Raw genomic sequence first — 57,435 nt, forward strand, 5'->3', positions numbered from 1 at the left:
CCGAAAAAGATCAGGTAAACCGCGGAAACCGGATACGACAGTACTTTTTGCATGGAGTACAAAAATAAAAAAACCGCTACGGGATAGCGGCTTTTTTCTTCAGGGATCCCCGGGGGGATCAACAAAATTCGTCAAAGGCCTGGATGAGGTTGTCGGCAATGATTTCCGCCGGCCGTCCCTCGATATGGTGCCTTTCGATCATGTGTACGAGTTCCCCATCCTTGAACAGCGCCATACTCGGCGATGAGGGCGGGAAGGGAACCATAAGGTTGCGCGCGGCATCCACGGCCTCCCGGTCCACCCCGGCAAAAACAGTGACCAACCGTTCAGGCGTTTTGGCGTTTTGCAGGCTCATCTTGGCGGCAGGCCGTGCATTGGCTGCAGCGCATCCGCAAACGGAATTGACCACTACCAATACAGTGCCCTCGGCTTTGATGGCGTTTTCAACGGCTTCTGCACTATATAATTCTTCGAACCCGGCCATGGCCAGATCCTCTCGCATGGGTTTAACTAACTCAGCTGGGTACATATGTTTTTCTTTTTAGTAAGTGGGGCAAAGTTACAAAAAGAAGCCAAGATAACTAACCCCTCCGGGCCAGGCTCCTGCGGGCAATATTCATGGGGAAACCCCTATCTTTGCCCAAATTTTCTAAAATGGCCAGATGGGTTGGCGCCCTGGTGGGTTACTTATTGTTCAGATTGCCCGGGGCCCTGTTGGGGTTCTTCCTGGGATCCCTCATCGATAGCATGGGCAGGAAGGAAGGTTCTGTTTTTCAGGATTTCGGCCGCGCCCGGGTATCGCCCCAGGACTTTGAACTCCACCTGATTTCCCTTTGTTCCATCGTGATCAAGGCCGATGGGAAGGTAACCCAGCAGGAGCTGGATTACGTCAGGCGGTATTTTTTGTCTACCTATGGCCGGGAGAAGGCCAATGCCATCTTCAGGACGTTCAACGAAGTAGTGAAGAAGAGGGAGGTTTCGGCCGAGAAGATCTGTTCTCACCTCGCCCAGCGCACCCGGTATGAGGTCCGCCTGCAGCTGGTGCATTTCCTGTTTGGGATTGCCGGGGCAGACGGGCGGGTCAGCCCTGCGGAAGTCGAAAAACTGCTGGAAATAGCCCGGTACCTCAGGATTGGGCCGCGCGATTTCGAAAGCATCAAAGCCATGTTTTTCGAGTCTGCGGATACGGCTTATACCATCCTCGAAATCGAGCGCACGGCCACGGATGAAGAGGTTAAAAAGGCCTACAGGAACATGGCCAAAAAATACCATCCCGACCGGGTAAATACCCAGGACGAAGCCATCCGCAAGGGGGCTGAGGAAAAGTTCAAACAGGTGCAAAAGGCCTATGAGCAGATACAGCGCGATCGGGGCCTTTAGTGTGCCGTTAAAAAGGTGATTCCATGAATGATTTTTTGTTTTACACAGACCTCGGTTTTTTCCATGTGCTGGACCCTGCCGGATACGACCACGTCCTGTTCCTTACGGCCCTGGCCCTTCCCTTTTCGTTCGGGGAGTGGAAGAAAGTCTTCTGGCTGGCCACCCTCTTTACCCTTACCCATTGCATCTCCCTGGCCCTGTCGGCTTACGGGGTAGTGGAGGTCGATTCCGGCCTGGTGGAACTGCTGATCCCGATCACGATTTTAATCACGGCCCTTTTCAACCTTTATGTGGAGGGGAGGGGCGAAACCCTTTCCCGGGCCTTCCACCTCGATTTATGGGCCACGGGTTTTTTCGGGTTGATCCACGGGCTGGGGTTTTCCAATTATTTCAGGATGCTGATGGCGGGGGAAGATGAAAAAACAGGCCCCCTGCTGGGGTTCGCGGCGGGGATAGAGCTGGCCCAACTCCTGGTCCTGGTCGTGGTTATGGGGCTTACCTACGCCGTAACCGAATGGCTTAAAGTGAAGCGAAGTTATTACGTGTGGGGGGTGAGCCTGCTGATTGCCGCCATTTCCCTGACGCTCATTTTTTCCTGAGCCTCCCTTTTTCACTAAAAATTAACCCGGTAAAGGTTGCCGGACTTCCTGAAAGCCGGTATCTTAGTCCATTAGCGCAAGAAACGGCCGGCCGGCGGCGTTTAAGCATAGAGGTGAAAAAGAAAAAGCAGGAGAAATACGACCGCGCATACCTGAGGATGGCCCATGAATGGGGAAAACTATCCTATTGCACGCGCAAGAAAGTCGGGGCGATCATCGTCAGGGACCGCATGATTATTTCAGACGGGTATAACGGCACCCCCACGGGGTTCGAGAATATCTGCGAGGATGACAGCGGATATACCAAGTGGTATGTCCTTCATGCGGAGGCCAATGCCATTTCGAAAGTGGCGGCCTCCACCCAATCCTGTGAGGGAGCCACCCTCTATATTACGCTCTCGCCCTGCCGGGAATGCAGTAAACTGATCCATCAGTCCGGCATCCGTCGGGTAGTCTACCAACACGCCTACAAGGATGGTTCCGGGCTGGATTTCCTGGAGCGCGCCGGGGTGGAACTGCTCCACCTCCCGCACATCGAAGACCTGGTTTAAATGAATGGGGAATAACATGAAAAGGAATTATTACCTGGCACCTGTAGTTGTGGCGGCCGCCCTTGCCCTGGGGATTTTTATGGGGGGCAAGCTTCATTTTGGGGACACCCCCGAAAAGCTGTTCAGCACCAACTCCAAAAAAGACAAACTCAACCGGCTGATCGATTACATCGATTATGAATATGTCGACCAGGTCGACACCGATAGCATTGTGGATGTTACCGTCAACAACATCCTCGACAAGTTGGACCCACATTCGGTGTATATCCCCAAAGAGGAAATGCAGCGGGTATCGGAAAACATGAAAGGCGATTTTGTGGGTATTGGCATCAATTTTTCGATGTATCGCGATACCATAACCGTCACCCGGCTGATCCGGGGAGGGCCCAGTGAGCGGAGGGGGTTGCGCCCCGGGGACCGGATCCTTCTGGCCGATGGCGACACCCTTTACGGCAGGGACCTGATGAACGAGGATATCGTAAACCGGCTCAAGGGCCAGCAGGGCAGCGAAGTGGTCCTGACCGTATACCGCAAATCGGAAGGCCGCACTTTCCGCGTCCGATTGCAGCGGGACCGGGTGCCCATCAGGAGCATTGACGCCTTTTACATGCTCCGCCCTGGCCTGGGGTACATCCGGATGAACCGCTTTGCGGAATCCACCTTCGATGAATTCAATGAAGCCCTTGTCTCCCTTTCGGCCGACGGGGCCCAAAAACTGGTCCTGGACCTCAGGGACAACCCGGGCGGATACCTGAATGTGGCCGAGCAAATTGCCGATGCCTTCCTGCCCGGGGGCAGGCTGATCCTGTTCACCAAAAACAAAAAGGGGCAGGTCGAAAAAACCTATGCCACTTCCCGGGGGGGGTTTGAAGGCAAGCCCGTTTTTGTCCTGATCAACGAGCGCTCCGCTTCGGCATCGGAAATTATCGCCGGGGCCTTGCAGGACAATGATGCGGGGACCATCATAGGCAGGCGTTCTTTCGGGAAGGGCCTGGTGCAAAGGGAGATGGCGCTGGGGGACGGATCTGCGGTACGGCTGACGGTCTCCCGGTATTATACCCCAACCGGCCGCTCCATACAACGCGACTATCAGAATGGAACCGAAGACTACTACCACGATTTTGTGGAGCGTTTCCATAACGGGGAGCTCGAGTCCGTGGACAGCATCAGGGTGTCGGATTCCCTGAAGTACGTTACCCCGGGAGGCAAGGTGGTGTATGGGGGAGGCGGCATAATCCCGGATGTCTTTGTCCCTATCGGCAGCAATGAAGAGGAAGCCCTGGCTGCCCTGGATGCCCGCGGGTACTTCTCTTCCTTTGCCTTTGAACACCTCGAGGAAGACCGCACCCGGTATGACGCCTATGGGGCCGAAGACTTCGTGCGCGATTTCAACACCGATGACATCTTATTCGAACGGGCGATCGATTTTCTGACCCGCTATAATTTCAGGCTCGATTTCTATGCCTATAAAGACCTGCTGAAACGCTATGTGAAGGCCGCTATTGCCGAACAGCTGTTTTCCCCCGACCTGAAAGCCGAAATCCTGGCACCTGCAGACCCCATGCTGCAGAAAGTCCTGGAACTGGACAGCCCCACCCTCAGGGGCGGGCAGGAAGAATCCTGAACCAGGGCCTATTCCTCGTCGAGCCTTTTCTGGATTTTTCTGGAAGTGTGGTAGATGAGGGTCAGGACCAGGGCGCACAGGGCGGCGAGTACCCCGATCAGTGCAATCAGGCTGTCCCCCTCCAGTGGGTTTTCAAAATCCACAAGGGTCACATTATAGGCCACCAGGGCCAGGGCCAGGATAATGATGGTGAGGAGTACAGGCTTTTTCATAGGGGAGTGTTCAGCGCCTTAAAAAAGGCCGTTGATGTTGGTGGCAAAGAGTTTTACCGCAATGGCCAGCAGGATTACCCCAAAGACCTTGCGAATGACACTAAGCCCGCTTTGTCCCATCACGCGGGCTATACGGGACGACGATTTCAGGACCAGGTAAACAAAGATGATGTTCAGGATGATGGCGATGATAATATTGACCACATGGTATTCCGCCCTGATCGAAAGCAGGGTGGTCAGGGTGCCGGCCCCTGCGATAAGGGGAAACGCCAGGGGCACTATGGAGGCGGTTTGGGGCGCATCGTCCTTGTAAAGGGTCACTCCCAGAATCATCTCAATAGCGAGGAAAAAGAGCACGAAGGACCCTGCCACGGCAAAGGAATTCACGTCGATCCCAATGAGGTTCAGGATCTCTTCCCCGATAAACAGGAAGGCCACCATAATGATCGCAGCCACCACGGAGGCCTTTTCGGACTGGATATGCCCGGCCTTTTTCCTCAAGTCGATTACGATGGGGATGCTCCCCACAATGTCGATCACGGCAAAGAGAATCATGGTTGCCGAAATGATTTCCCTTAAATCAAGGTTCATGGACGTTGCATAAAGTTCGGGGCAAAGGTACGGTGATCGCGCAAACCGGAAAACACCTTTCCGTGGATTTGCGCAGGCAAAGGGCAGATTCAATATCTTTACCCCGACAACCCCATTTATTTAGCAACCATGTTCCAGCTTGGGGAAACCCTGGTTTCTGAAGAAATCCTGGAAGAATCCTTCGTATGCGACCTGCAGGCCTGCAAAGGGGCCTGTTGCATTGCCGGCAGCTCGGGTGCCCCGCTGGAGCAGGAGGAAACCCAAATCCTGAAGGAACTCTACCCAAAGGTCAGGCCCTTTTTACGGCCCGAAGGCATCAGGGCGATTGAGGCCCAGGGGACCTATGTCAAAGGGGAAGACGGGGAATGGGAAACCCCCCTGGTAGATGGAGAAGAGTGTGCCTATGTCGTTTTTGTGGGCGGGGTGGCCCAATGCGGTATCGAAAAGGCCTTCAATGAGGGGGCGGTACCGTGGCGAAAACCGGTATCCTGCCACCTGTACCCGGTCCGGGTAAGGGAATATACCCGCATAACCGCGGTAAACTACCACCAGTGGCATATTTGCGACCCGGCCTGTTCCCTGGGCACCGCCCTTAAGGTTCCCATCTACAAATTCGTCAGGGAAGCCCTGATCAGAAAATTCGGCCAGGCCTGGTATGCCGAGCTGGAGGCGGTTGCCGGCGAACACCTCAAATCGTAGGGATGGTAAGCACTACTTCCGTACCCTCCACGGCGCCATCGTCCCCATAAAGGTCCCTGATGCTGAGGTCAAAGGAGTTCTGAAAGATCCTGGAAAAATTGGCAAGGCGTTCCCTGGTAATGGAAATGCCCACCGATTTGCGCTTGAGTACTTTGGATTCCTTTAATATTTCCGCGGCCTCCCGCCCAATGCCATTATCGCGGATGGCAATGCGGATCAACCCTGGATGGTCCTGGGAGACGACGATCCGGATCCTCTTTTCCCCCTCTTTGGAAGAAAGCCCGTGCCAAAGCGCATTCTCGAGGAATGGCTGGAGGATCAGCGACGGGATTTTCACCAAGGCCGGGTTCACCTCCGGGTCGATTTCCACCCCAAAGTCGATTTCATCATTGAAGCGGATGTTTTCAATGTTCATGTAGAGGGTAATGGTTTCCAGTTCTTCCTCCAGTGAAATTTCCTTCATGGAAGAGGTTTCCAGGATTTTCCGCACCAGCTTCGAGAACTTGTTCAGGTAATGGACCGCGTTTTTCTGCTCGTTGTTGATGATGTAATGCTTAATGGAATTCAGGGAGTTGAAGAGGAAATGGGGGTTCATCTGGCTGCGCAGCATGGTTTGCTCCAGCGTCATCATTTTCTTCTCGCTGGTAAGCTGGTACTGCCGGTAGATGATATAAAGGATCAGGGTAAAGAGCACCAGCAGCAGGGCCCCGATCAATAAGGTGGTCCGGTTGCGCCTCAATTTCAGGTTGATGATCTCGTTTTCCTGGGCGAGAATAGCGAGTTGGTTTTTTTGCTTTTCGGACCCATACCTGAGGATGATGTCATTGACGTATTTGTTGTTGACGTCATTGGCGATCTGGTGCTGGAACTCCTCAGACTGCCTGAAGTATTGCAGGGCCTTTTGGTAGTCGCCCTGATCGGCAGCCAGGTCGGAAAGCAGGGAGTAGCTCTGCGAAATGTCGCGAAGCAGCCCAAGTTCCTTTCCTTTCTCGATGGCGGTTTGCAGGAACTCTCCAGCCCTTTTATGGTTGCCGGATTTCAGGTGTGCCCATGCCAGGTTGTTGTATATGGGGACGATGATGTGCTGGTCTTTGGTCTTTTCAGATACTTCCAGGGCCTGTGCCAGGAGTTCAAGGGCTTCCCCGAAACGGTTTTGCTTGATGTAGATCCTTCCAATGCTGTTCTGGCAAATGGCAACCCCCCGCTCCGACCCGATTTCACGGTCATAGGTTGCGGCCCTTCGAAAACTTTCCAGGGCCTCATCCATCTTCCCCTGGGCCTCGAGGCATTCCCCGATGTTCTGGAGGTTAACGGCCATGCCATACTTGTTGTCCAGTGCCGCTTCCAGCTCGAACGACCTCTGAAAGTGTTCAATGGCCTGGCCATACTGTTCCAGGGCCTGGTAGATATTACCGATGCTGTTAAGGGAAACATTGCGGCTCCGGCGTATCCCCAGCGAAGGCTCTTCCACATTGTCGGCCAGGCTAAGGGCTTCCTGGCTGTAATCCAGGGCGGTTTTGATGGCATCCAGCCTGCGGTACACCACCCCCAGCATGTTCAGGCTAAAGATCCTGAATTCAAGGTTATTGGCTTGTTTGGCGGCATCAAGGGCCCGCTCGTGGAATTCGATGGACCTGGAGTAGTCGGAGGTATTCCGGTAAAGGATGCCGGTTTGGTTGTAGCTGTATGCAAGGCCGTCCAGGAAGCCTTCCTCCTGGCAGCGGCGGGAAAAGTATCCCATCAGCACGGTATCCCTCCGGAAAGGCCTAAGGGCGGCATCCAGTTCCTCATAGGTCTTCGGACCCAGGTCGATCACGCTGTCGGCCAGGCGTGCGAAGTCTGCCGGAACGTCCTGGGCCGGGCCCTCCAGCCACAGGCCAAGGGCCATAAGCAACAGGAAAATTCGGGAAACGCGTGGCGGCATGTTCAGCAAGGCTTAAATAAGGTCCAGGAAATCGGACTTCTTCTGACGGGAAACCGGGATTTTGTGATTCGATTCAAGGACGACATACCCGTCGGTTTTGAGGAACTCCTTCACTTTGTTCAAGTTGATCACATAGGAATTATGCACCCTGAAAAAAGTGTCTTTGGGAAGGATTTGGTCTATTTCTTTTAGTTTTTTGGTCAGCACGATCTTGCGGCCATCGGTCAGGAAAAGGGTGCTGTAGTTCCCGTCGGATTCCGCGAACAGGATGTCTTTGTTTTCCAGGAATACGAGCTTTCCATCGGTATTCAGGGTGATTTTCCTGTGCTGCGATCCAGAATGCTGCGACATCAGGAATTTTTCGAGGCGTTCCGCGGTCAGGTGGCGGGCGTTGTGCTTCTGGATTTTGGCAATCGTTTCCTGGAGGTCGTCGGCATCGATGGGCTTGAGCAGGTAATCGATCGCTTCATTTTTCAGGGCCTTGATGGCATATTGGTTGTAGGCCGTGGTAATGACCACGGCCACATCCTTGTTCTGCAACTTCTGGATGAACTGAAAACCATCCATGGTCGGCATTTCGATATCCAGGAACAGGCAGTCGGGGGTATTTTCATGCAGGTAATCCAGGGCCCTGAAGGGGTCAGTAAAGGAGGCGACCACTGCAATTTCATTCGAAAAATGGGTGAGTTCCCATTGAAGACTTTGCAGTGCTTTTTCCTCATCATCAACAAGTACGGCCTCAATCATGTCAAAAGGGGTGACAGTGCTAATAGTCAAAGTTACATCAAACTTCCGATTCTCCCCGGGGAAGATGTGCCCCCAGCTTTAAATACCTTACCATGGGGCGTTATTCATGTGAAATTGGCCAGGGGGGTCCCTATAAGGAAAGGTTTCCCGGGGAGGGGCTCCCCGGGGAAGTATTTGCCGTGCAGGCAGTCCGGCCCGTTGGTTGGGGGCTGCGTTTTATACATTATTTAACACGGTCTGTACATTTACCCCAATCCCTGAGGGGTAAAGCCCGTAGTTTCGAACCGTTAATTCAAAACAAGCCCTTTCTATTTGAAGGGGTTAGAGTAAACCAAACGATGAAACGCTGTTGCTTCTTTTTTATCGCTTTTCTGGCAAGCCTCGTCCTGGCGGTGGTCAGCGATTCCGAGCGGCGCCAGGGGGTCTCGGGAACGCCCATGGCGACTGCGCATCAGGCCAGGCCCACACAGCAACCCGCCGACATGCCCGGGAAGGGACTTCAATCCCCAGGGGGACCCCAACAGAAAAACCGTAAGCCATGAACCAGCCTTCAAGTCGTGTATGGCGCTGGATACTGCCTGTCCTTGCCGGGGTGGTGTTGATAGGAATCCTGTCTTATATGGCCCCCGGCCGCGCTTTAGATGGGGATGACCTGGCCCCCGGGAAGTATGCGCTCAATGCACTTCAGGAAGGGCAAAAGGAAATTTTCCGCGGGCCAGCCTATTTTGAATATGCAGGGCGCAAGGGCCTGATGGATTCCCGGGTCTTTAAGCTTCGTTTAGTAAACCCGTCAGCCGATGACGGCACGGGGTTTGGTTTTCTGATCCCCCTGGCGGGTTCCGGGGAGGCGATACGCCCGGAAGAATATCGCACCAGCCGCAAGGACAAGGGGTCGATGAACGGATTCAGCACAGTTTTCGGTTATGCAGATCTTCGGGGCGATGCCCCGACCCTGTATTTTACGGAATCCGGAAAAATAATGATTACAGAAGCCGGCCCGGATGCGGTATCGGGTAACCTCGACATCATTTTGAAGGATGAAGAGGGGCGACAGATCCATCTTACCGGAGGGTTCAGGGCCCTGGCTCTGTCTTTGGAGAGGAGGGTCGATGAAATGTGATATGCGGTCAAACAATCGGGTACGGCTCCCTGTGTTTTGAAGCAAAGGGTGTAGTCGGGCCAGTGAAACGCCTGGGCTGGAAAAAGCCTCCTGGCGGGTTCGAATTCAGGTTTCGGGGGAACTACCTGGATCGGCATGCTGGCCCGCTTCCAAATGGATGCACCCTGGAGCCGTACCGTTTGACGCATAAATAAACCGAAGAGTACGTTTAGATAAACTACTGTTCGGTTTATTTTTTTGTTGAGGCTTGTTTTCTTTGACAGATTTTTTTTCACCTGCGCCAAACATCGGCCCAACGGCTCTTGAGCCTAGATTTCAACAGGTTGTGTTAAAAACTTTGAAGCGGATTTGGGCAAACAACCTTTACTTTCCCACTTCGTTTTTAAATATTTGTTAGTCCCTACGGGACACCGTTTTCACACCTAATTTTTTGGCACCAAAACCCTAAAGAAATCCGTATGTCAGCAGCCGTTGAACCCATCTTGCAAGAGAACGCCGATCGTTTTGTGATTTTTCCCATCCAGCACCACGACCTGTGGGAATGGTATAAGAAATGCGAGGCCTGTTTCTGGACGGCTGAGGAAATCGACCTCCACCAGGACCTGAGCGACTGGAACAACAAGCTCAACGACGACGAGCGTTACTTCATCAAGCATATCCTTGCCTTTTTTGCTGCCTCAGACGGGATTGTAAACGAAAACCTGGCGGAGAATTTCGTAAACGAGGTACAGTATTCCGAAGCAAAGTTTTTTTACGGGTTCCAGATCATGATGGAGAACATCCACTCCGAAACCTATTCCCTGCTCATCGACACCTATGTGAAGGATGAGAAGGAGAAGAATGTCCTGTTCAAGGCCATCGAAAATTTTCCCGCCATAAAGAAAAAAGCAGACTGGGCCCTGAAGTGGATTGAATCCCCCAGTTTTGCGGAGCGGTTGATCGCCTTTGCCGCCGTGGAGGGGATATTCTTTTCCGGGGCATTCTGTTCCATCTTCTGGCTGAAAAAACGCGGCCTGATGCCCGGCCTGACCTTCTCAAACGAACTCATTTCGAGGGATGAGGGGATGCACTGCGATTACGCCGTACACCTTCATAACCACCACCTGGTGAACAAGGTGCCGAAAGAGCGGATTACGGAAATTATAGTGGATGCCCTGAACATAGAACGGGAATTCATTACCGAATCCCTGCCGGTCAGCCTTATCGGCATGAACGCCAAGCTCATGACCCAGTACCTGGAATTCGTCACCGACCGGTTGCTGGTGGAGTTGGAGTGCGAAAAGGTCTATAATGCCACTAACCCGTTCGATTTCATGGACATGATATCCCTGCAGGGCAAGACCAATTTCTTCGAGAAACGGGTTTCCGAGTACCAGAAGGCCGGGGTGCTGAACAAGGAAAAGGACCAGGATGCCCAGAAGATCAGTTTTGACGCGGATTTCTGAACCACTGCCACCCGGCGCACTCCAATGCGTCACCGGAAGGCTTATCGATAACAACAGGAACTAGGAGCAACTCAGCAACCACTAAACCAATAGCAGCAACATGTATGTAGTAAAGAGAGATGGACGGAAAGAGCCGGTGATGTTCGATAAAATCACTGCGCGCATTCGCAAATTGTGTTACGGCCTTAACGACCTGGTCGATCCGGTTAAGGTGGCCATGAGGGTCATCGAGGGCCTCTACGACGGGGTAACGACTTCCGAACTGGACAACCTGGCAGCGGAAATCGCGGCGACCATGACCACCACACATCCCGACTACGCCAAGCTCGCGGCGCGCATCTCGGTGTCCAACCTGCATAAGAACACCAAGAAGTCCTTCTCAGAGGCCATGAAGGACCTTTACGAGTACGTGAACCCGCGCACGGGCAAAAAGGCCCCGTTGCTTTCCGACGAGGTGTTCGCCGTGGTGAGCCGGCATGCCGAGGAGCTCGATTCCACCATCATCTACAACCGCGACTTTGGCTATGATTACTTCGGGTTCAAGACCCTGGAGCGCTCCTACCTGCTCAAGATCAACGGAAAAATCGCAGAGCGCCCCCAGCATATGCTGATGCGGGTGGCTGTGGGCATCCACCTCGATGACATGGAGGCCGTAAAGGAGACCTACGAGTTGATGAGCAAAAAGTATTTTACCCACGCCACCCCGACCCTGTTCAATTCGGGTACGCCCAAGCCCCAAATGTCGTCCTGTTTCCTGCTGGCCATGAAAGAAGACAGCATTGACGGGATTTACGACACCCTGAAGCAAACAGCCAAGATTTCCCAGTCTGCAGGGGGCATTGGGTTGTCCGTGCATAATATCCGGGCCACGGGATCTTACATCGGGGGGACCAATGGCACCTCGAACGGCCTCGTACCGATGCTCCGGGTTTTCAACGATACCGCCCGGTATGTTGACCAGGGCGGAGGAAAGCGCAAGGGGAGTTTTGCCATCTACCTGGAACCCTGGCATGCCGATATTTACGACTTCCTGGAATTGAAGAAAAACCACGGGAAAGAGGAGATGCGGGCCAGGGACCTGTTCTACGCCCTCTGGATCCCAGACCTTTTCATGAAGCGGGTGGAAGCAGACGGGCAGTGGACCCTGATGTGCCCGAACGAATGCCCCGGGCTATTTACCACCCATAGCGAAGAATTTGAGGCCCTATACACCCGGTACGAAGAGGAGGGAAAAGGGCGCAAGACCATCCGCGCCAGGGACCTTTGGGAAAAAATCCTCGAATCGCAGATAGAGACGGGTACCCCGTACATGCTCTACAAAGATGCCGCCAACCGCAAAAGCAACCAGAAAAACCTGGGGACCATCCGCTCCTCAAACCTCTGTACGGAGATCATCGAATACACCGCCCCTGATGAGGTAGCCGTCTGTAACCTGGCTTCCATTGCCCTGCCGATGTTTGTCAAAAACGGCAGTTTTGACCACAAGGAGCTCTTTAAAGTGACCAAGCGGGTGACCCGCAACCTCAACCGGGTTATCGACCGGAATTATTATCCGATCAAGGAAGCGGAGAACTCCAATATGAGGCATCGCCCGGTGGGCCTTGGGGTGCAGGGCCTGGCGGACACGTTTATAATGATGCGCCTGCCCTTTACTTCCGATGAGGCCAAGAAACTGAACCAGGAAATCTTCGAGACCCTGTATTTTGCCGCGGCAACCGCCTCTATGGAACTGGCCAAAGAGGAGGGCCCGTACTCGAGCTATTCAGGTTCCCCGATTTCCCAGGGCCTCTTCCAGCACAATATGTGGGGGATTAAGGACGAGGAACTTTCCGGGCGCTGGGACTGGGACAAATTGCGCAAGAGCATCAAAAAGCACGGCGTCCGCAATTCCCTCCTGGTGGCCCCAATGCCCACGGCTTCCACCTCCCAGATCCTCGGGAATAATGAATGTTTTGAGCCCTATACCTCCAACATCTATACCCGCAGGGTGCTTTCCGGCGAATTCATCGTCGTAAACAAACACCTTTTGGAGGACCTGGTGAACCTTGGCTTATGGAATGAGGAACTAAAGCAGGAGTTGATGCGGGCAAACGGTTCCGTACAGGACATCGATGGGATCCCTGCGGAGATCAAGGAGCTGTACAAAACCGTATGGGAGCTCAGCATGAAGGATATCATCGATATGAGCCGGCAACGGGGCTATTTCATAGACCAGAGCCAATCCCTTAACCTGTTTATGGAAAATGCCAATTACGCCAAGCTCACTTCCATGCATTTCTACGCCTGGAAGAGCGGCCTGAAAACCGGGATGTACTACCTGAGGACCAAAGCGGCCGTGGATGCCATTAAATTCACCCTCGACAATTCGAAGAAAAGTGAACCCGTTGCCGTGGTGCAGGCCCAGGAAGCGGGAGCAGACCTGACGCTGGCCGGGAACCTCAAGGTAGAGGCGACCCCCGTTCAGGCACAGGAAGGAGATACGGCGCCGATGAGCGAAGACGAAATGAAAGCCCTTATCGCACAGGCCCGGGCTGCACAGGGAGACGATGACTGCCTGATGTGCGGCTCTTAAGCGAAGTCCCTCCCATCAGGGGCTGAAAAGGGAGAAAGTTTAGTGTTTATTTCAAGTGAGGATGCCTCAGCAAGGCCGGATCGGCTTTCTGGGGCATTCTTTTTGGCCCGGTTGGGGGGCAGCACCTTATTTTTCCAACAGGGGTTTTATCAAGTTTCGCCCGGCCAGGAAGATAAGGAGATAGACCATCAAAAGGATGAGGTAGTGGTCCATGTCAGCAATACCTAAAAGGGTTTAATTAAATACGGTAAAAAACCCCGATTTGGATTACCGCCTTTCCATTTTGCCTACTCCGGGCCCACTCGCTGGTCTGAGGCGGACTCCCTCACAGGGCCGGAAGGGGAAGGCTCCTGGAAAAAGGAACGATAGACAAAACTGACTAACAGGTAGAGGATGGCATAGCTGGCCAGTACCAGCAGGTAGGTGTTCATTGGGTCCATAAGCAGGATAGATTTGGGTTCTATCGGTTCCCCCAAACCCCATATCGGGCCGGGTTACCAGGGGCAAAGTAGCACAAAAATCGTTGCGATACCGAACTTTTCGATAAACTGCTCAGGGGTCCACGTCCCTGTAGGCCCTGATTACTGCTGTTTCCCCTTCCCTGCCTTCGATGGAATTTCCGTGCTCCATACCCAGGATACCGGCATACCCTTTCTCATGGAGGAATCGGAACACATTGGCGTAATGGATTTCCCCGGTTCCCGGTTCCTTACGCCCCGGATTGTCCCCAATTTGGAAGTAGGCGATTTCATCCCAGCAGGCGCTGATGTTTGGAAGGAGATTCCCTTCCTGTACCTGCTGGTGGTAAATGTCGAAGAGGATTTTGCAGGAGGGTGAAGCCACCGCCCTGCAAATTTCATAGGCCTGGGGGGAGCCTGTAAGGAAAAGGCCGGGGTGGTCCCTGAAGTTGAGGGGCTCCAGGACCATGACCAGGCCATGGGGCTCCAGGATTTCCGATGCCCTTTTCAGGCTTTCGATAACGTGGGCAGTTTGGTAGCCCATGGACTGACTTAGGTCCACATGCCCCGGAACCACAGTCATCCAGGTCGCACCCACCCGTTTTGCCACATCCACCGAGGATTCGATTTCCTTCAGGAAGGTTTCGCGGCCTGAGGGGTCGCCAGAAGCCAGGTTGGCCTCGCTCCAGGCGATGGTATGGGCCACAAAGACCCCCATCCTGATCCCCCGTTCCGCCATAACCTTCCCCATTTGCTCCTGTTCGGCCACGGGCCGCAACCGCATGTCGTTGTCCTCGAAAGCCGTGAAGCCCTGGTCTGCCATGAAATGCAGCTGGTCGAGGAGGTTATCCCCGGCATGGGCACGGAACATCCCGGGATGGGGGGCGAATTGCAACCGGAAGGGGTCAGCGGGGGGTATTCCGGGACTCCCAAAAACAAAAGGGCCCCCCGCCGAAACAAAGCCGGCGGCAAGCCCTGAATTCTTCATGAAGTTCCTGCGTTTCAAATGCGGTTTCCCTACAGTGACCAGGCTTTGCCGCCGGTTAGTTCATCGAGGTCACCACACCCGATATACTGCCCCGGGATGGAAAGGTAGGCCAATACCTGTTCCCCTACCTGTTCAGTGTTTTTGTAGGCCCAAATCACGGCATCGCGGTACTGGGTGGCGAAGGCCGTGCGGGACACTTCCTCGTCCAGTTCGGCCGTCCTCCCTTCCGCTACGGCCTTGTTGTAGGTCATGAGCGTATCGAAGAGTTGTTTTTCCTCCTCTTTTTCCCGCTTTTTCAGGCCGGCGGCCAATACGGGCTCGAGGTCTTCCGGTGTCAGGTCGGCGGCGGCTGCCTTACCGGAATCGGCCAGCGCTTTTTCTATGAACCGGCTTAACCCCATTTTCATAAACTCCTGTTCCTGAATCTCGGAAACCTCGTTCATATACTGGTCGATAAATTGGGGTACCCCTACTTCCGAGGCTGATGGGGTATCGGTTTTGGGCAGGATCAGGTCGGCCAGGCCACTGAGGACCATCCCTTCCTCAGGACTGAAAAAAACAGGGATCCAGTCCGGGGTGGTTTCCTGCCTGCAACTTTGCATCAGGCTGATGAGCGTCGGGGTCGCCACAGTATACCCCAGGGCAAGCCCCATATTTTTAAGTGCTACTCTTCTGTCCATTATATCGTTCCTTTTTTGAGTTCTTGAATGGCGTGGCTGGCAGCCCGGGCCGTGAAGGCCATATAGGTCAGGGAAGGGTTCACGCAGGAGGCAGAGGTCATAAAGGCCCCGTCGGTCACATACACGTTCTTCACGGCATGGATTTGGTTCCATCCGTTAAGCACGGAGGTTTTGGGGTCGCGCCCCATCCGGGCCGTCCCCATTTCGTGGATCCCAAGGCCCAGGGCCCCGGGGTTGTCGAAGGGCTCCACATCGCGGAGGCCGGCTTTTTCGAGCATGGCCACCGCCTGTTCTTTCATGTCTTCCCGCATTTTCCATTCGTTCTCCCTGAATTCGGCATCGAAGGTTACCGTGGGCATCCCCCACTGGTCAAGGTTGTCGTAATCGAGGTACATGCGGTTGTCTTCATAGGGCAGGACTTCGCCGAACCCGCCGATGCCGAAGGTCCACCCCCCGGGTTTCAGGATAGCTTCCTTCAGGTCTTTCCCGTGGGAAAGTTCTTTGATGGTGTCTTGCCAGTCGCCCCGGCTGGCGCCGCCCTGGTAGCCATACCCGCGGATGAATTTGTCGGTATCAGAGTTCCCGCCCAGGTTGCGGAACCGTGGGATGTAGACCCCGTTGGGCTTGCGGCCCTTGTAATATTTGTCATCAAAACCGTCGAATTTGCCGCCGGCGCCCACCCCGAGGTGGTGGTCCATGATGTTGCGGCCCAGCTGGTCGGAATCGTTCCCCATCCCGTTCGGGAAACGGTCCGATTTGGACTGCATCAGGATGGCGGTGGAGGCCATTGAGGAGGCACAAAGGAAGATCACTTTCGCCCGGAATTCGTATTTCTCCTTCGTCACGCGGTCGATCACCTTTACCCCGGTGGCCTTTTGGGTGTCCGGGTCGTACATCACTTCATAGACGATAGAGTCCGGGCGCAGGGTCATGTTCCCGGTGGCTTCTGCTGCCGGCAGCGTGGAGGAGTTGCTGCTGAAGTACGCCCCGAACGGACACCCGCGGATACAGCGGTTGCGAAACTGGCAACGCTGCCGGTTCTTCCCGCCGAATTCCTTGTCGCTATTGATATGGGCTACCCGCCCTGCGGTGATTACCCGCCCGTCAAAATGCTCAGCAACCTTTTCGCGCACGTGCTGTTCCACACAGTTGAGCTCCATCATGGGCTCAAAGATGCCGTCTGGCAGTTGAGAAAGCCCCAGGTTTTCACCGGAGACCCCGATGTAGGCCTCCACCTTGTCGTACCAGGGTGCAATATCTTTATAGCGGACGGGCCAGTCCACGGCGATCCCGTCCCTCAGGTTGGCCTCGAAGTCCATGGCACTCCAGCGGTAACTATGGCGCCCCCACATGATGGAGCGTCCCCCAACGTGGTATCCCCGCATCCAGTCGAAGCGTTTGACCTCGTTGTATGGGTGTTCAATATCATCCACAAACCAGAAATTATGGGGGGCCTTCACGGTGTACCCGGTGCGGGCCTGCTTTTCCTGTCGCGCCTTTTCTTCTCGGGGCAGTTCCCCCCCGTTTGGGAAATCCCAGTTATCCATATGGGCGGTGGGGTAATCCTTGATGTGCTCCACCATCCTGCCCCGTTCCAGGACCAGGGTTTTCAGGCCGCCTTCGCACAATTCCTTGGCCGCCCAGCCCCCGCTGACTCCGGTACCCACCACAATCGCATCGTAGGATTCCTGTTCTTCGTTGTAATAGAACTTGCTCATGAAAAAGGTTTGTTTAGCTTCTAAAAGTATTAAATATTAAATTAATTTTCTACATTTAAAATCTGTTAAATCAAAGGGCAAACCATTCAAAAGGCCCAAAAAACAAGGGCCTGTGATGGTTGGGGAACAGTTTTCCCCTTTTGTATCCCCCATTGGGAAAGCCCGCGCCAACGCGTAAAAAAAACCAGATACCTCCATGAAGCGAAGAGATTTTGTATCCCGTAGCGCCCAGGCCGGCGTCGCGATTTCCCTTGTGGGCCTGGCGGCCTGCAAAGATCAGAGCAAGGCGTCCGGGGCCGGGGAGGAAACGGATGCCAACCCAGAGGCGGAGACCGGGCCATTTTTTACCTTGTCCCTGGCCCAGTGGTCCCTCCATCGTATGATACGGGAAGGAGGGGTAGACCCTTACCAGTTTGCGGAAAAGGCAAAAGCCTGGGGATTCAGCGGGCTTGAATATGTCAGCCAGCTGTACAGCAAGGAACTAGAGGCTGCCACCTATTCCCCGGAAGCGATGCAGCGATTTGTGGACCGCTGCAATGAAGAGGCCGCGAAACATGGCCTGAAAAACGTACTGATCATGATCGACGGGCAGGGGGACCTGGCCACCTCGGAGGAACCCGCAAGGATAGCGGCCGTGGAAAACCATTACAAATGGGTCGACGCCGCTGCAGCCATGGGGTGCCATTCTATTCGCGTGAACCTTGCCGGCAGCAGCGATCCCGAAGCCTGGGTCCCTAATTCGGTGGATGGCCTTACCCGCCTGGCGACCTATGCAGCGGGAAAGAACATCAACGTACTGGTTGAGAACCACGGGGGGCTTTCGTCCAATGCGGCCCTGCTGGCAAGGGTCATGGAGCAGGTAGGGATGCCGAATTGCGGTACCCTGCCCGATTTCGGCAATTTCTGTATCCGGCGGAATGACCCGAAAGACTGGGGCTCCGGTTGTGCTGAGGAGTACGACCGCTACCAGGGGGTCAGGGAGCTGATGCCCCATGCCAAAGCCGTCAGCGCCAAGTCGCACGATTTTGATGCTTCGGGGAATGAAACCCACACCGATTATGTGAAGATGTTGCAGATTGTAAAAGATGCCGGGTATACCGGGTTCATCGGGGTGGAATATGAGGGTTCTGTTTTGGGGGAGGAAGCGGGCATCCTCGCCACCCGGGACCTGCTTCTGAAAGCGGCAAAATCGGTATCCTAAGCCAGCAGGAGGTCTATGAAAGCATTTCTGAACGAGCTTTACGATTACAATTATTATTGCAATAAAAAGCTCATTGAGGCCTGTACCGGGCTCGAGGTGGTGCCAGACGGCATTCAACGCCTTTTCTGCCATGTCCTGAACGCCCACCATAACTGGAACGCCAGGATCATGGACGTAGCGCCCCAGTTCGGGCCCTGGCAGTTGCACGAGGTGCCCGCCTGGGCAGACCTGCATTACGACAACCAGCGCAATTCTTTCGAGATCATCACCAATGCCGATCCCCTGGGAAGGCGGGTGAATTATGAGAATTCGGAAGGACGGGTTTTTTCAAATACGCTCCAGGACATCCTGTTCCACATCATCAACCACTCGACCCACCACCGCGCTCAAATCACGGCAGCTTTGCGGGCGGAGGGCCTGGAACCGCCATCCCTGGATTATATTGTCTACAAACGCTAAACCAGCCAAACACATGAAAACCGCTGTTAAGTTCCAACTCTCCCTGATGATGTTCCTGGAGTTTTTTATCTGGGGGGGGTGGTTCGTCACCCTGGGCACCTTTTTGGGCGACAACCTTAAAGCCAATGGGGGCGAAATATCCATGGCTTTTTCCACCCAGTCCTGGGGGGCCATCATCGCCCCGTTTATCATAGGCCTCATTGCAGACCGCTATTTCAATGCCGAACGCATCCTGGCGGTACTCCACCTGACCGGGGCAGTACTGATGTACCAGATGTACAGCGCCCCTGATTTCGCCGGGTTTTACCCTTATGTCCTCGGCTATATGATCATTTATATGCCCACCCTGGCCCTGGTGAATTCCATTTCCTTCAACCAGATGAAGGACCCTGCCAAGGAATTTTCCTTCGTCCGGGTTTTTGGTACCGTCGGCTGGATCGTTGCCGGGTTGCTGATCAGTTATGTGTTCCTGTGGGATTCCCCCGAAGCCAGGGGGGAAGGCATGCTTAAAAACACCTTCCTGCTGGTCGCTGTAGCTTCGGCCTTCCTGGGGCTCTTCAGTTTTTTCCTGCCCAAAACCCCCCCAAAGGCCAACCGGGAAGGGAAAGCGAGCATTTCTGAACTGCTCGGCCTCGAGGCCCTGGGCCTGCTGAAGGACCGGAATTTCCTGATCTTCTTTATCTCATCCATCCTGATCTGTATCCCCCTGGCTTTTTACTACCAGAATGCAAACCCGTTCCTGGCCGAAATCGGGGTGGAGAACCCCACCGGGAAGATGACCATTGGGCAGGCCTCCGAGGTGCTGTTTATGCTGCTGCTGCCCTTTTTCTTTAAAAAATTCGGGTTCAAGAAAACCATTATGGCCGGGATGCTCGCCTGGACCCTCCGCTATGCCCTTTTTGCTTATGGCAATGCCGGGGACCTGGCCTTTATGCTGATCCTGGGGATTGCCCTGCACGGGATCTGTTATGATTTCTTTTTTGTCTCAGGTCAGATTTATACCGATTCCAAGGCCGGCCCTAAATACAAAAGTGCAGCCCAGGGCCTGATCACCCTGGCGACCTACGGATTCGGGATGCTGATAGGGTTTTGGGTGGCCGGCAAGATCTACGACATGAACCTCCTTTCGGAAAACATGCACGACTGGAACACCATCTGGACCTTCCCGGCTATTTTTGCCCTGGGGGTCTCCATCGTTTTTGCGATTTTCTTCAGGAATGAAACCATAGAATACAAAGCGTAACTATTAAAGAGAAAACTTATGCCAAGGAAAATACGTTTGGGTATCCTGGGCGGCGGGGGTGACTCCCTTATCGGGGTCCTCCACCGGGTAGCCGCCCACATGTTTGACAGTTATGAAATTGTGGGGGCGGTATTCAGCCCGGTACATGAAGAAAGCCTTGCCTTCGCCCGGCAAATAGACCTTCCCACCGACCGGATTTACCCAGATTTCGACACCCTGGTTGCAGAGGAGATGAAGCTCCCGGAATCGGAGCGCATGGAGGTTTGCGCCGTGCTTACCCCGAACTTCCTGCACTTCCCTATGGCTAAAAAGCTCCTGGAACACGGGTTCCACGTCATTTGCGAAAAACCGATGACCACCACCTACGAGGAGGCGAAAATCCTCGAGGACGCACAGCGCAGTGCGGGCACCGTATTTGCCGTTACCCATACCTATACGGGCTATCCCATGGTTCGCCAGATGCGGGAAATGATACGGGCGGGGGAACTCGGAAGGATCCATAAGGTCGATGCACAGTACTACCAGGGGTGGATCAACCCCATTATCCACGACAAGGAAAAGCGCTCCTCCGTATGGAGGCTCGACCCCAAAAAAGCAGGGATCAGCTCGTGCATGGGCGATATCGGGGTGCATGCCTTTAACATGGTTGAATATACCACCGGTCTGAAGATCAGGTCATTGCTTTGCGATTTCAATTACCTCTACGATGATAACCAGATGGACGTGGACGGCACTGTTTTGGTCCGGCTCGACAAACACGTGAAAGGGGTCATCAGGGCAAGCCAGGTGGCCACCGGGGAAGAAAATGGCCTGGCCATTAGTATTTACGGGGAAAAGGGCGGGCTGCGCTGGGAACAGGAACGCCCCAATTTCCTGTACCGGCTCTCCGATTCAGGCCCCCTGCAGGTGTACAAGCCCGGGCATGCCTACAATTCCCCCCTCTCCCTCGACGGCACCAAGCTGCCCCCCGGCCACCCCGAGGGCATTTTTGACGCCATGGGGAATATCTACCGGGGCGTGGCCAGGGCTATTCGGGGGGAAGCATACAACGACGGGGAATTCCCAACGATTACGGATGGGGTAAGGGGGCTCGATTTTATTGAAGCGACCGTGGCTTCCCACAAAGGGGGCAATATTTGGGTCGACCTGGATTGACAGGGCATCGTCAACCCCTCCCGTATACCTTTTCGAATACCTCGCATACCACGATCATACTCTCGGTCGGGGTTTTCCCGAAGGGTTCGAGCTCGCGGGTGAAATATTCCCAGTGGGATTTTTTCCAGGACTCCAGGGAACCGTCGCCCTGCCCTTCCAGTTTTGCATGGGACGCAGGGACAGAAAAGAGGGGCCTGAGGGTGACCCCCACGGTGCGGACGACACACTGAGCGTTCCCTTCCCAATCCGTGAAGATGGTGAAGTCGCCGATGCGGGGTAGCGGTTCGTTTCGGAACTGAAGCCCCAGCAGGGAATGCGACCTGGCCCGTTTCTTTCCTTCCAGGACGAGCTGCAGGGCAGAATTCGCCTCCTGTTGGATGTCCCGTAGCTGGGTTACCCGGGGTTCCGGGGCGAAGGCGTATTCGAGGTGCTGGTCAAGGAAGTCGCCCCACAGGGTTCTGGCAGATTTGTTTTTCATCAGTTTCAACGGTGTTGTCCCGGCCCTCCTGCACCTTTTGGTCCTGCACCCGGTTTTCCGGCACGGGATCCCGGCATAAAATGCAGGAAGGTTTGTTCCACGGGGGGATATATGTCAGGGTTTTTCTATATTTATAACGCCACTTCACGGCGTATCCATCTATGAAATCCCTGCTAAATATAGGGTATATTTCACAATCCCGGCAGGGGGAATGAACCGATAAAACCCAGCACAGAATCCATGAAAACAATCAAAGGACCCGCTGTCTTCCTGGCGCAGTTCGTAGACGACAAACCACCGTTCAATTCCCTTGACGGGATGTGCCGCTGGGCGGCCGACCTGGGATACAAGGGCATCCAGATCCCCACCTGGGAGCATTTCCTGATCGATCTGGACAAGGCAGCGGAAAGCCAGGAGTACTGCGACGAGCTTAAGGGCAAAATCAACAGTTATGGCCTGGAAATCACTGAACTTTCCACCCATCTGCAAGGGCAACTGGTTGCCGTCCACCCGGCCTATGACCTGATGTTCGACAACTTTGCGCCCAATGCCGTAAAGAACAATCCGAAGGCCCGCACCGAATGGGCGGTGGAGGTGGTGAAAAAGGCCGCCACGGCAAGCCGGCGCCTGGGGATAAAGGCACATGCCACCTTTTCGGGGGCACTGCTCTGGCATACGTGGCATCCATGGCCACAACGCCCGGCCGGCCTGGTGGAAATGGGGTTTGAGGAACTGGCCAGGCGGTGGAAGCCCATCCTGGACCACTTCGACCGGGAAGGGGTGGATGTGTGTTATGAAATCCACCCGGGGGAAGACCTGCACGACGGGGATACCTTTGAGCGATTCCTGGAGGCCACGGGGAACCACCCCAGGGTGAACATCCTCTATGACCCCAGCCATTTCGTGCTCCAGCAACTGGATTATATCACCTACATCGACCACTACCACGAGTTTATAAAGGCCTTCCACGTGAAGGATTCCGAATTCAACCCTACGGGTAAAAAGGGCGCCTTCGGGGGCTACAACGACTGGGCGGACCGGGCGGGCCGGTACCGGTCGCTGGGCGATGGCCAGATTGATTTCAAGACCATATTCTCCAAACTGACCCAGTACGGTTGCGATGTGTGGGCCGTCATGGAGTGGGAATGCTGTATCAAGTCACCCGAGCAGGGGGCCCGGGAAGGGGCCAAATTCATTCAGGACCATATCATAGAAGCCACCCAAAAAACCTTTGATGATTTTGCGGGGGGTGCAATCGACCGGGAGGTCCTTCGTAAAATCCTCGGCCAGGACACCTAAGACATGAAAAGAAAACAACTCATTGGGGTCATTGCCCTGCTGGCCATGACGGCCTGCAAGGAACGCCCCTCAGGAAATACCTTGCAAACTGCAGAACTAAGCATGGAAGAAGCAGGGTCCCAACAGGAATGGATCGTATTGTTTGACGGGACCTCCCTGGATGCCTGGAGGGGATATGGGAGGGAAGACCTGCCCCCTTCCTGGAAAATAGAGGACGGGGCCCTGGTCTTTTATCCCCCGGAGAAACCTTTGGTGGACAATCATAACCTGGTCACAAAACAGGATTTCAGGAATTTTGTCCTGTCATTGGAATGGAAGATCTCCGAGGGAGGGAATTCCGGGATTTTCTGGGGGGTACAGGAAGACCCGTGGTACAGGGAACCCTACCAGACCGGGCCTGAAATACAGGTGCTGGACAATGAAAGGCACCCCGACGCCAAAAACGGGACCACCCACCAGGCGGGCGCCCTGTACGACATGGTCGCCCCTGCAAGGGATGTAACCCGCCCTGCCGGGGAGTGGAACCATTGCGAGATTACGGTGGACTACGGCAATAACCGGGGAAGCGTGCGCCTGAACGGCAGCGAAATCGTCACCTTCCCCCTGGCCAACGAAGCCTGGGAGGCCATGGTGGCCAATTCTAAGTTCAACGGATGGAAGGGCTTTGGGGAATTCCATACCGGTAAGATCGGGCTGCAGGACCACGGCGACCCGGTGGCCTTCCGCAATATTAAAATCAAACCGTTATAGCATGAAGTATACGATATATGCCCTCGTCGGGGGAATGTTGCTGGCCGGATGCACCGGGGAAACAAAGGCACCTACCGCTGAGGCTCCCCAGGGCCCCCAGCCCATTGTGTATCCGGAATACCAGGGTGAGGAACCTACCCGGCCGCAGCAAACCGAAGCCTATGAACCGGTGCCCCCCAAAGTGGCCCCTTTCGGCCAGTCAGGGGCCCCGAGCGATGCCATCGTGCTCTTTGATGGCAGCGGATTCGGGGAGTGGGTCATGACCCGCGACAGCAGTGAAGTAGTCTGGCATCTGAATGAAGACGGTAGCATGACGGTAAAGGACAAAACAGGCGACATCCAGACCAAAAGGAATTTCGGGGACCTCCAGCTCCATATCGAGTGGCGCTCGCCGGCTGAGGTGCAGGGGGAAGGCCAGAGCCGCGGGAACAGTGGGGTTTTCCTGAACAACCTTTACGAAGTGCAGGTGCTGGACAACAACGACAATACCACCTATGTAAACGGGCAGGTGGCCTCCATCTATAAACAGCACGTCCCCCTGGCCATGGCTTCGGTGCCCAGCGGGGAGTGGAATTCCTACGATATTATTTACCGCGCCCCCGCCTTTAACGACCAGGGCGAAAAAATCCGGTCGGGGACCCTGACGGTCCTCCACAACGGGGTACTGGTGCAGGACCACGCCGAAATCAAAGGGACCACCCCCTACATCGGCTGGCCCAAAAACGAGCCCCATGGAAAGGGCCCCATCCGGCTGCAGGACCACGGCGACAACAGCCGGGTCAGCTATCGCAACATCTGGGTGCGGGAGTTGTAATCCCCCTTGGATATACGGCCCGACCCCGGGCCTTAAGCCCCCGCCCGCCGGGACGGGATATTCACCTTTTTTTGCCATAGATACATCTAAGGATACACCCTGTACAGGGAAGCTGCCAGATACCACAATTTTGCCCCGGGCCATGGAGTCGTTAACGTATTTTTAAGAAAACCTAAACTCAGTAGCACATGAAAAGAATTTTTACCCTGATGGCAGTAGCCCTTTTTGGAAATGCCATCTATGCCCAGGGGACCATAACGGGTACCATTCCCAATTGGTCCAATGGTTCCGGCGAAGTCGCCCTTGTTATGATGGGCCCTCCAAAGGTCCTGGGGACTTTCGACGACCAGGGCCGCCTGGAGATCCCCCTGCCCCCTGATTTCCTGGCCCAGGCCAGAAAAGAGGTCGAAGAAGCCAATGCCTCGGCTTCTGGCGGGTGGAAAGCCTCCCTGCCCATCTTGGGGGATCGATATTCCTGTACTGGAGGTGACCTTGAGATCACCGGCGGCGCCCAGCCCATTTCCGGCTTTCCCGCCATGGGGAGCTTTGACCTGGTCAGCATGGAAAGGGAAGAGCGATTTGGCTACCTGATGGCCGCCAGTTCCCTGGAATTTGCCGAGGGCATGGAACCCTATAATTTTAAGCCGGGGTACTTCCTGGAATGGCATTTCGTGGAGGAGCCTGCCAGCGTAAAAGGCAGCTGCAGTTCCGATGCCTATGCGATGAACGTTGAGGAACTCTATACAACAACAATGGAGTACGACCTGGATTTCAAAAAAGGCTGGAACATCGTCAAATACGAAATCCTGGAAGTATTTACCGATCGTGAAGGGAACAGCTACCCCATGAAGGAAAAGTACACTGTGCTGGGCGAAATGCCGGCCGATGTCCAATTCATTTTCATGCCGGAATAAGAGTTTGGGGTCCTTTTGGGAGGCACTGACCCACCCTCCACTTGAATAGCCAACCAAAGCAGAAGCAGCCCATAAGGCTGCTTCTGTCCTTTTTAAATTTTACTACCTTTGGCCAACTAGCCCTTTCAGGTATGATCCAATCGATGACCGGCTTCGGAAAGCACGTGGTACAGCTGCCCGGGAAGAAAATTACGGTGGAGCTCAAATCCCTCAACAGCAAAAGCCTGGACATCAATACCCGCATCCCCCAGGCCTACAGGGAAAAGGAACTCGCCTTCCGAAATACCATTGCCCAGGCCCTGGAACGGGGGAAGATCGACTTTGGCCTGTATGTGGAGGCCAACGGGGAAGCGGCTTCGAGCCGGATCAACGAGGCGGTGGTGCGCGACTACATGGGGCAGTTGGGGAACATTGCCGGGGGCGATGACCTTCGTTTACTTGAAATGGCCCTGAGGCTCCCCGATACCCTTCGCACCGAGCGGGAGGAAATGGACCCGGAAGAACTGATGGTTATCCTGGAGGCACTCCGCCTGGGGCTCGAGGAGGTAAACCGTTTCCGCTCCGAGGAGGGCCGTACCCTGGAAGTGGATTTCACCGCGCGCATCCAAACCATCCAGGCCTATCTGAAGCAGGTGGAGGAACTTGACCTCGACCGCCTGGGGGCTGTTCGCCAGCGGCTGGAGAAGGCCGTGTCGGAATTGCGCGAGGCCGTGGATCCCAACCGTTTCGAACAGGAGCTGATCTATTATTTGGAAAAGTACGATATTACAGAGGAAAAGGTACGCCTGGCCAAGCATTTGGAATATTTCCTGCAGTCCCTGGCTTCGGAAGACTCCAATGGCAAGAAACTGGGGTTTATCTGCCAGGAGATCGGCCGGGAAATCAATACTATTGGCTCCAAGGCCAATGATGCCCCCATGCAGCGGGTGGTGGTGCAGATGAAGGACGAACTCGAGAAAATAAAGGAACAACTATTGAACGTACTCTGATGGACGGCGGAAAACTTATCGTCTTCTCGGCTCCCTCCGGCAGCGGGAAAACCACCATAGTCAGGTACCTGCTCGACCAGCCCGAACTGAACCTGGCGTTTTCGGTATCAGCGACTTCCAGGCCCCGGCGCCCCAGGGAAAAGCACGGGGAGCACTATTACTTCATGACCATTTCCGAATTTAAGAAACACATCAGGAACGGGGATTTCCTGGAATGGGAAGAAGTCTATCGCGACAATTTTTACGGGACCCTGAAATCGGAGGTGGAGCGGCTTTGGGCCGAGGGAAAGAACGTAATTTTCGACATCGATGTGGTGGGCGGCCTTCGGATCAAAAAGAAGTACCCCGACCAGACCCTGGCGGTTTTTGTCAAACCCCCGAGCGTGGATGAATTGAAGATCCGGCTGAAAAAGCGGAGTACCGAAAGCGACGAGAAAATCAACATGCGCATTGCCAAAGCTTCGGTGGAACTCGCCACCGCCCCACAGTTTGACCGCATAATCAAGAACTACGACCTGGAGACCGCCCTGAAGGAAGCCCGCCAGCTTGTGGCTGATTTCATCAGCAAGGGCCACACCGACGAACCCCCGGGCGAATAGCCCCCGGCAAGCCAGGACCCATGAAAAAGACAGGCCTGTTTTTCGGCACTTTCAACCCCATCCATATCGGGCACCTGATTTTGGCCAACCATATGGCCGAATTCACCGACCTGGACCAGGTTTGGTTTGTGGTCACCCCCAAAAGCCCTTTCAAGGCCAAACAGACCCTACTTGCCAATACCCACCGCTACCAGATGGTCTATGAGGCGATCAGGGAATACCCGAAAATGAGCCTTACCGATATCGAGTTCCACCTTCCCCAGCCGAACTATACGATCGACACCCTAACCCGACTGCAGGAGCAGTACGGAAAGGAGCACCGCTTTGCCCTGATCATGGGGGAAGACAACCTAAAGGGGTTTCATAAGTGGAAGAACTACGAAGCCATTTTGGAATACTACCCGCTGTATGTATATCCGCGCCTCTCTAAAGGGACCATACCTCCTGCCTTGCGGGAACACCCCGGGATCCACAGGGTGGATGCCCCCGTGATGGAAATTTCCGCCACCTTTATCCGCGAGCAGCACGGGGCCGGCAAAAATATCCGTCCCCTCCTGCCCGAAGGGGTGTGGCGGTATATGGATGAAATGAACTTTTATCGCTAACCCCGCCCGTGTTTTCCGGGAAACACCATTAACCCTATCTTTAACTGAACCCAATTTACCCGATCCGATGAAATTCCTTATTCCTGCGTTTTTTCTGCTTGCAAGCGTCCAGTTGTGGGGACAGAAAAAAATCCTTGACCATACCGACTTCGACCTTTGGAACACCATTGAACAGGAAACCCTGTCTCCTGATGGCACCCATGTGATGTACAGCCTCGAGCGGGGCGAAGCGGACCGCTTTTTGTTCATCAAAAAGGCCGATGCCACCCCGGTATTGCAGTACGACCGGGCTCGGGACGGACGGTTTACCCACGATTCGAGGTATGCCGTATTTTCCATTAGCGCCTGGAAAGACAGTGTGCTGGCCATGAAGCGCAGGAAGGTTAAGAAAAAGGACCTCCCCCTGGACAGTTTGGGCATTTTTGATTTAGCTGACGGGCGGTTGGAACGGATCGGGCGCATAAAGTCCTTCAAAGTACCCGATAAATGGTCGGGGTTCATCGCCTGGCAATACGAACCCGAAAACGAAAAACCGGAGAAGGAGAAGGACACCACCCCCGGGAATACCCCCAAAAAGACCCGCAAGCCCGGCAAGGAAACCGGATATCCCCTGGTCGTGCGCGAACTGGCCACCGGCAGGCAGGATACCTTCCATTTTGTTACCGGGTATACCTTTGCCAAAAAGGGGAAACGGCTGGCCTTTTCCACCTCGGGGAATGCTCAGGAGCCCGATGCCGCCTTGCATGTGCTCGACCTTGAAAAAGACCGGCTGCTCACGGTACACCAGGGCCGTAAAGCCAGGTATTACCAGGTAGGCTGGAGCGACTCGGGGGAGCACCTGGGGTTCGTTACCGACGAGGATACCACCAAAGTGCAGTTGCGGCCCACCCGCCTGTATTACTGGAACGAAAAAATGGACCGGGCGGAAATCCTGGCCGGCCCGAAGGCCGACCCCAGGGGCCTGCAGCCATCGCGTTACGCCGACCTGCATTTTTCCAAAGACGAATCCCGGATGTATTTTGGCCTTGCCCCGCCCCCGGTACTGAAAGACACGGCCCTGGCAGAAGAGGAAATCGTGAATGTAGAAGTGTGGACCTACGATGAGCCCCGCCTGTATACCGTACAGGAAATGCAGGTGAAGGCCGACACGACCAGGGCCTACACTTCTGTCTTCCATGTGTCTGACGGAAAAATACGGCAACTGGCCGACCCGGAGTATCCCGAGGTGGAACTGGGCGCCGAGGGGAACGCCCATTACGCCCTTTTGAGCACCCAGGAACCTTACGCCTTGCAAAGCCAGTGGACGGGACTTCGCGCCCGCGATTACGCCCTGGTAGACCTCAGGGACGGGTCGCGTAAAAAAATCATCGAAGGGGTGGCCGGGCAGGTGGAGCTCAGCCCCGAAGGCAGCTATGTTTATGGATACCACCTGGCAGACAGCACCTGGTTCGCCTACCATATCGCGGACGACCGGTATATAGAGCTTACCCGGGGCAGGGCGTTTTACGATGAGCTCCACGATTCCCCCAGCCATCCATGGCCCTATGGATTGGCCGGATGGACCAAAGGGGACCGCGGCCTGGTCCTCTACGACCGTTACGACCTCTGGCAATTCGACCCGAAAACCGGAAAGGGGGAGCGCCTGACGCGGGGGCGGGAAACCCGTACACAATACCGGTATATCAAACAGGACCCGGAGGCGCGTGCCCTGGACCCAAAACAGGAATGGTTGCTCCGCACCTTCGGGGAGGACGACAAGGCCGGAGGTTTTGCTTCTTTAAACCCCGGGCGAAGCGCTGTGGCCCCACTCCTGAGCGGCCCGTATCACTTTGGGACCCCTGTCAGGGCCGAACAGGCCCCGGTACTGCTTTGGACCCGGGAATCGTTCCGCGAGTTCCCGGACCTTTGGGCAAGCGGCCCCGATTTTCAGCAACCCACCCGCATCAGCGTGGCCAACCCGCAGCAGGAGGCCTATGCATGGGGCAGCATCGAGCAGGTGAAATGGACTTCCCTGGACGGGATGGAACTTACCGGCCTATTGGTAAAACCCGAGGGGTTCGACCCCTCGCGCAAGTACCCCATGATCGTGAATTTTTACGAGAAAAGTTCCGAGGGCCTTTATCGCCACCGCGCCCCGGCCCCGGGGCGGTCTACCATCAATTACTCCTTTTATGCCAGCCGGGGCTACCTCATTTTCAACCCCGACATCCAATACCGCACCGGCTATCCCGGGGAGAGTGCCTACAATTGCGTGATCCCGGGGGTAACTTCCCTTATTGAAAAGGGCTTTGTGGACCCGGAACGGATCGGCCTGCAGGGTCACAGCTGGGGCGGCTACCAGATCGCCTACCTGGTGACCCGCTCCAACCTGTTCAGGGCCGCGGAGGCCGGGGCCCCGGTGCCCAATATGATCAGCGCCTACGGGGGGATCCGCTGGCAGACCGGCCTGAGCCGGCAGTTCCAGTACGAGCACACCCAGAGCCGGATCGGGGGTACCCCCTGGGAATTCCCGATGCGCTACCTCGAGAATTCGCCGATTTTTACCATGGATAAGGTAGAAACCCCGTTGCTGATTATGCACAACGATGCCGACGGACATGTGCCCTGGTACCAGGGCATCGAGATGTTCATGAGCCTGCGCCGGTTGGGGAAGCCGGCGTGGTTGCTGAATTACAACGGAGAGCCCCACTGGCCCCTGAAGCGGCAGAACCGCGAGGACTTCAATATCCGTATGGCGCAGTTCTTCGACCATTACCTGAAAGGGGCCCCCTTGCCGGTTTGGATGCAACGCGGGGTCCCGGCCGTGGAAAAAGGGATCCGCCAGGGATATGAACTAACCGAACCTTCGGCAAATTAAAATAAGCAGGTCAGGCCTGTTCTGGTTGCTGCAACAGGCCCCGGGCCCATAGCAGGGCCGGGTCCATGGAGCGGTAGATGGCCGTGGGGCATCCCAGGAAGCGCGCTTCCAGGTGGGCCACCCGTTCGGTGAGGTCGTTGTAGACCACCCAGGCATACCCTGCCAGGAAAGGGACCAGTTTCAGCAGTTCCATATGCATGGTCGGGTCGAGGGAATAGGAGTTTTTCCGGTCGGAGATGTAGACGATCTTTTTATCTCGGTACAATTCCCAGGCATGGGACAGCAGGGGGAGGGTGTTGTCGAGGGTGACCTGCATGCCTTCGCGCACCTGCCCGATGACCACCTGCTCGTAGAAATGGAAGGTGCCTGTTTCCATTTCGAGGGTCTTCAGGAAGGATTGTTCGAAGCCCTGTACGGTAATGCCCCCTTTGTTTACCATAATTGAAAAGTAAAAGATAAAACGCTGGGCGCCTCCTGTTCACGGGATATTATCGATGAAATGCATCAAAAATCCTGCAGGATGTCAGTTCCGAGGAATTTGTCCTCAAGGTTGGTGTACCAGGACCTGTTTTTGGGAAGTAGCATGCCGCCCACCGGGTGTTCCCCTTCCAACAGGATGTATTCCCCGTCGTTCAGGGCCTTGTCGTGGTAAAACTGGTAGGCTTCAAGGGCAAAGGTGTCAGGGTTAAAGTAGAAGTGCCAGAGGTCTTTCCCCACCTCCGGATCATATCGCACTTCCACTACCCAGTAGCTCTTTCCATGGAAGGTCACCCGCTGCGCTTCGGGGCTGAGGTGGGTCCCCGGGTCGCGGAGTTTCATGGGCAGGCCGTAGAGAAAAGAATAGTAATTTTTATACATCCGGGCCGCGTCGCAGGTAAGCCGGTGCTTATTGGCGATTTCTTCTGAAAACTGCGGCGTTCCGTTATATTGCAGGGAACAGCTGTCCCCTGCCAGTTCATAAACCTTCGCGACCTCGCCCCGGGTCATTTCGAGGCGAAAGCGGGAAGCGGGCTGGTCCATCCGGATCTTGCTGGTGCGCGGGGCTTCCCCGGGGGTTTCCAGCAGCACCGCAAAACTACCGCGGTACCTGCCCCAGACCCCGTTGGGATCGTGGTGGCGGATGCTTTTGCCGAGGATTTCCGAAGCCGGCAGCGACTGCGCCTCGCAGGGCAGAAATCCCAAACCCGTAAGGAGCACGATCAACAGGGGTTTGGGGAGTGCCATGGGGGTCTTTTCGGAAAATTTACAAAAATTTACGTTATCTTAACGTAGATTGAGAAGGAATTAAACCCACTCATGAGGCGCGCTTATGGAATACGGAATAGGGGATATCCTGCAACTGATCGGGGCTTTGGGCCTCTTCCTTTTTGGGATGAAGGTCATGAGCGATGCCCTTATGGAACTGGCCGGAGACCGGATGCGTGCGATCCTGGCCACAATGACTTCCAGCCGCCCGAGGGGCATCCTCACGGGGTTCCTGATTACCTCCGTGATCCAATCGTCTTCAGCCACCACCCTCATGGTGGTAAGCTTTTCAAATGCTTCCCTGCTCACCCTCACCGGGGCCATCAGCGTCATCATGGGGGCCAATATAGGCACCACGGTCACGGCGTGGCTTATCGCCATGCTGGGGTTCAAGGTGAGCATGAGCGCGGTGGCCCTCCCCGTGGTGGGCCTGGGGGCCATCCTCATGTTTTTGAAGAAGAAATCGTGGAAGCAGTGGGGAGGGTTTATTATCGGTTTTGGCCTGCTGTTCCTGGGGATTGAATTCCTGAAGGAGGCCCTTCCCGACATCGAGCAAAACCCGCAGGCCCTGGCCTTCCTCACGGAATATACCTCGCATGGATTTGCCTCGGTCCTGCTTTTTTTGCTGGCGGGCACCCTGCTCACCGTGCTCATGCAGTCATCAAGCGCCACCATGGCCGTCACCCTGCTGATGACAGCCAAGGGGTGGATCCCCTTTGAAATGGCTGCAGCTATGGTCCTTGGAGAGAATATCGGGACCACGATCACAGCAAACCTCGCAGCCTTTGTGGGGAATTTCAGGGCCAGGCGCACTGCGATGGCCCACCTGATCTTTAACCTGTTTGGGGTGGTCTGGATGCTGGCCGCTTTTTATCCGTTCCTGCAGGGGATTGCCTGGCTGGAAGGAAAACTGGGGTCTCCTTCCCCGTATGCCGTTGCTGCAGCGGCCCCCGTGGGCATTTCCCTTTTTCATACGGCTTTCAACCTGGCCAATACCCTCATAATGGTCTGGTTCGTCAGGCCGATGGCCCGCCTGGTTTCGTGGATATTCCCCGAGAAGGCCGTCCCGGAGCGGCCAATAGAGGAACCCAAGTACCTGAGGGAAGAAGCCCTGAAGTATCCGGAGACCGCCCTGGCAGCCCTGGAGCAGGAGTCGCGCCACCTTTTTGAACATGCGGTCGTGGAAATTGTGGCGCACGCCCTGAACATGCACCGCAAGGATATTTTTTCGCCTTTGGAAGTCAAGAAAGTGGTCCGGGGGTCAAGGGAAGACCTGGGGGCCGACGTAAGGGAACTGTACCTCTCCAAGGTGAAGCGGATTTACAGCGAGATCATTGCCTATGCCGTTCACGCCCAGAGCGACCTCCCCCTTTCGGAGGCGCAGCACGGGAGGGTTTCGGAATTGAAACTGGCCAACCGGAAAATGGTGGAAGTGATCAAGGAATCGAACGAACTGCACCGGAATGTCACCTATTACCTGAAAAACCCACACCCGGAAATGCTACGCCAATATGACCGGATTCGCAAAAAAATGGTAAAGGTGTTGCGCGCCATTGCAGGCTATCCCTCAAAAGGGGAAGAGGCTTCTTATGCGAACACCCTTGAAACCCTCTCCCGGGAGGCTACAGGAGACATCGAGGTGGGGAACCGGGAAATTGACCAGTTGATACGCTCAAACGAGATTACCCCGGAAATGGCATCCTCCCTGGTCAACGACCACGACCATCTCGGGGATATGGTACAGAACCTCATCCTTATCGCCAGGGTGCTCTATGTAAACGGGAGCCTGGCAGGCGCCCCGGGAAGGCCGGAACCCCTATCCGGGTCCGGTGCCGCCAGGGAGAACCCATAGCCTGCCGCCCGGGAAAATTAAATCTTGCCTATTAAAGTTGCCGGGAATAAATATTATAAAAAGTTGTATTACAGTTAAATACGTGGTTAATGTAAAATTAATGTAAACAAAAAGTAAGCAAAAAGTATATTGAATGTAAAATATATGTATATTTGTTACGTTAAGGTTAAGTACAAACAATTAAACCACAGGGATATGAAAACGATTTTGAGCATAGTGATGGGCTTATGTGGTGCACTTTATATGCAGGCACAGGGGGCCACCCCGGTATACGAGAAAGACGGGGAAATGGTAAAGGCGACCTTTTTTCACGAAAATGGGAATATAGCCCAGCAAGGGTATTTTTTGGATGACAAACTCCATGGAGACTGGGTGATGTATGATGTCGCCGGGAAAAAAGTAGCTGCCGGCCAGTACCGGTTTGGCGTAAAAACCGGGAAATGGTTTTTCTGGACTCAGGAAGACCTTCAGGAGGTGGATTACAACGACAACCAGATCGTAAGCGTGGTTCGATGGAACAATGGTCGTTCGGTGGCCATAAACAAGTAAAGACCCCTTTAATAAATAAGGAAAGGCCCGCAATCCTGCGGGCCTTTTTTTCATTTAGAAATCTACCTTGACCTTGTTTGCGTGGAGGTCGTAGAGCTCCAGCAGGCGGAAGGTGGCCTCCAGCAAATCGCGCGTTTCCTGCAGGAGGTTGAAATACAAGGCTGTGTTTTTCGGGCTGTTTTCGGTCTCCCGGGTCCGCTTGATCTGCAATCGGATCTTGTCGTCGACCTGTTTCAGCAGGGCCTCCTGTTTCACCAGGGTAGTGTTTAGGTCGGAGAAACGCCCTTTTTCAAAGAGTTTTTCCACCCCTTCAAAGAATGCTGAAACGAACTTGTCTGTTTCTTTAAGGTCTTTCAGCTGGCTGAACCGCAGCTTTCGGTGGTTGTTGTTTACGTGTTTGAAGGCGGCGTTGGAAATGTGTTCCAGGGATTGGGTGATGTCCTGCAGGTGCCTTAGCACCTGGAGGTAGAAATCGGTGGTCCCGTCACTCCCCTCATCGAGGTTTTTGATGAAGTAGAAAATGTTCTCCCGCAGGCTTTCAACTTCCTTATCGAGCTTTCGGATGCCTTTCGTACTTTTCTTCAGGAGGTTCAGGTCGTGTTTTACCAGGCCTTCTGTACTTGAGGAGTAGATTTTGTTGACGCGGCCTATGGCGTGCGCAATATTCTGGGAGCTTTCGGAGATTACGCCCTTGATGTTCCGGCTCTCGGCCTTGCGCAACTTAAACTCCTCGATCAGGTTTTTGCTGCGCTTTTTGTGGTTGATATAGTTGCGGACCAGGATAAAGACTGAGAAAACGAAGAGCAACCCTATGGCCCAGAGGCCACCCAGGTGGATGATATACGCCACCAGTGCCGCTCCAACAAATGCGCTGATGGCCGTAAAAAACCACCCCCCGATAACATTGAGCACCCCTGCCACCCGGTAGACCGCACTGTCGGAACCCCAGGCCCGGTCTGCCAGGGAGGTCCCCATGGCTACCATAAAAGTCACATAGGTGGTGGAGAGGGGCAGCTTCATGGAGGTGGCAATGGAAATCAGCACGCTGGCCACCATCAGGTTTACGGAAGCCCTTACCATGTCGAAGGCTGGCCGGTCTTTGGAGGTGATTCGGGAAGTATAGGTGCTGGTCCGTTCAAACCGACGCCCAATGGCTTCCTGTATATGCTTCGGCGGGATAACGGAGAGGTTCTCTATCGCGAGCACGCTTAGCCGTACAATCTGTCGCGAGAGGAAGTTGGGCTGGAAGCGCTCTTCCCCTTCCCCTTCCCGGGCCAGGTTGATTTCCGTTTCGGTGACAAAGAGGGCTTTGGTCGAAAGCCACAGGGTCAGGATCATCACCACCCCTGAAAACAGCAGCAGCAGGGTCGGCGTTTGTACGGCGGCCGCCAGGCCCTCCATGGAATAACTTGCTGCATCGACCCCTGAAGCCTGCCAGTCCTGGTACGACTGCAGGGCCGCGATGGGGACCCCTATGAAATTTACCAGGTCATTCCCTGCAAAGGCCATGGCCAGGGCAAAGGTGCCGAAAATGATAACGAGTTTGTAAATATTTAATTTAAATACCCTCTGGAAAAGGCTTGAAAAGACCGTCCACAAAACTACGTTCGCCAAAAGGAACACAAAGGGTTGCTCGTTGACAAACCCCAACAGCGACCCATTGAACAGGGCCGCACTCTGCAGGCCTTTGATCAGGATAAAGTAGATGATCGCGGTAATGGCCAACCCTCCGAAAAGGGAGGCCTTCCAGGAGGATTTTTTATGGAAATCGAAGGTGAGGAACAACCGGGCCAGGAACTGCACAATGGATCCTATGGTAAAGGCTATGGCCACGGAGAGGAGGATACCCACAATGATTTCGGTGGCCTTTTCCGTGTTGATATAGGTGGCTATGTCCACCAGACTTTCACCGGTTTTGGAAATCTTGACCAGGGTAATGGCCACGGCGGCACCGAGGAGCTCGAAAACAATGGATACCGTGGTGGAAGTCGGCATCCCGAGGGTATTGAAAAAGTCGAGGATCAGCACGTCGGTGATCATCACCGCCATAAAGATGATCATGATTTCGGAGAAGTAAAATTCCCCGGGGTTAAAGATCCCCTTCCTCGCGACTTCCATCATGCCGCTCGAGGAGATCGCCCCCAGGGCAATGCCAATGCTGGCCACCACCAGGATGGTCCTGAAGGGGATGGCTTTGGAGCCAAGGGCTGAATTGAGGAAGTTAACAGCGTCGTTGCTGACCCCGACCACCAGGTCGGAAATGGCGAGTACGCCAAGGGCAACGATCATGAACAGGTAAAGGTTATCTCCCATCGGGTTAAATATTCACAAAATTCAACTTATCTGCCTACAGATAAGTTAAATTAAAGTTATGAAATAAGACTTTCAGGCCTGGAAGGAAATCCCTTTTGGCCCCAAAAAAAAGGTTCCACCTGAAGTCAAAGGTGGAACCATAACCTGGCCGGGGAATCCTCCCTGCCTTTTGGTCAGAATTGCAGGCTATAGCTTAAGGAAATAGCCTGGCCGGGAAATCTCCTGGAAAAAACCTGGTCTGTGGCCCTGAAAGATTTATAAAAGCTTTCAATCTCGTCGTTCAGGATGTTGCTGAACCTCAGCGAAATCTTGCTTTGTTGTTCCTTTCCAAAGGATTTACTGACATTGAGATTTAAATTGTGGAAAGGCTGGGTGAAAACATCCGGAATATCGGCGTTTCCAACGATTTGAAGCGTTTCCCCCTGTACATTGTAGAATATTCCGGCCTGCCAACCGTTTTCAGGATTATCGTAATCCAGGCCGAAATTCAGCAACATGGGGGATTGCCCCTGCAATTGCCGGTTATCCGCCAGTGTTTCCCCTTCCCGGAGGTTGTCTTCCCGCGCCTCCCTTTCATCTTCGCTGAAATTCTGCTGGGATTCGATCAAGGAAAAGTTCAAATTGACATTAAAGTTTCTCCAACCCGGAATAAACCCGAGATTCCTACGGAATTCCAGTTCGGCCCCAAAGACAGTAGCGTCCCCTAAATTGAGGGGAATGAATTGCCCCCGTGCTTCCCTGATAAACGAAAGTTCAATCGGGTCCTGGAACGTCTTGTAGAATCCGCTGACCGCAAAAAAGTTAGTGCCTTCTCCATAGCTTTCATACCGCACATCGAAGTTATTGATATAGGTGGGCTGCAGATCGATATTTCCAATGAAAAACGTACTGGTAATCGGGTCAAAAATCTCGGCAATCGATGCCTCCTTGAATGAGGGCCGCGCCGTGGTCCTGGAATAGGAAACCCGGACTTTCCTATTGGCGTCCTCGTTCAGGTCATATATGAAATTCGCTGAAGGGAAGAAATCGGCTTTATCGAGGATTTTTTCATTATCAAAGGTGCCCCTTACCTGTGATTCCCCGGTATAGACCAGGTCGAATTTCTCGAAACGCAACCCGAGGATGGCATTGAAACGATCTGTAAGCCTGAATTCCTCCGAAAGGTATCCTGCCCAAATGGTCATATCCGAATCAAAGGTGTCGGAGATGTTGGAATCCCTCCGGACGTAGGTTCCCTGCTGGGTATCGAGGGCATAAATGCTTTCCGGGGCGAGGATCCGGTCTGCATCGCCTTCAAAGGTAAGGCTGAAATTGCCTCCCCTCGACTGGACCGGGAAGGAAAACTGGTCAACAACGAATTCCCTGTTCTTGAAGGTGTACGCCCCCCCGAATTTGAACTTGGCATCCCGCGAAAACAGCGAATGTTTGCGGGTGATATCCAATTTCCCTGGTAGATTTATTTCCTGCAAGTCCCTCCAGATCCGTGTGGGATCTCCGGATTCGGAAGGTGAAATGGTAAAGGTGCCGTTCTGGTTGATCCGGAAGGGCGCCACCCGGAAGTCCTTGTCGTAGATCCTGGACAAAGTAGGCGAAAATTTCCATTCCACAGACCAACTGGCATCTTCATTGGTATGGTATCCGCTAAGCAGTCCGTTGGTAATTGAGCGCTCCGTATAAACCAGAGCGTCTCGCTTGTTCAGGTTTGAGTTGACATTAAAGTTTTCCTGGATAAGTAATGCCGCATTGGATTCCCCATTTTGAATGTGCAGAACATTAAACTTGTATTTGGATAAAGGCGACTTCAGGGATAACCCGGCAAGCGCATTCCAGAGGACATTATTTACCCCCAGGTCTCCGACCTGTGTCCGGTCAGTGATCAATTCATTCTCTGAAAACTGCGGGTCTTTCCGGAATACCTGTCCATCGATATAGTCTTCAAAGTATTCCGTCGTATTCCGATAAGAAAACGAGGCCAGGTAGCCCAACCTTAAATCTCCTTCTTCATTCAGGTTGAACTGGTTTCCGGCTGTAAACCCGAAATTGAAGTCCATAAAACTCTGTTCCTGCTGTGCGGCCATGGTTTGTGTGAACCTGCGGGTCAATTGCCGAACGGTTACCCCATCTTGTGCAGGGATAGGAATATTCGTGCTCTGAGCTATGGGCAGATCCCGGAGGCCATCATCAAAACCGAGAAAATCCGTCCCACTTCCCTCATAACTCAGGTAATTGTCATTAAAGTGCATGCTGGAGTTGTAGGAAACACCTGCAGTAACACTGTACTCAGGGCGGGTAGGGAGGTCCTTGGTGACGATGTCGATTACCCCTCCCGTAAAATCTGCCGGCAGGTCTGCCGTCGATGATTTTACCACCAGGATATTGTCGAGGATATTGGTCGGAAAAATATCAAGTTGGAGGGTATTGCGGTCCGGATCCAACCCCGGAATATCCATGCCGTTAAGTACCGACTTGGTATACCTGTCCCCCAGGCCCCTGACATAGACGAATTTCCCGTTTTGGACGGAAACCCCGGGTACATTTCGCACTGCACTGGCAATATCGTTCGCGCCGGTTTTCTTTATGCTTTGGATAGACAAGCCATCCAAAAGGGCTACCGAACGTTTCTGCAGATTAAGTACGGAGGCTTCCGTGTTTTGTGTTACCGAAGTGGTTACCACCACTTCGTCCAGTTGGTTGGAGGCCGGGTTCAGGGTGACATCGATGGTCGTTTCTTTACCCGCGGTCACCACAACTCCGGTGATTTCCTTCGTTTCATACCCCAGGAAGGAAAAAACCACAGTATAAGTGCCAGGTTCAATGTCGATCTGGTACTTTCCATCAAAATCGGACGTGGCCCCTTTGGTGGTCCCTTTGATCAGGACATTTGCAAAAGGCAGAACATCATTGAATTCCCCGTCATTGATCGTCCCCGAGATGACGCCTTCCTGAGCGCTGAGAAAGGATGTGGTTAAAAAAAGGAGGGTAAAGAAAATGGAATGTAATTTCATTACTAAGTGTTTAAATCCTGTATAAAACAATTGCCCGCCGCAGAGGGTGCGGCGAGCAACTGTATTAAGACTGTTACTTTCGGAACAGCAAATTAGAATCCAAGACCGGCCTTGGCATTGGAATAGGTCCAAGAGAAGGCAGAGGTGTCTGCTCCCACAGTGGCGGCACCATTGTTGTCCACAGCGGAGGAGAATGTGGCGGCGTCTGCTTCGAAAGTGGATCCGATGGTAGACCTGTCGTCGAAGATTTCTGCAGAAGTGGTTACTCCTGTCGGGAGCACGACTTCCCAGTTTTCGAAGACCAGAAGACCATTGGTATAGTTATTGGCAACACCGTCGTTGTCCAGCTCCACATCGGAGAGTTGCAGTCCATCACCGATTCCGGTGAAGCCAGTGACCAGCACATTGCGCGTGGTGCCCTGGGCATTGTCGCGGTAGTCGGCAACCTCCCCATCGGCTTCATTGGCGTCCAGGCCAAAAAGCGTGGCATCGGTGAGGAAGAAGGCTCCTTGCAGGGAACCTTCAGGGCCGTCAATTTCAAAGGCGTGGTCTGAAATGTCTCCCTGAACAACCACTACGTTGGTAATGGTTCCGGAATAGGCCTGGTCAATGTCGATGGCATCGTCTCCCTGGGCCCATACAAAGAGGTTGGAAGCGTCCACGTTGCCCCCGAAGAATTCGATCCCGTCATCCACGTTTGCAACTACCTCGATATTGTCGATGATGGTTCCGGAACCGACACCTCCCAGGGTGAGGCCGTTGATCTCGTTGCCTTCACCAATCAGCGCGCCTCCGTGGCGGATGGAAATGTACTGCAGGTTCCCTGAACTGTCATCAGGATCGGAGCCCCCGTACAGTCCGTTGGGGTCAGTTACAGGGATTCCCTCAATCTGGGCTGATTCTGCATCGCCGTCAAGGGATACCGGGGCATTTCCAAGGACAATCAGTCCGCCCCAGAGGCCACGGTCGTTCTCGTTGAGGTTGGTGCCTGCAGTCTGACCGAGTTCGATATTATCGGCAATAGAGGTAAAGATTATCGGGCTGCTTGCAGTTCCCACGGCATTCAGCTGAGCGCCCCTGGCGACAATAAGTACGGAAGCATTGGCACCCGTTCCGGCGAAGGCCTTGATGATGGTTCCCGGCTCGATGGTAAGGGTAGCGCCATTGGTAACGGCGATACGTCCCTGCAGTTCATAAATGTTATTGGAGGTCCAGGTAACATCTGAAGTAATATTGGTGGTAACTTCAACTACCCCTGAAGTATCACATGAGTTGGGGCACGAACCGCCGCAATCCACCCCTTCTTCATCTCCATTCTGGATCCCATCCGTACAGGTCGGTTCAACCGTACAGGGCTGGCAATTCGGGCCGCCACAGTCAACGCCTGTTTCGCCCTGGTTCTGGATCCCATCTGAGCAAGTAGCTGCAGGTTCACTGGGGCCGTCGTCATCTCCACAGGAAACCATGGTGAGGGCGGCAATGGCCATCATCGAAAGAAATAATTTTTTCATTTGGATTAATTTTGATTTTAATTCTTGGTTTGAATTTTACAGTCTTTCAAGACACTGCAAAGAAACCCTTAGGCTGTAAAAGTCATGTTAGCCTCAGGTTAAACCTTTTTTGCAATAAGGTTAGAGAATAGTTAAGAGGTTAACTCTGTGTTAAGGGCTGTTGAAAAGGGCTACTGAATTACAAAAAGGCTATTTTAGGGCCTGATACACGACATTATGATGCACTGGGAACAACTCCTGTCCCTTCGGCGACAGGGAGATCGGCATAAACGGCTGCGCAAAGAACAGGACCCCACCCGCCTGGGGTTTGAGGTCGATTACGACCGCATTATCTTCTCCCCCTACTTCCGCAGTTTGCAGGACAAAACGCAGGTGATCCCGCTTTCGAAAACTGACTTCGTGCATACCCGGCTCACCCACAGCCTCGAGGTTTCCGTGGTGGGCCGCAGCCTGGGCCGCCTGGCCGGGTCCCGCTTGCTGGAAAAGCACCCCCACCTCGCGGAGGTACACGGATACCAGGCCAACGATTTCGGGGCTATAGTGGCGGCCGCCGCCCTGGCCCACGACATCGGCAACCCCCCCTTCGGCCACAGCGGGGAAAAGGCCATCGGGAATTTCTTTACCCGGGGCCCCGGGCAGCAATACCGGGAAGCCCTGACCGAAAAACAGTACGAAGATTTGGTCCGCTTTGAGGGGAATGCCTATGGGCTGCGATTGCTAACCGCTTCCCGCACGGGGGTCCCCGGGGGGCTCCGCTTGAGTTATGCCACCCTGGGCGCCTTTATGAAATACCCCAAAGAGTCCCTCCCCTGGAAAAAAGGGGGGCCAATCGCCGCCAAAAAATTCGGGGTATTCCAGACGGAGGTGGAAACTTTCCGCCAGATCGCCATGGAACTGGGGTTACTCTCCACAGGGGCAGCCGACCCCGGGGGGTATTGCCGGCACCCGCTGACCTACCTGGTGGAGGCGGCCGACGACATCTGTTATACCATTATTGATTTTGAAGACGGGATCAACCTTGGGTTGGTGCCGGAAGATTATGCCCTGGAATACCTGATCAAACTGGTGCAGGACAGCATCAACACCGAAAAATACCGGGGCATTGCCTCCATGCCCGACCGCATTGGCTACCTGAGGGCCATCGCGATCAACACCCTGGTACAGGATGCCGTCAGGGTCTTCATGGAGGAGGAAGAAGCCCTCCTGCGGGGGGAATTGCCGGTTGCCCTCCTCGAGAAAAGCCGGTACCGGGCCCAGGTCGAAGACATCATCAACCTGAGCGTCGAGCGGATCTACCGGGCGCCGGAAGTCGTGGAAAAGGAGGTGGCGGGCTACCGTATCCTCTCCGATATTTTGGAAGTCACCACCGCGGCCCTGGTCGCGAAGCATGAAGGCAGGGCTTCTTCCTATGATAACCTCATTCTGCAAATGCTGCCCATCGAAGGGAGGCAGCCCGAAGCAGGGTCGGTTTACGAGGCCCTTTTGCAGGCCTGCGGGTTTGTGGCCTCCCTCTCAGACCGGGCGGCCGTGCACATCCACAACAAGATCAGCGGGAAACACCTGCACGATCAGAACCTGTAGTTTACCCCGATCCCCAGTTGCTGGCGGAATTGTACCCGGGGGATGCCGGGGTCGATCACCGTCCCGTCTGCGGCCTCCTCCCGGTCAAACAGGATGTCGTCATCGTAAATGATATGGGCAATAAGGGTGGCATTGATGAATTCATTCACCCGGAAGTTGAATTTCGTCTGCCAGTCGATGTCGATGTTCCCGAAATTGTTGAGGTAGTCGGTATACAGGCTCAGGTTGTGGTCGAGCAGGATGTTTTCCGCAAGGGGCAATTCCCATTGGTGGGTGACCAGGATCCCGAGCTCCCGGTAAAGGTTTTTCCCCGGGGTGATGACATTCCCCTCTGCATCGAGGACCGCTTTTTGCACCCCGAAGGCCCCCTGGTCCGCCAGGGTCTGGTCCAGAACAAAGGTCCCCTTGAAGGTCAGGGGGGAAAGGTACAGGTTGAATTTTTTCCCCTCGGGGATATACGAAATCCCCCCACCCAGGAAGAGGTATCCCGGCGCCATGAAGGTCGAGATGGGGGAGGTCCGGTCGGGGTATTTGAAACCATTGGCAAACTGGGTGTTGAAGTTGGCCTTGGCCGAGTAATACCAGTCGGTGATGGTATCGCGCCTGTAGCCCAGGGTGCTGCTAAGCCTGATCGCATCGTCCGTTTTTCGCCATTGGCGCCCTTCCTGGGCGTTCCACCCGAAACGAAGTTCCATGCTGTTGTCCCACTGGAAGTAGCGGAACTTGTAATTCCTCTCGAACAGCACCTTGGCCAGGGCCGATACCGCATTGTCGCCCCCTGCATTCCAGTTTACGAACGCCATTTCGCTTACCTGCAGGTCCAGGGCGTTCACGCGCTCCCAGAAGGAAGGCATCCGGAACCGTTTTCTCCTTTTATCCAGGGGGCGGGTCTGCTTGAAAGAGATAACGGGGTTGGTCAGGGAAACCCCCCTGGGAATAATCCGGATAGGCTCCTGCGGGCTTCGGATGACGATGGTGTCTATTCGGGTGGTGTCCGGGGCGGCAGGGGTGGGGAGGGAATCCTGTCCGTATCCGGGGCTAATAAAAACAATCCCCGTCAAAAGCAAGAGCAGCCAGTGGCGGAAAGCATTATTCATCCAGCAATTCGTTTAATTGATTCAAAAGGCCTTCCCCGTCCAGCCCCTGGTCGCGGTACAGGGCTTCCGGGGTTCCGTGGGGGACGAAATTGTCTGATATCCCGAGGCAGGTCACCGGGATCGAAATGCCCAGTCGGCTGAGGCATTCCAGGACCGCGCTGCCCACCCCGCCAGCCAGGGCGCTGTCTTCCACGGTAACCAGGCGTTCACAGGTGGTGCCGAGGCGGGCCAGGAGGGCTTCATCCAGTGGTTTGGCAAACCGCAGGTCGTAGTGCCCGAAAGCCTCCGGGTCCCGGGTTTTTGGGATTACCCCGGCAACGGTTTGGCCAAGTGGCCCCAGGCTCAGGACGGCAATGCGCCCCCCGGCCGTAAGGGTACGCGCCTCCCCCCATGGGATGGGCTCAAAAGGGCGCTGCCAGTTGGGTTCCCGGCTGCTGCCCCTCGGGTAACGGATAGCCACCGGGCCCCCGACCCCGAGTTGCACCGTATAAAGGGCATTGCGGAGTTCAACGTTGTCCATGGGGGCGATCAGGGCCATATTGGGGACACACCGAAGGTAGGCAATATCGAAGACCCCGTGGTGGGTGGGGCCATCCTGGCCGACCAACCCGGCCCGGTCGAGGCAGAAAACCACTGGGAGGTTTTGCAGGGCTACGTCGTGGATCACCTGGTCATAGGCCCGCTGCAGGAAGGTGGAATAAATGGCGCAAAAAGGGAGGAGCCCTTCGGTGGCCATCCCTGCGGCCAGGGTCACTGCGTGTTGCTCGGCAATCCCCACGTCGAAAGCGCGTTCCGGATAGGCTTCCATCAGGTACTTCATAGAGCTTCCCGTTGGCATGGCCGCGGTAATCCCGACGATGTCGGGGTTCTGCCCGGCCAGTTCCACCAGGGTGTGACCGAAGACATCCTGGTATTTCGGCCCCTGGCCCGGAACCGCTTCCCGACGGACCAACTCCCCGGTAAGCCGGTCGAACCTCCCCGGCGCGTGATAGACCACCTGGTCTTCCTCGGCCTGGCGGAGGCCTTTGCCCTTTGTCGTGACCAGGTGCAGCAGCCGGGGCCCCGGCTGGCCTTTAAGTTTTTCGAGCTCTCCCAGCAGCACGGGCAGGTCGTGCCCGTCTACAGGGCCGGAGTAGCGGATATTCAGGCATTCAAAGAGGTTTTCCCGGGACACATCCCCTTTTTTGACCTCCGTGAGGTAATGCTTCAGGGCCCCCACGCTGGGGTCAATGCCGATGGCATTGTCGTTGAGGATGATCAACAGGTTGGCGTCTGTTTCCCCTGCATGGTTGAGGGCTTCGAAAGCCATGCCGCTGGCGATGGAAGCATCCCCGATAACAGCGATATGCTGCCTGTCGTGGTTGCCTTTTTGCCTGGCAGCAAGGGCCATGCCCAACAGGGCTGAGAGGGAGGTGGACGAGTGGCCGGTCCCAAAGGGGTCATACAGGCTTTCGTCCCTTTTCGGGAAACCGCTGAGCCCCCCTTTTTGGCGGATCGTATGGAAGCGTTCCCGCCTCCCGGTAAGGATTTTGTGCCCGTAGGCCTGGTGGCCAACATCCCACACCAGCCGGTCTTCCGGGGTGTTGAACACATAGTGCAGGGCAATGGTCAGTTCCACGACGCCCAGGGAGGCCCCCAAATGCCCTTCCTTCACGGAAACCACCTCAATGATGAATTCCCTGAGTTCCCTTGCCAGCCGGGGGAGTTGCTCCCGGGGGAGTTTCCGCAAATCCTCAGCAGCGCCTATGTGGTCCAGCAATTTCATAACCGCCGGTAAAGGTAAGGCAATTTCAATTTCCGGGACCCCTTGAAAGGGAGGGCATAAATTGTATTTTTGGGGCATGGAATTGCGCCTGGACGATACCTATTTTATGAAGATGGCCCTGCGGGAGGCGGAAATGGCCTTCGAGAAAGGGGAAGTACCCATTGGGGCGGTGATTACCGTAAATGACCGCATCATTGCGCGTGCCCACAACCTGACCGAGCAACTACACGATGTAACCGCCCACGCCGAAATGCAGGCCATAACGGCGGCAGCCAATTTTCTGGGGGGGAAATACCTTCACCACTGTACCCTGTATGTGACCCTGGAGCCCTGCCAGATGTGTGCCGGCGCCCTGTTCTGGAGCCAGATACCCAGAGTGGTTTTTGGCGCCTACGACCCGCAGCGGGGCTTTACGGCCACCGGGGGAAAGCTCCATCCCAGGACGGAGTTGGTAGGGGGGATCCTGGAGCATGAGGCATCCGGCCTGTTGAAGGAGTTCTTTATCCAGAAACGAAACCTGAACTAAAAAAAACACCGTGCCTTTGGGGGCACGGTGTCCGGTACGCTCAAAATAAAATAATGCTATCCGATAACGCGAACATCGGAGGCAACCAGGCCCTTGCGGCCTTCGGTTTCCTGATATTCTACTTTGTCTCCCTGATTGAGTTGCAGCCCGTCCAGGGCTGTGGCGTGTACGAAGATGTCCCTTCCGGTGTCATCGTTCGTGATGAATCCGTAACCTTTTGATTCGTTGAAAAATTTAACGGTACCAGTCATTAAAGTAAAAATTAAAAATAATGCTTTGCGAAGGTAATTCTTTTTTGGGAGTTCCCTTTATCCCAATCCCGGATTTTGAGGTTGCAGGGTCGTTTCAACTGTTTTTTTCCCGGTTTTCCCTCATTTTTCGGAGGTTTTCGTCGGTAAGCATGTAGTCTTTCATCTTTTTTCCGCGGCTTTCGAATACCAGGAACAGGGGCATCGCCAGCAAAAAGAGGCCCACCACGCCAAAGCCGATGTACTTGTTGCCCGCAACGGGGTCCTCTTCCATGAGGCTAAAGCCCAGGGCAATCGCCGCCAGGGAGGCCAAGACGATCAGCAGTACCACGTATCGCATTAATTTCCGCATCTCAGGAAGTAAAATTAATCAACTTTCGCCGGTAGGCAGTCAGCAACTTGGATTTGGAGACGAACCCCTCATACTTCCCGTTGCGGACCACGGGCAGGTTCCAGGCCCCGCTGTCCTGGAACTTTTGCATAACCTGTTGCATGGTGTCGCTGCCGTAAAAGAGCTGTTCGGGGGGAACCTGCATAAAGGACCCGACCCGGATTTTGTCGTACAGCGTCACGTCAAACATGAATTCGCGGATGTCGTCGAGCAAAACAATGCCTTCCAACCGCCCTTCGCCGTCGGTCACGGGGAAGATGTTACGCCCCGATTTGGCAACCGACTGGTGGAGCATTTCCCCAAGGGTCATATCGCTGTTGACGCTTTTGAAGTCCCTCTCGATGACTTCGTCGAGGTCCATCATGCTGAGCACCGTCTGGTCCCTGTCGTGTGAAATCAGGGCCCCTATGGCCGCCAGTTCACGGGTATAGATGGTATGGTCCATGGTGTTTTTGGTGATCAGGTACGACATGGCCGCAGAAATCATCAGGGGGACAAAGAGTTCGTACCCCCCGGTGATTTCTGCAATCAGGAAGATTGCCGTAAGCGGGGCGTGGAGTACCCCCGCGATCAGCCCGGCCATCCCCACAAGGGTGAAATTCGCCTCGCTCACCGAAATCCCCAGGCCGAGGTTGTTCAGGACCTTTGCGACCACGTTCCCCAGGGCGCTGCCCATCACCATGGTTGGGATAAAAATGCCCCCCGCCCCCCCGGCGGCAAACGTTGTGGTCATGGCTATCGCCTTGAAAAGGGTGATCCCGAACAGCAACCCGATCACTACCCAGATCTGGTCGGTATAGGCGTCAAAAGGCGTCCTGCCGAGCGCGCTGAGGTGATCGCCTTCAAGGAGTTTGTTGATAAACCCAAAACCTTCCCCGTACAGGGGCGGGATAAAATAGAGCATCACCCCTATGGCCAGCCCGCCGGCCAGCAATTTGTATTTCGGGCTCCGAAACTTCCGGAAAAGCGCCATGATGCGGAAATACATTTTGGTGAAATAGATGGAGGCGAAGGCGGTCCCCATCCCCAGGATGACGTAATACAGGGAATCCCCCACCTGGAAGGTGTCCTTCAGGGCAAAGGTGAACAGGGTTTCGTCTCCCAGGAAAAAATACGAGGTGAGCACCCCGGAGATCGAAGCCAGCAACAGGGGCAGCATGGAGAGCATGGTCAGGTCGAGGCTGAAGACCTCCACGGCAAAAATAATGGCGGCGATAGGGGCCTGGAAGATGGAGGCAATGGCCCCGGCCGAGGCGCAGGCGATCAGCAGGGACCGGTCTTTTGAATTGATGTGCATCGCGCGTGAGACGTTCGAACTCAGGGCAGCCCCGGTGGCCACGGCCGGCCCCAGCAACCCCACGGAACCCCCGAACCCAACCGTTAGGGGGGCAGTAACCAGGGGGGTAAGGATCTTTTTGGCCTCGATGACCCCTTTTTTTCGGGAGAGGGCAAAGAGGATGGAAGAAATGGCGTGTTCCAGTTTCTCCCTGTGGACGTATTTCACATAAAGGAATACCAGGGTCAGCCCCAAAATCGGGAGTACAAAGTACAGCTCGGTGCTCAGGAACAACACCCCCCGGCTCAGGGTCGATTCGATAAAGTAGGTGGTGTTTTTCAGGGTTACCGAGGCCAGTCCGGCCAGGAAGCCGACCAGTACGCTCATCAGGTGGGTAAAGGTTTTGTGCGAAATGTGCCGGTAGCGCCACTTCAGGAACCTGGTGAGCAGGGTATGTCGGGGTAGCTGGGCCATATCCGCAGGCGATGGGTTACCATTACACTTTTTGCGGCTCCCCCCGGGGGGATGGGGAACCGTTACTCCTTAAGTCGCAGGTGCAGTTCGTCCAGCTGCTCCTGCGCGATGGGGGCCGGGGCATCGATCATTACGTCGCGCCCGCTGTTGTTCTTGGGGAAGGCGATAAAGTCGCGTATCGATTCCTGCCCCCCGAGGATGGCCACCAGGCGGTCCAGCCCAAAGGCGATCCCGCCGTGGGGTGGGGCGCCGTACTGGAAGGCATCCATCAGGAAGCCAAATTGTTGCCGGGCTTGTTCCGCGGTAAAGCCCAGGTGGCGGAACATGGTCTCCTGGGTGGGGCGGTCGTGGATCCGGATGGAGCCTCCGCCTATTTCATTTCCATTGAGCACCAGGTCGTAGGCGTTGGCACGGACGGCCGCCGGGTCGGTATCCAGCAACGCCATTTGCCCGGGCTTGGGGGCCGTGAAGGGGTGGTGCATGGCGTGGTAGCGGCCCGATTCCGGGTCGAACTCCAGCAGGGGGAAGTCGACCACCCATAGGGGGGCGAATTCAGACGGGTTGCGAAGCCCCAGCTCCTCTGCCAGTTTCATGCGCAGCATGCTGAGTTGGGCGCGCGTGGAATCGACCTCCCCTGACAGCACCAGGATCAGGTCCCCTTTTTGTGCGCCGGTACGCGCCGCCCAGAGGGCCAGGTCTTGCTGGTCGTAAAATTTGTCGACGGAGGATTTGAAAGCGCCGTCCTCATTGCAGCGCACATACACCAGCCCTTTGGCCCCGACCTGTGGCCTTTTGACCCACTCGGTAAGGGTGTCGATCTCCTTCCTCGTAAAGCGGTTCCCCCCGGGCACGGCCAGGCCCACGACCAGTTGTGCCTGGTTAAAAACAGAAAAGTCGCGGTGTTGGGCCACCTCATTGAGCTCCCCGAACTCCATGCCAAAGCGTATGTCGGGTTTATCGGACCCGTACCGCCTGAGGGCCTCGTCATAGGTCATCCTTGGGATGGATTCCAGGTGCACCCCGCAGATGGTTTCCAGCAGGTGGAGGGTAAGCCCCCCAAAGGCGTTCAGGATGTCCTCCTGTTCCACGAAAGCCATTTCGCAATCGATCTGGGTGAATTCTGGCTGGCGGTCTGCCCTCAGGTCCTCATCCCGGAAACACTTAACGATCTGGAAGTATTTGTCCATCCCCCCCACCATCAGCAATTGCTTGAAGGTTTGGGGTGACTGGGGCAGGGCGTAAAACTGCCCTTCGTTCATCCGGCTGGGCACGACAAAGTCCCGGGCCCCTTCCGGGGTGGATTTAATCAGGTAGGGGGTTTCGATTTCAATAAATCCCTGAGCGGAAAGGTACTTGCGCACTTCCATGGCGACGCGGGAGCGGAAAATCAGCTTCTCCTTTACGGGGTTCCTGCGGATATCCAGGTAGCGGTACTTCATGCGGAGTTCTTCCCCCCCGTCGGTCTGGTCCTCTATGGTAAATGGGGGGGTGAGGGAGGGGTTGAGCACCTGCAGCCCGGTGGCCAGCACTTCGATGCCCCCGGTCGGGATTTTGGGGTTTTTGGAAGCCCTTTCAATCACTTCCCCGGTCACCTGCAGCACGAATTCGCGCCCGGCTTCCCGGGCCTGTTGCAAAAGCTCCACAGAGGTGCGCTCCTGGTCAAACACCAGTTGGGTGATGCCGTACCGGTCCCGCAGGTCAATCCAGACCACGAAACCTTTGTCCCGGACCTTCTGCACCCACCCGGCCAGGGTAACGCTCTGGCCGATATGCGATTCGCGGAGTTCCCCGCAGGTGTGAGATCTGTACATATTCCCTCGGATTATGCCTGCAAAGGTACGATGGAAAGGCGGAAGCGTACAAGGGTTCCCCCAAACTTCCCCCGCCTTTTTCTTCCCTGGGCGTGCCGCCGCCTCAGGCCGCCTGTTCCAGGGCCTGGGGCGAGGCCACCACCCTGGGTTTTTTGCCTTTCAGCGCAATCTTGAGCCGGTAGCTGATGTTGAAAAGTACCGGGACGATGATCAGGGTCAGGAAGGTGGCCACCAGCAGGCCGAAGATCACCGTCCAGGCCAACGGCCCCCAGAAAATCACGTTGTCGCCCCCGATGTACAGCTGCGGGTCAAATTCCGAAAAGAGGGAGAAAAAGTTGATGTTCAGCCCGATGGCCAGCGGGATCAGCCCCAGGACCGTGGTAATGGCCGTGAGCAGTACCGGCCGCAGGCGGGCCTTCCCGCCCTTTATGATAGCTTCCGTTACCTCGGGCATGGAGAGCAGGTCTTTGTCATCCAGGCCCAGGGCTACTTTTTTGCGGTCGATCAGGATTTGGGTATAGTCGAGCAGGACCACCCCATTGTTCACCACGATCCCGGCCAAAGCGATGATCCCCATCATGGTCATCATGATGACAAAAGGCCAGCCGGTGATCATCAGGCCCCCGAATACCCCGATAAAGCTCAGGAAAATCGCAGTCATGATTATGGTGGGCTTGGAAATACCCCCGAACTGGAAAACCAGGATGAGCATAATCAGCCCCAGGCCTGAGAAAAAGGCCCCCATCAGGAAGTTCATCTGTTTGTTCTGTTCCTCGATCTGGCCGGTGTAATCGACCTTGACGCCGGCCGGCATTCCTTCGAAGCCCTTCATGGCCTCCTGGATTTCCGCGACGATGGCCCCGGCGTCGGTATATCCGGGCTCCAGGGCCGAATAAATGGTCACCACCCTTTTGGCATCGCGGTGCTTAATGGCGCTGAAGGAAGAAGTATTCCGCTGACGGGCCACCGCAGAGACCGGGATTTCCCGGAGCTGCCCCGAAGCCGGGTCGCGGAAGGTGATGTTCTGGTTGAACAGGGTACTGGTATTGTACCGCTGGCCTTCCCCGAAGCGGACATTGATGTCGTAGTCTTCCCCATCCTTTTTATAGATTCCGGCTTTGTCCCCGAAAAGCGCCTGCCGGAGCTGTTGCCCGACCTGGCCTGCGGAAACCCCGAGTTCCCCTGCCTTTTCGCGGTCCACCACCACCTCCATGGAAGGTTTGCCCTTGTTTACATCGATCTTCAGTTCCTCTATGCCGGCGATATTCCTGCCGTTGACAAAGTTGCGCACGCGCTCGGCCACATTGATCAGGGTATCGTAATCGGACCCTTCCAGTTCAATGTTGATGGGGTACCCGGCAGGGGGCCCCACGGCATCTTTTTCAACGCTGATGGTAACCCCAGGGTAAATCCCCTTCAGGCCGTCCTGTATCTTTTTGCGGAGTTCCTCCGTATCGCGCCCCTGGCGGAACTTGAATTCCCGCATAGAGAGGGTGATCTTGCCCCGGTGCGGCATTTCCGCCGCCGACCCGCCTTCGGTAAACGGGTTTTCCGCTCCCCGGCCCACCTGGGAAACGGAGGATTCCACCAGCAGGTTTTGGTCCCCCATCATGTAGGCGTCGCTGTCTGCAATGGCGTAAACGCGTTTTTCTATAGCCCGGGTGATTTCATTGGTTTTCTCAATGGCCGTCCCCTGGGGGTATTCAATATATACATAGATCTCGTTAGGGGTATTGTCGGGGAAGAATTCCACCTTGGTGCGGCCGCTGCCCAGGGAGGCGCCGAAACCGATAAAGGCCGCGATGAGCAGGAGGAACATAGTCCCTGAATACCAGTAGACATTCCGGCCTTTAAGGGCCTTTTTTAACTGGTTTTCATAGAAGTTTTCCATTTTCCTAAGCGTATTCGCCTGGAAGCGGTTTGCCGATTTTTTGAGGACGTATTTGTAGACCCAGAACAACCCGGCGGTCACGAGCATCAGGGAACCCAGCCCCCTCATGGAACCCCCAAGCACCAGGATGAAGAGCCCGATGCCGCCCAAAATCGCCGTCAGGCGGAGCAATTGTTTGCGGGTCAGTTCTTTCTCCCCTGTTTCCATGAAACTGGACACCAGCATGGAATTCATGAAGATGGCCACAAACAGGGAGGACCCGAGCACCACGGAAAGGGTGATGGGGAAGAAGATCATAAACTCGCCCATAATCCCGGGCCACATGCCCAGGGGGACAAAGGCGGCCACCGTGGTGGCTGTGGAAATAATGATGGGCACGGCGATTTCCCCAATCCCTTTTTTCGCGGCGGCTATGCGGCCCATCCCTTCCTCATCCATGAGGCGATACACGTTTTCGACCACCACCACCCCGTTGTCGACCAGCATCCCCAGGCCCATAATGAGGCCGAAAAGGATCATGGTGTTCAGGGTGTACCCCATGGCAGACAGGATCATGAACGACATGAACATCGACATGGGGATGGCAAAGCCCACAAAGAGGGCGTTGCGGAATCCCAGGAAGAACATCAGCACGGTCACCACCAAAATGATCCCGAAAATAATGTTGTTCACCAGGTCGTCTACCTGGTTGAGGGTACGGCTGGAAGAATCGTTGGCAATGCTAACCTCCAGGTCTGGCGGGAGGTAGGTTTGCCGGGCCTCTTCCAGGATCTCGCGGATTTTCGTGGAGGCGTCAATGGCGTTTTTGCCCGAGCGTTTCTTGATGTCGAGCATCACCACGCTTTCGCCCCTATCGCGCGCAAAGGTGGTTTTTTCCTCTTCCTTAAAGGTAACCGTGGCGATATCTTTCAGGTAAATGGCGTCTCCCTTTTCCGATTTCACCACAAAATTTTCCAGGTCCGACGGCCGTTCGATTTCGCCCAGTACCCGTATGGTGCGCCGTTGCCCGTCGGTTTTCAGGTTTCCTGCCGAAAGGGTCACGTTCCCATTGGCAATGGCGCCCAGCACGTCCTGGAAACTGACCTTGGCGGCCATCATCTTGTAGCTGTCCACGGCAACCTCCACCTCTTTCTCCTGCACCCCGCGAAGGTCCACCTCCTTGATCTCAGGCAGGTCTTCTATGGCATCCTCCAGTTCTTCGGCGTACTCCTTGAGTTTGTCCACCGGATAATCGCCGGTGATGTTTACGTTCATTATGGGGAACGATTCCGAGAGGTTCAGGTCAAAAACGTTGGGCTCCACCTTGGCCCCGTTGAATACGGGCCAGTCTTCCCCGGCCTTTTCGCTGTCGACCTCGTCCTTGACGCGTTGCTTGGCGAATTCCACGGAAATTTCTTCGTCGAATTCCACCACGATCATCGAATAGTCTTCCTGGGAGGTGGAGGTGATTTCCACCACATTGCTCAGGTTTTTAAGCCGGTCTTCCAGCGGGTCGGTCAGGAGCCTTTCCACATCCTCGGCCGTGTTCCCCGGGTAGGGGGTGCTGATGTAGATCTTGGTGTCCTTCACCTCGGGGAAGTCTTCCCTTGGCATCGAAAAATAGGAGGAGAGCCCGACCAGGAAAAAGATCCCGATCATGACATACACCACCGAGGGGTTGTCAATGGCCCACGACGAGAGCCGGAATTCCTTGTCTGCGTTTTTGCGTTGCCTGCTCATGCCCTGTTAATGATTTCGATTGCCTGTCCCTCCCGGACCCTCCGGGCGCCTTCAATGATGATGTACTCCCCTTCGCTGACCCCGCTAAGGATCTCGATCACGTCCCCCTGGGCAAGGCCGGTACGGACAACCCGGCGGACGGCTTTGCCCACCTGATCGTCTCCGACCCCTTCGGCCACGTACACGAATTGTTCCCCCTGGGAGTTCTCCGATATGGCCCCCGGCGGAATCAGCAGGGCTTCGGGGTTGGTATAGTCGTTGATGCGCACCCTGGCCGTAAGGTTGGGCTTGATGTCACCCCCTTTGTTGGGCACCGGGATCTCGACCCTGAAGGTGCGGTTCGCAGGGTTGATGTAGTTCCCGGTCTGCCGCACTTCCGTGGTGATGCTGTCGCCCAGCACCGGGATAAAGATCTGCACCTGTTTGCCGGCGGTGACCCCGTCGAGGTGGCTCTCCGGCACATCGACCTGCACGTACATTTCAGCGAGGTTGATCAGCCTGAAGACAGGCATCCCTGCCCCCGGGTTTACGGTGCTCCCCTCTTCCTGCATCACTTCGTCCACAATGCCGCTGAAAGGGGCCCGTATAATGGATTTCGCAAGTTGTGATTCGGCCTGTTTTACCTGGTTCACTGCGGCTTCGTAGGAGGCTTTGGCCTGGAGGTACTGGATCTCGGACCCGATGTTTTGTTCCCACAGGCGTTTCTGGCGTTCGAAGGTAGTCTCCGACAGGGCGGCCTGGGTGCGAAGCTGTTCCAGGGCGGAAGCCATCCCGCCGTCGTCGATCCTTGCCAGGACCTGGCCTTTGGCCACTGCGTCCCCGTCCTTTACGAGCACCCGCACAAGGGTCCCCGCCATTTCAGGATAGAGCAACACATTCTGCCGGGTCTGCACATCGCCCTGTAGTTCGAGGTAATGCACAAAAGGCCTTGGGCTCAGCTCCAGGGTGCTGACCAGGGGCACGTTCTTTTTGAGCTCCCTGCTCTGGATGGCAGAATCCACCCTGCGCAGGGAGGTGGCCAGGGCCCTTTGTTCCTCAGCAAGGGCTTTCTTTTTCTCCTTGATTTGCTCCAGGCTTCCGGAGGCGAGCAGTTCTTCCAGGGATGTATTTCCATTCCCCCCGCAGGCGGTTAGCAACAGGAGCAGCAGGGGTATCCGGATGAGGGCATTTTTCATGGGGCGATACGGTATTGACGGGTTCACAATGTTCTTTTTCGAAATCTGGGGGTTAATAGGTGTTCAGGATGGTTTCGAGGGCCGTTTTGCGGTTGATCACATCGACCATGGCCTGCAGGAATTCCTGCTGGGCCGTGTATAGTTGCGTCTGGGCCTGCCGCAGGTCGAAACTGGAGGCCAGCCCTTCGGAATACTTTATCTCGTTCTTGGTTTCGATCCGCTCGGCCAGGGCCAGGTTCTCCTTGCTGGTCTGGTACGATTCAATGGCCAGCAGGTAATCGCTTTTGGCCTGCTCCAGCTGTAGCTGTAGTTTTTCCTCGGTTTCCTTTAACTGGGTTTTCGCCTTTTCCAGGGCAATTTTGGCGCGCTGGGTACTGGCGCTCCTTTTAAGGGAACTGAAAATCGGGATGTTCAGGTCAAAGCCCAGGATGGACGATTCAAAACTCTGGGCATCGGTCCCCACAGCGGTGAAGGGGTCTCCGAAACCGGTCCACCCGTAGTTCAGGAAGGCGTTCAGGGTGGGCAGCGCCCGGCTCCGGGCCAGTTTCCATTCAAAATACCGCTGCTCATTGAGGTTCAGGGTGAGCTTGTAATCGGTATTGTTCTCCAGCTCAAAAGGGGTTTCCAGCAGCTCTGGCCGGGTTTCCTGGGCCACCAGGTCGTCGAGATCCTGGGTGAGCGCGGTAGGGTGGTCAAGGGGGAGGCCCATCACCACATTGAGCATCTGCAGGGTAAGCGTTTCCAGGCGTTCATTGCTGCGGAGGATATTCTGAAGGTTGGAAAGGGTGATTTGCAACTGCTCCACGCTTTCTTCCTCCCCCAACCCGTTTTCGTAAAGCTGCCGGGTTTCATAAAGGTTCTTTTCCACTGCCGCGATATTCTTCAAGAGGATGGCCACGCTCTCCCGCGCCAGGAGCGCATTCCCATAGGCTTCCACCACAGCCTTGCGGACTTCCTGATCCGTTTTTTCCTTGTTGTTGGCGCTGTAGCTCAAAAAGGCCCTGGTCGCCTGCACCCCCACAAGGTAAGACCCGTCGAAGATCTGCTGCCTGAGAGTGGCCGTCGCGGCCAGGGAGCGGGGCGGGCCAAACACCAGGGGGACAAAGGTGCCGGGTTCCCCTCCGGGGAAAAACTCCCCGGGGACCAGGGAAACGGGTTGTTTCAACTGGTCCTGGTAGCTCACCGCGCCGTTGATTTGGGGTAATCCCTCGGCGATGGTTTCCCATTTTTGCTTTTGGGCATCCTCTACGTCGCGGTCGGCGTTTATGGCGCTGTAATTGTGTTCCAGGGCAAACTGTATGGCTTCTCTCAGGCTGAACTGTGTGGGCAGGTCCTGAGCATTCCCAAGGAACAGCGTAAACAGCAAAATCCCGCAAATGGTGACAAGGCGCATTTAATCGAAATTTGAATTGATGATAGTATTTAGTATAGCCCTTCCCTGTGGCGTTACAATGCCCCGCAGGTGGTATTCCAGGTATTCTTCCATGAGGCTAACCATGGGGAAGGCGTGGCGGGGGAAAAGCGCATCGTCCTTCAGACTGGTGACCCCTGAAAAATAAATCCGGGAAACAAAGTCGACATTTAGGTTTTGCCGGTAGATGCCCTGTTCCATCCCCCGCACGAGGTTTTCGCGCACGCATTCCTGCATCATCTCGTATTGTTTCTGGTGCAGGGTGCTATAGATTTGGGGGTAGTATTTCTTCAGCTGGTGCTGGGGGGAGGATTTTTCGTTTTTCAGGTTCAGCAGGGCAAACCGCTTTATCTCGTAGAGCTCTTCGATGGGGTTCTTGTCCTGGTCGCAGATGCAGCCAATCCCGTGGGCGATCTTCTCAAATAGCGACAGGGTGCATTGTTCCACCAGTTCGGTTTTGTTGCCGAAATGGGCGTAAATCGTCTTCTTGGAGATCCCCATCTGCTCGGCGAGGTCATCCATGGTGACGCTTTTGAACCCCAGGTTGAGGAAGAGGTCCGTGGCCTTTTCCAGGATTTGGTCTTTCATGGGGCCAAAAGTACACAGGAAACTATTAAAACAAAAAAAGTTTCCTAAGTTTTACATTAATTTAACGAAACCATTATCTGCCTGTGACATTTTGGGGGGCTTTGTTGTATTTCGCCCGCCATTTGCTGTAATTTTGGCCCATGAAGGACTCCATTTTGCATTACAGGAAGCATTTCCTGGACCACCTTGGCCGGAAAACCTGGCCGGAATCACCCCGCGACCTGTATGAACCCATACAGTACATCATGGACCTTGGCGGAAAGCGGATACGCCCTGCCCTGGTCCTGCTCAGCGCCGACCTTTATGGCGCCGGGCCGGAAAAAGCCCTTCCCGCGG

General features: G+C 55.0%; 51 protein-coding genes (2 of these 51 cut by a window edge). 25 read left to right on the forward strand and 26 right to left on the reverse strand.

Annotation, left to right across the window (positions count from 1 at the left end; all coding sequences use genetic code 11):
* A protein-coding gene (locus tag NG653_RS05695) for a lysophospholipid acyltransferase family protein (protein ID WP_252740714.1) crosses the window boundary here: on the reverse strand, window positions 1-53 show its 5' end (the start). 688 nt of this gene lie to the left of the window's left edge; only the first 53 of its 741 coding nucleotides appear in the window; it begins with the start codon at window positions 51-53; the stop codon falls past the left edge of the window.
* A gap of 65 nt (window positions 54-118) precedes the next feature.
* Window positions 119-529, reverse strand: coding sequence for a BrxA/BrxB family bacilliredoxin (locus NG653_RS05700; RefSeq protein ID WP_252740715.1), 411 nt, complete (start codon window positions 527-529; stop codon window positions 119-121).
* Between the two features lie 125 nt (window positions 530-654).
* Here NG653_RS05700 and NG653_RS05705 point away from each other — a divergent pair, with 125 nt between their 5' ends.
* From NG653_RS05705 to NG653_RS05720, 4 genes are all read left to right on the forward strand, one after another.
* Window positions 655-1,380 carry a TerB family tellurite resistance protein gene (locus tag NG653_RS05705; protein ID WP_252740716.1) on the forward strand — a complete coding sequence of 242 codons (726 nt, stop codon included), beginning with the start codon at window positions 655-657 and terminating at the stop codon, window positions 1,378-1,380.
* 23 nt (window positions 1,381-1,403) lie between these two features.
* Entirely contained in the window at window positions 1,404-1,979 is a 576-nt protein-coding gene (locus tag NG653_RS05710; protein ID WP_252740717.1) for a HupE/UreJ family protein, read from the forward strand.
* A 113-nt stretch (window positions 1,980-2,092) separates the two neighbouring features.
* Window positions 2,093-2,530: a deoxycytidylate deaminase gene (locus NG653_RS05715; protein ID WP_252740718.1), complete on the forward strand. Its 438-nt coding sequence runs from the start codon at window positions 2,093-2,095 to the stop codon at window positions 2,528-2,530.
* Between the two features lie 16 nt (window positions 2,531-2,546).
* Window positions 2,547-4,154, forward strand: a complete 1,608-nt coding sequence (locus tag NG653_RS05720; protein WP_252740719.1) for a S41 family peptidase — start codon at window positions 2,547-2,549, stop codon at window positions 4,152-4,154.
* Window positions 4,155-4,162: 8 nt separating this feature from the next.
* On the opposite strand, the gene NG653_RS05725 is transcribed toward NG653_RS05720, so the two are convergent.
* Window positions 4,163-4,366: a hypothetical protein gene (locus tag NG653_RS05725; protein ID WP_252740720.1), complete on the reverse strand. Its 204-nt coding sequence runs from the start codon at window positions 4,364-4,366 to the stop codon at window positions 4,163-4,165.
* Window positions 4,367-4,384: 18 nt separating this feature from the next.
* Complete coding sequence (locus NG653_RS05730; RefSeq protein ID WP_252740721.1) at window positions 4,385-4,957, reverse strand: MarC family protein; 573 nt, start codon at window positions 4,955-4,957, stop codon at window positions 4,385-4,387.
* Window positions 4,958-5,086: 129 nt separating this feature from the next.
* Here NG653_RS05730 and NG653_RS05735 point away from each other — a divergent pair, with 129 nt between their 5' ends.
* Window positions 5,087-5,656 carry a DUF3109 family protein gene (locus NG653_RS05735; RefSeq protein ID WP_252740722.1) on the forward strand — a complete coding sequence of 190 codons (570 nt, stop codon included), beginning with the start codon at window positions 5,087-5,089 and terminating at the stop codon, window positions 5,654-5,656.
* On the opposite strand, the gene NG653_RS05740 is transcribed toward NG653_RS05735, so the two are convergent.
* Complete coding sequence (locus NG653_RS05740; RefSeq protein WP_252740723.1) at window positions 5,646-7,580, reverse strand: tetratricopeptide repeat-containing sensor histidine kinase; 1,935 nt, start codon at window positions 7,578-7,580, stop codon at window positions 5,646-5,648. The genes NG653_RS05735 and NG653_RS05740 overlap by 11 nt on opposite strands.
* Window positions 7,581-7,592: 12 nt before the next feature.
* Complete coding sequence (locus tag NG653_RS05745; RefSeq protein ID WP_252740724.1) at window positions 7,593-8,327, reverse strand: LytR/AlgR family response regulator transcription factor; 735 nt, start codon at window positions 8,325-8,327, stop codon at window positions 7,593-7,595.
* 538 nt (window positions 8,328-8,865) lie between these two features.
* On the opposite strand from NG653_RS05745, the gene NG653_RS05750 reads away from it, so the two are divergent.
* The 3 genes from NG653_RS05750 to NG653_RS05760 all read left to right on the forward strand — a co-directional run bounded on the left by NG653_RS05750 (window position 8,866) and on the right by NG653_RS05760 (window position 13,464).
* The gene (locus tag NG653_RS05750) at window positions 8,866-9,447 is read left to right on the forward strand and encodes a hypothetical protein (protein WP_252740725.1); all 582 of its coding nucleotides are present in this window, start codon (window positions 8,866-8,868) and stop codon (window positions 9,445-9,447) included.
* 458 nt (window positions 9,448-9,905) lie between these two features.
* Entirely contained in the window at window positions 9,906-10,892 is a 987-nt protein-coding gene (locus NG653_RS05755; protein ID WP_252740726.1) for a ribonucleotide-diphosphate reductase subunit beta, read from the forward strand.
* 100 nt (window positions 10,893-10,992) lie between these two features.
* Window positions 10,993-13,464 carry a ribonucleoside-diphosphate reductase subunit alpha gene (locus NG653_RS05760; protein WP_252740727.1) on the forward strand — a complete coding sequence of 824 codons (2,472 nt, stop codon included), beginning with the start codon at window positions 10,993-10,995 and terminating at the stop codon, window positions 13,462-13,464.
* A gap of 287 nt (window positions 13,465-13,751) precedes the next feature.
* Here the strand turns inward: NG653_RS05760 and NG653_RS05765 are convergent, their stop codons facing one another.
* The 4 genes from NG653_RS05765 to NG653_RS05780 form a co-directional block, all read right to left on the reverse strand.
* Complete coding sequence (locus NG653_RS05765) at window positions 13,752-13,904, reverse strand: hypothetical protein (protein ID WP_252740728.1); 153 nt, start codon at window positions 13,902-13,904, stop codon at window positions 13,752-13,754.
* Window positions 13,905-14,016: 112 nt separating this feature from the next.
* Window positions 14,017-14,910 carry a hydroxypyruvate isomerase family protein gene (locus NG653_RS05770; protein ID WP_252740729.1) on the reverse strand — a complete coding sequence of 298 codons (894 nt, stop codon included), beginning with the start codon at window positions 14,908-14,910 and terminating at the stop codon, window positions 14,017-14,019.
* A 29-nt stretch (window positions 14,911-14,939) separates the two neighbouring features.
* Window positions 14,940-15,590, reverse strand: coding sequence for a gluconate 2-dehydrogenase subunit 3 family protein (locus tag NG653_RS05775; RefSeq protein WP_252740730.1), 651 nt, complete (start codon window positions 15,588-15,590; stop codon window positions 14,940-14,942).
* Complete coding sequence (locus NG653_RS05780) at window positions 15,590-17,308, reverse strand: GMC oxidoreductase (RefSeq protein ID WP_252740731.1); 1,719 nt, start codon at window positions 17,306-17,308, stop codon at window positions 15,590-15,592. Before NG653_RS05780 ends, NG653_RS05775 begins: the two co-directional genes overlap by 1 nt.
* Window positions 17,309-17,504: 196 nt before the next feature.
* On the opposite strand from NG653_RS05780, the gene NG653_RS05785 reads away from it, so the two are divergent.
* From NG653_RS05785 to NG653_RS05800, 4 genes are read left to right on the forward strand one after another with little or no spacing between them, the layout of a single operon-like run.
* Window positions 17,505-18,509, forward strand: a complete 1,005-nt coding sequence (locus tag NG653_RS05785; protein ID WP_252740732.1) for a sugar phosphate isomerase/epimerase family protein — start codon at window positions 17,505-17,507, stop codon at window positions 18,507-18,509.
* Window positions 18,510-18,524: 15 nt separating this feature from the next.
* The gene (locus NG653_RS05790; protein ID WP_252740733.1) at window positions 18,525-18,968 is read left to right on the forward strand and encodes a DinB family protein; all 444 of its coding nucleotides are present in this window, start codon (window positions 18,525-18,527) and stop codon (window positions 18,966-18,968) included.
* Between the two features lie 13 nt (window positions 18,969-18,981).
* Window positions 18,982-20,211, forward strand: coding sequence for an MFS transporter (locus NG653_RS05795; RefSeq protein ID WP_252740734.1), 1,230 nt, complete (start codon window positions 18,982-18,984; stop codon window positions 20,209-20,211).
* 18 nt (window positions 20,212-20,229) lie between these two features.
* Entirely contained in the window at window positions 20,230-21,366 is a 1,137-nt protein-coding gene (locus NG653_RS05800; protein ID WP_252740735.1) for a Gfo/Idh/MocA family protein, read from the forward strand.
* A 10-nt stretch (window positions 21,367-21,376) separates the two neighbouring features.
* Here NG653_RS05800 and NG653_RS05805 read toward each other — a convergent pair whose 3' ends face one another.
* On the reverse strand, window positions 21,377-21,844 hold the full coding sequence (locus NG653_RS05805; RefSeq protein ID WP_252740736.1) for an ASCH domain-containing protein: 468 nt from the start codon (window positions 21,842-21,844) through the stop codon (window positions 21,377-21,379).
* Window positions 21,845-22,084: 240 nt separating this feature from the next.
* Here NG653_RS05805 and NG653_RS05810 point away from each other — a divergent pair, with 240 nt between their 5' ends.
* From NG653_RS05810 to NG653_RS05845, 8 genes are all read left to right on the forward strand, one after another.
* Window positions 22,085-23,143 carry a sugar phosphate isomerase/epimerase family protein gene (locus NG653_RS05810; RefSeq protein WP_252740737.1) on the forward strand — a complete coding sequence of 353 codons (1,059 nt, stop codon included), beginning with the start codon at window positions 22,085-22,087 and terminating at the stop codon, window positions 23,141-23,143.
* A gap of 3 nt (window positions 23,144-23,146) precedes the next feature.
* Window positions 23,147-23,893 carry a 3-keto-disaccharide hydrolase gene (locus NG653_RS05815; protein WP_252740738.1) on the forward strand — a complete coding sequence of 249 codons (747 nt, stop codon included), beginning with the start codon at window positions 23,147-23,149 and terminating at the stop codon, window positions 23,891-23,893.
* A gap of 1 nt (window position 23,894) precedes the next feature.
* Complete coding sequence (locus tag NG653_RS05820; protein WP_252740739.1) at window positions 23,895-24,707, forward strand: 3-keto-disaccharide hydrolase; 813 nt, start codon at window positions 23,895-23,897, stop codon at window positions 24,705-24,707.
* Window positions 24,708-24,895: 188 nt separating this feature from the next.
* Complete coding sequence (locus tag NG653_RS05825) at window positions 24,896-25,621, forward strand: hypothetical protein (protein WP_252740740.1); 726 nt, start codon at window positions 24,896-24,898, stop codon at window positions 25,619-25,621.
* 131 nt (window positions 25,622-25,752) lie between these two features.
* Window positions 25,753-26,610 carry a YicC/YloC family endoribonuclease gene (locus NG653_RS05830; protein WP_252740741.1) on the forward strand — a complete coding sequence of 286 codons (858 nt, stop codon included), beginning with the start codon at window positions 25,753-25,755 and terminating at the stop codon, window positions 26,608-26,610.
* Window positions 26,610-27,209, forward strand: a complete 600-nt coding sequence (gene gmk / locus NG653_RS05835) for a guanylate kinase (protein WP_252740742.1) — start codon at window positions 26,610-26,612, stop codon at window positions 27,207-27,209. The genes NG653_RS05830 and gmk overlap by 1 nt, the downstream gene beginning before the upstream one ends.
* A gap of 20 nt (window positions 27,210-27,229) precedes the next feature.
* A complete protein-coding gene (nadD, locus tag NG653_RS05840; RefSeq protein WP_252740743.1) occupies window positions 27,230-27,814 on the forward strand; it encodes a nicotinate (nicotinamide) nucleotide adenylyltransferase in 585 nt (194 codons plus the stop codon).
* A gap of 67 nt (window positions 27,815-27,881) precedes the next feature.
* On the forward strand, window positions 27,882-30,671 hold the full coding sequence (locus NG653_RS05845; RefSeq protein WP_252740744.1) for an alpha/beta hydrolase family protein: 2,790 nt from the start codon (window positions 27,882-27,884) through the stop codon (window positions 30,669-30,671).
* 10 nt (window positions 30,672-30,681) lie between these two features.
* Here NG653_RS05845 and NG653_RS05850 read toward each other — a convergent pair whose 3' ends face one another.
* The gene (locus tag NG653_RS05850; RefSeq protein ID WP_252740745.1) at window positions 30,682-31,110 is read right to left on the reverse strand and encodes a hypothetical protein; all 429 of its coding nucleotides are present in this window, start codon (window positions 31,108-31,110) and stop codon (window positions 30,682-30,684) included.
* A 65-nt stretch (window positions 31,111-31,175) separates the two neighbouring features.
* On the reverse strand, window positions 31,176-31,895 hold the full coding sequence (locus NG653_RS05855; protein ID WP_252740746.1) for a DUF6503 family protein: 720 nt from the start codon (window positions 31,893-31,895) through the stop codon (window positions 31,176-31,178).
* A gap of 85 nt (window positions 31,896-31,980) precedes the next feature.
* Between NG653_RS05855 and NG653_RS05860 the strand changes: the two genes are divergently transcribed.
* Window positions 31,981-33,768, forward strand: coding sequence for a Na/Pi cotransporter family protein (locus NG653_RS05860; RefSeq protein WP_252740747.1), 1,788 nt, complete (start codon window positions 31,981-31,983; stop codon window positions 33,766-33,768).
* Window positions 33,769-33,963: 195 nt separating this feature from the next.
* Window positions 33,964-34,317: a toxin-antitoxin system YwqK family antitoxin gene (locus tag NG653_RS05865; protein WP_252740748.1), complete on the forward strand. Its 354-nt coding sequence runs from the start codon at window positions 33,964-33,966 to the stop codon at window positions 34,315-34,317.
* Between the two features lie 54 nt (window positions 34,318-34,371).
* Here the strand turns inward: NG653_RS05865 and NG653_RS05870 are convergent, their stop codons facing one another.
* The 3 genes from NG653_RS05870 to NG653_RS05880 form a co-directional block, all read right to left on the reverse strand.
* Window positions 34,372-36,630, reverse strand: a complete 2,259-nt coding sequence (locus tag NG653_RS05870) for an inorganic phosphate transporter (protein ID WP_252740749.1) — start codon at window positions 36,628-36,630, stop codon at window positions 34,372-34,374.
* A gap of 173 nt (window positions 36,631-36,803) precedes the next feature.
* The gene (locus tag NG653_RS05875) at window positions 36,804-39,635 is read right to left on the reverse strand and encodes a TonB-dependent receptor (RefSeq protein WP_252740750.1); all 2,832 of its coding nucleotides are present in this window, start codon (window positions 39,633-39,635) and stop codon (window positions 36,804-36,806) included.
* A 92-nt stretch (window positions 39,636-39,727) separates the two neighbouring features.
* A complete protein-coding gene (locus NG653_RS05880; protein WP_252740751.1) occupies window positions 39,728-41,146 on the reverse strand; it encodes a beta-helix domain-containing protein in 1,419 nt (472 codons plus the stop codon).
* A gap of 219 nt (window positions 41,147-41,365) precedes the next feature.
* Between NG653_RS05880 and dgt the strand changes: the two genes are divergently transcribed.
* Window positions 41,366-42,727: a dGTP triphosphohydrolase gene (gene dgt / locus NG653_RS05885; RefSeq protein ID WP_252740783.1), complete on the forward strand. Its 1,362-nt coding sequence runs from the start codon at window positions 41,366-41,368 to the stop codon at window positions 42,725-42,727.
* On the opposite strand, the gene NG653_RS05890 is transcribed toward dgt, so the two are convergent.
* Entirely contained in the window at window positions 42,715-43,824 is a 1,110-nt protein-coding gene (locus NG653_RS05890) for a DUF3078 domain-containing protein (RefSeq protein WP_252740752.1), read from the reverse strand. The two genes, dgt and NG653_RS05890, sit on opposite strands and share 13 nt — an antisense overlap.
* A complete protein-coding gene (locus NG653_RS05895) occupies window positions 43,817-45,589 on the reverse strand; it encodes a 1-deoxy-D-xylulose-5-phosphate synthase (RefSeq protein WP_252740753.1) in 1,773 nt (590 codons plus the stop codon). Before NG653_RS05895 ends, NG653_RS05890 begins: the two co-directional genes overlap by 8 nt.
* Window positions 45,590-45,665: 76 nt before the next feature.
* Here NG653_RS05895 and NG653_RS05900 point away from each other — a divergent pair, with 76 nt between their 5' ends.
* A complete protein-coding gene (locus NG653_RS05900; protein WP_252740754.1) occupies window positions 45,666-46,115 on the forward strand; it encodes a nucleoside deaminase in 450 nt (149 codons plus the stop codon).
* Window positions 46,116-46,171: 56 nt separating this feature from the next.
* On the opposite strand, the gene NG653_RS05905 is transcribed toward NG653_RS05900, so the two are convergent.
* The 8 genes from NG653_RS05905 to NG653_RS05940 form a co-directional block, all read right to left on the reverse strand.
* Window positions 46,172-46,366 (reverse strand): cold-shock protein, encoded by a 195-nt coding sequence (locus tag NG653_RS05905; RefSeq protein ID WP_252740755.1) that lies wholly within the window; start codon window positions 46,364-46,366, stop codon window positions 46,172-46,174.
* A 94-nt stretch (window positions 46,367-46,460) separates the two neighbouring features.
* Entirely contained in the window at window positions 46,461-46,703 is a 243-nt protein-coding gene (locus tag NG653_RS05910) for an alpha-tubulin N-acetyltransferase (RefSeq protein ID WP_252740756.1), read from the reverse strand.
* Between the two features lie 13 nt (window positions 46,704-46,716).
* Complete coding sequence (locus NG653_RS05915) at window positions 46,717-48,504, reverse strand: chloride channel protein (RefSeq protein WP_252740757.1); 1,788 nt, start codon at window positions 48,502-48,504, stop codon at window positions 46,717-46,719.
* 62 nt (window positions 48,505-48,566) lie between these two features.
* Window positions 48,567-50,315: an aspartate--tRNA ligase gene (gene aspS, locus NG653_RS05920; RefSeq protein WP_252740758.1), complete on the reverse strand. Its 1,749-nt coding sequence runs from the start codon at window positions 50,313-50,315 to the stop codon at window positions 48,567-48,569.
* 103 nt (window positions 50,316-50,418) lie between these two features.
* The gene (locus NG653_RS05925; RefSeq protein WP_252740759.1) at window positions 50,419-53,925 is read right to left on the reverse strand and encodes an efflux RND transporter permease subunit; all 3,507 of its coding nucleotides are present in this window, start codon (window positions 53,923-53,925) and stop codon (window positions 50,419-50,421) included.
* Window positions 53,922-55,100 (reverse strand): efflux RND transporter periplasmic adaptor subunit, encoded by a 1,179-nt coding sequence (locus NG653_RS05930; protein WP_252740760.1) that lies wholly within the window; start codon window positions 55,098-55,100, stop codon window positions 53,922-53,924. Before NG653_RS05930 ends, NG653_RS05925 begins: the two co-directional genes overlap by 4 nt.
* Before the next feature lie 52 nt (window positions 55,101-55,152).
* Entirely contained in the window at window positions 55,153-56,493 is a 1,341-nt protein-coding gene (locus NG653_RS05935) for a TolC family protein (RefSeq protein ID WP_252740761.1), read from the reverse strand.
* The gene (locus tag NG653_RS05940; RefSeq protein WP_252740762.1) at window positions 56,494-57,099 is read right to left on the reverse strand and encodes a TetR/AcrR family transcriptional regulator; all 606 of its coding nucleotides are present in this window, start codon (window positions 57,097-57,099) and stop codon (window positions 56,494-56,496) included.
* Window positions 57,100-57,239: 140 nt separating this feature from the next.
* Between NG653_RS05940 and NG653_RS05945 the strand changes: the two genes are divergently transcribed.
* A protein-coding gene (locus tag NG653_RS05945; RefSeq protein ID WP_252740763.1) for a polyprenyl synthetase family protein crosses the window boundary here: on the forward strand, window positions 57,240-57,435 show its start. It continues 782 nt past the right edge of the window; 196 of the gene's 978 nt are visible here — the first part of the coding sequence; its start codon is at window positions 57,240-57,242; the stop codon falls past the right edge of the window.

Source organism: Robiginitalea marina (assembly GCF_024006985.1).
GTDB classification, from domain to species: Bacteria; Bacteroidota; Bacteroidia; order Flavobacteriales; family Flavobacteriaceae; genus Robiginitalea; species Robiginitalea marina.

Excerpts from the sequence above, each read along its gene's own strand:
- NG653_RS05900 (WP_252740754.1), top strand. The coding sequence starts at position 45,666 with ATGGAATTGCGCCTGGACGATACCTATTTTATGAAGATGGCCCTGCGG.
- nadD (WP_252740743.1), top strand. The coding sequence starts at position 27,230 with ATGAAAAAGACAGGCCTGTTTTTCGGCACTTTCAACCCCATCCATATC.
- NG653_RS05915 (WP_252740757.1), bottom strand. The coding sequence starts at position 48,504 with ATGGCCCAGCTACCCCGACATACCCTGCTCACCAGGTTCCTGAAGTGG.
- NG653_RS05795 (WP_252740734.1), top strand. The coding sequence starts at position 18,982 with ATGAAAACCGCTGTTAAGTTCCAACTCTCCCTGATGATGTTCCTGGAG.
- NG653_RS05850 (WP_252740745.1), bottom strand. The coding sequence starts at position 31,110 with ATGGTAAACAAAGGGGGCATTACCGTACAGGGCTTCGAACAATCCTTC.
- NG653_RS05730 (WP_252740721.1), bottom strand. The coding sequence starts at position 4,957 with ATGAACCTTGATTTAAGGGAAATCATTTCGGCAACCATGATTCTCTTT.
- NG653_RS05750 (WP_252740725.1), top strand. The coding sequence starts at position 8,866 with ATGAACCAGCCTTCAAGTCGTGTATGGCGCTGGATACTGCCTGTCCTT.
- NG653_RS05815 (WP_252740738.1), top strand. The coding sequence starts at position 23,147 with ATGAAAAGAAAACAACTCATTGGGGTCATTGCCCTGCTGGCCATGACG.
- NG653_RS05760 (WP_252740727.1), top strand. The coding sequence starts at position 10,993 with ATGTATGTAGTAAAGAGAGATGGACGGAAAGAGCCGGTGATGTTCGAT.
- NG653_RS05940 (WP_252740762.1), bottom strand. The coding sequence starts at position 57,099 with ATGAAAGACCAAATCCTGGAAAAGGCCACGGACCTCTTCCTCAACCTG.
- NG653_RS05825 (WP_252740740.1), top strand. The coding sequence starts at position 24,896 with ATGAAAAGAATTTTTACCCTGATGGCAGTAGCCCTTTTTGGAAATGCC.
- NG653_RS05735 (WP_252740722.1), top strand. The coding sequence starts at position 5,087 with ATGTTCCAGCTTGGGGAAACCCTGGTTTCTGAAGAAATCCTGGAAGAA.
- NG653_RS05845 (WP_252740744.1), top strand. The coding sequence starts at position 27,882 with ATGAAATTCCTTATTCCTGCGTTTTTTCTGCTTGCAAGCGTCCAGTTG.
- NG653_RS05830 (WP_252740741.1), top strand. The coding sequence starts at position 25,753 with ATGATCCAATCGATGACCGGCTTCGGAAAGCACGTGGTACAGCTGCCC.
- NG653_RS05800 (WP_252740735.1), top strand. The coding sequence starts at position 20,230 with ATGCCAAGGAAAATACGTTTGGGTATCCTGGGCGGCGGGGGTGACTCC.
- NG653_RS05790 (WP_252740733.1), top strand. The coding sequence starts at position 18,525 with ATGAAAGCATTTCTGAACGAGCTTTACGATTACAATTATTATTGCAAT.
- NG653_RS05805 (WP_252740736.1), bottom strand. The coding sequence starts at position 21,844 with ATGAAAAACAAATCTGCCAGAACCCTGTGGGGCGACTTCCTTGACCAG.
- NG653_RS05895 (WP_252740753.1), bottom strand. The coding sequence starts at position 45,589 with ATGAAATTGCTGGACCACATAGGCGCTGCTGAGGATTTGCGGAAACTC.
- NG653_RS05740 (WP_252740723.1), bottom strand. The coding sequence starts at position 7,580 with ATGCCGCCACGCGTTTCCCGAATTTTCCTGTTGCTTATGGCCCTTGGC.
- NG653_RS05925 (WP_252740759.1), bottom strand. The coding sequence starts at position 53,925 with ATGAGCAGGCAACGCAAAAACGCAGACAAGGAATTCCGGCTCTCGTCG.
- NG653_RS05785 (WP_252740732.1), top strand. The coding sequence starts at position 17,505 with ATGAAGCGAAGAGATTTTGTATCCCGTAGCGCCCAGGCCGGCGTCGCG.
- NG653_RS05720 (WP_252740719.1), top strand. The coding sequence starts at position 2,547 with ATGAAAAGGAATTATTACCTGGCACCTGTAGTTGTGGCGGCCGCCCTT.
- NG653_RS05810 (WP_252740737.1), top strand. The coding sequence starts at position 22,085 with ATGAAAACAATCAAAGGACCCGCTGTCTTCCTGGCGCAGTTCGTAGAC.
- NG653_RS05775 (WP_252740730.1), bottom strand. The coding sequence starts at position 15,590 with ATGGACAGAAGAGTAGCACTTAAAAATATGGGGCTTGCCCTGGGGTAT.
- NG653_RS05710 (WP_252740717.1), top strand. The coding sequence starts at position 1,404 with ATGAATGATTTTTTGTTTTACACAGACCTCGGTTTTTTCCATGTGCTG.
- NG653_RS05905 (WP_252740755.1), bottom strand. The coding sequence starts at position 46,366 with ATGACTGGTACCGTTAAATTTTTCAACGAATCAAAAGGTTACGGATTC.
- NG653_RS05890 (WP_252740752.1), bottom strand. The coding sequence starts at position 43,824 with ATGAATAATGCTTTCCGCCACTGGCTGCTCTTGCTTTTGACGGGGATT.
- NG653_RS05725 (WP_252740720.1), bottom strand. The coding sequence starts at position 4,366 with ATGAAAAAGCCTGTACTCCTCACCATCATTATCCTGGCCCTGGCCCTG.
- gmk (WP_252740742.1), top strand. The coding sequence starts at position 26,610 with ATGGACGGCGGAAAACTTATCGTCTTCTCGGCTCCCTCCGGCAGCGGG.
- aspS (WP_252740758.1), bottom strand. The coding sequence starts at position 50,315 with ATGTACAGATCTCACACCTGCGGGGAACTCCGCGAATCGCATATCGGC.
- NG653_RS05820 (WP_252740739.1), top strand. The coding sequence starts at position 23,895 with ATGAAGTATACGATATATGCCCTCGTCGGGGGAATGTTGCTGGCCGGA.
- NG653_RS05875 (WP_252740750.1), bottom strand. The coding sequence starts at position 39,635 with ATGAAATTACATTCCATTTTCTTTACCCTCCTTTTTTTAACCACATCC.
- NG653_RS05770 (WP_252740729.1), bottom strand. The coding sequence starts at position 14,910 with ATGAAGAATTCAGGGCTTGCCGCCGGCTTTGTTTCGGCGGGGGGCCCT.
- NG653_RS05745 (WP_252740724.1), bottom strand. The coding sequence starts at position 8,327 with ATGATTGAGGCCGTACTTGTTGATGATGAGGAAAAAGCACTGCAAAGT.
- NG653_RS05860 (WP_252740747.1), top strand. The coding sequence starts at position 31,981 with ATGGAATACGGAATAGGGGATATCCTGCAACTGATCGGGGCTTTGGGC.
- NG653_RS05755 (WP_252740726.1), top strand. The coding sequence starts at position 9,906 with ATGTCAGCAGCCGTTGAACCCATCTTGCAAGAGAACGCCGATCGTTTT.
- NG653_RS05930 (WP_252740760.1), bottom strand. The coding sequence starts at position 55,100 with ATGAAAAATGCCCTCATCCGGATACCCCTGCTGCTCCTGTTGCTAACC.
- NG653_RS05910 (WP_252740756.1), bottom strand. The coding sequence starts at position 46,703 with ATGCGATACGTGGTACTGCTGATCGTCTTGGCCTCCCTGGCGGCGATT.
- NG653_RS05865 (WP_252740748.1), top strand. The coding sequence starts at position 33,964 with ATGAAAACGATTTTGAGCATAGTGATGGGCTTATGTGGTGCACTTTAT.
- NG653_RS05935 (WP_252740761.1), bottom strand. The coding sequence starts at position 56,493 with ATGCGCCTTGTCACCATTTGCGGGATTTTGCTGTTTACGCTGTTCCTT.
- NG653_RS05705 (WP_252740716.1), top strand. The coding sequence starts at position 655 with ATGGCCAGATGGGTTGGCGCCCTGGTGGGTTACTTATTGTTCAGATTG.
- NG653_RS05855 (WP_252740746.1), bottom strand. The coding sequence starts at position 31,895 with ATGGCACTCCCCAAACCCCTGTTGATCGTGCTCCTTACGGGTTTGGGA.
- NG653_RS05780 (WP_252740731.1), bottom strand. The coding sequence starts at position 17,308 with ATGAGCAAGTTCTATTACAACGAAGAACAGGAATCCTACGATGCGATT.
- NG653_RS05870 (WP_252740749.1), bottom strand. The coding sequence starts at position 36,630 with ATGGGAGATAACCTTTACCTGTTCATGATCGTTGCCCTTGGCGTACTC.
- dgt (WP_252740783.1), top strand. The coding sequence starts at position 41,366 with ATGCACTGGGAACAACTCCTGTCCCTTCGGCGACAGGGAGATCGGCAT.
- NG653_RS05880 (WP_252740751.1), bottom strand. The coding sequence starts at position 41,146 with ATGAAAAAATTATTTCTTTCGATGATGGCCATTGCCGCCCTCACCATG.
- NG653_RS05765 (WP_252740728.1), bottom strand. The coding sequence starts at position 13,904 with ATGGACCCAATGAACACCTACCTGCTGGTACTGGCCAGCTATGCCATC.
- NG653_RS05700 (WP_252740715.1), bottom strand. The coding sequence starts at position 529 with ATGTACCCAGCTGAGTTAGTTAAACCCATGCGAGAGGATCTGGCCATG.